At 70.0% G+C, this 49,696-nt stretch carries 48 protein-coding genes; 11 read left to right on the forward strand and 37 right to left on the reverse strand.

Going from position 1 to position 49,696, the window contains the following annotated elements:
* Positions 1-828: immune inhibitor A domain-containing protein (locus VM306_RS35460; protein WP_325522796.1), on the reverse strand; the 828-nt coding region annotated here is incomplete at its 3' end.
* 573 nt (positions 829-1,401) lie between these two features.
* On the opposite strand from VM306_RS35460, the gene VM306_RS35465 reads away from it, so the two are divergent.
* Together VM306_RS35465 and VM306_RS35470 are read left to right on the forward strand one after the other, a co-directional pair.
* Positions 1,402-1,767: a hypothetical protein gene (locus tag VM306_RS35465; protein WP_325522798.1), complete on the forward strand. Its 366-nt coding sequence runs from the start codon at positions 1,402-1,404 to the stop codon at positions 1,765-1,767.
* 209 nt (positions 1,768-1,976) lie between these two features.
* Positions 1,977-2,264 carry a YggT family protein gene (locus VM306_RS35470; RefSeq protein ID WP_325522800.1) on the forward strand — a complete coding sequence of 96 codons (288 nt, stop codon included), beginning with the start codon at positions 1,977-1,979 and terminating at the stop codon, positions 2,262-2,264.
* Here VM306_RS35470 and VM306_RS35475 read toward each other — a convergent pair.
* From VM306_RS35475 to VM306_RS35485, 3 genes are all read right to left on the reverse strand, one after another.
* Positions 2,227-3,780: an FAD-binding oxidoreductase gene (locus tag VM306_RS35475; protein WP_325522802.1), complete on the reverse strand. Its 1,554-nt coding sequence runs from the start codon at positions 3,778-3,780 to the stop codon at positions 2,227-2,229. The genes VM306_RS35470 and VM306_RS35475 overlap by 38 nt on opposite strands.
* Before the next feature lie 388 nt (positions 3,781-4,168).
* The gene (locus VM306_RS35480) at positions 4,169-6,757 is read right to left on the reverse strand and encodes a CHAT domain-containing protein (protein ID WP_325522804.1); all 2,589 of its coding nucleotides are present in this window, start codon (positions 6,755-6,757) and stop codon (positions 4,169-4,171) included.
* Complete coding sequence (locus VM306_RS35485) at positions 6,754-7,176, reverse strand: hypothetical protein (RefSeq protein WP_325522805.1); 423 nt, start codon at positions 7,174-7,176, stop codon at positions 6,754-6,756. The genes VM306_RS35480 and VM306_RS35485 overlap by 4 nt, the downstream gene beginning before the upstream one ends.
* Here VM306_RS35485 and VM306_RS35490 point away from each other — a divergent pair.
* The 5 genes from VM306_RS35490 (at position 7,147) to VM306_RS35510 (ending at position 11,875) form a co-directional block, all read left to right on the forward strand.
* On the forward strand, positions 7,147-8,034 hold the full coding sequence (locus VM306_RS35490; protein WP_325522807.1) for a S8 family peptidase: 888 nt from the start codon (positions 7,147-7,149) through the stop codon (positions 8,032-8,034). The genes VM306_RS35485 and VM306_RS35490 overlap by 30 nt on opposite strands.
* A 54-nt stretch (positions 8,035-8,088) precedes the next feature.
* Positions 8,089-8,721 carry a sigma-70 family RNA polymerase sigma factor gene (locus VM306_RS35495; protein ID WP_325522809.1) on the forward strand — a complete coding sequence of 211 codons (633 nt, stop codon included), beginning with the start codon at positions 8,089-8,091 and terminating at the stop codon, positions 8,719-8,721.
* Positions 8,699-9,142, forward strand: coding sequence for a hypothetical protein (locus VM306_RS35500; protein WP_325522811.1), 444 nt, complete (start codon positions 8,699-8,701; stop codon positions 9,140-9,142). The genes VM306_RS35495 and VM306_RS35500 overlap by 23 nt, the downstream gene beginning before the upstream one ends.
* A gap of 100 nt (positions 9,143-9,242) precedes the next feature.
* Positions 9,243-10,043 carry an SAM-dependent methyltransferase gene (locus VM306_RS35505; RefSeq protein ID WP_325522813.1) on the forward strand — a complete coding sequence of 267 codons (801 nt, stop codon included), beginning with the start codon at positions 9,243-9,245 and terminating at the stop codon, positions 10,041-10,043.
* Positions 10,043-11,875, forward strand: coding sequence for a diguanylate cyclase domain-containing protein (locus VM306_RS35510; RefSeq protein ID WP_325522815.1), 1,833 nt, complete (start codon positions 10,043-10,045; stop codon positions 11,873-11,875). Before VM306_RS35505 ends, VM306_RS35510 begins: the two co-directional genes overlap by 1 nt.
* Before the next feature lie 43 nt (positions 11,876-11,918).
* Here VM306_RS35510 and VM306_RS35515 read toward each other — a convergent pair whose 3' ends face one another.
* The 5 genes from VM306_RS35515 to VM306_RS35535 all read right to left on the reverse strand — a co-directional run bounded on the left by VM306_RS35515 (position 11,919) and on the right by VM306_RS35535 (position 17,757).
* A complete protein-coding gene (locus tag VM306_RS35515; RefSeq protein WP_325522818.1) occupies positions 11,919-12,431 on the reverse strand; it encodes a snapalysin family zinc-dependent metalloprotease in 513 nt (170 codons plus the stop codon).
* Positions 12,432-12,702: 271 nt separating this feature from the next.
* Positions 12,703-13,299 (reverse strand): ATP/GTP-binding protein, encoded by a 597-nt coding sequence (locus VM306_RS35520; protein WP_325522820.1) that lies wholly within the window; start codon positions 13,297-13,299, stop codon positions 12,703-12,705.
* Positions 13,300-13,325: 26 nt separating this feature from the next.
* On the reverse strand, positions 13,326-13,748 hold the full coding sequence (locus VM306_RS35525; RefSeq protein ID WP_030468876.1) for a roadblock/LC7 domain-containing protein: 423 nt from the start codon (positions 13,746-13,748) through the stop codon (positions 13,326-13,328).
* On the reverse strand, positions 13,745-16,465 hold the full coding sequence (locus VM306_RS35530; RefSeq protein WP_325522822.1) for a nitrate- and nitrite sensing domain-containing protein: 2,721 nt from the start codon (positions 16,463-16,465) through the stop codon (positions 13,745-13,747). Before VM306_RS35530 ends, VM306_RS35525 begins: the two co-directional genes overlap by 4 nt.
* A 299-nt stretch (positions 16,466-16,764) precedes the next feature.
* Positions 16,765-17,757: an ABC transporter substrate-binding protein gene (locus VM306_RS35535; protein ID WP_325522824.1), complete on the reverse strand. Its 993-nt coding sequence runs from the start codon at positions 17,755-17,757 to the stop codon at positions 16,765-16,767.
* A 199-nt stretch (positions 17,758-17,956) separates the two neighbouring features.
* Here VM306_RS35535 and VM306_RS35540 point away from each other — a divergent pair, with 199 nt between their 5' ends.
* Both VM306_RS35540 and VM306_RS35545 read left to right on the forward strand, forming a co-directional pair.
* Positions 17,957-19,126 carry a 4-hydroxybenzoate 3-monooxygenase gene (locus VM306_RS35540; RefSeq protein ID WP_325522826.1) on the forward strand — a complete coding sequence of 390 codons (1,170 nt, stop codon included), beginning with the start codon at positions 17,957-17,959 and terminating at the stop codon, positions 19,124-19,126.
* A gap of 154 nt (positions 19,127-19,280) precedes the next feature.
* On the forward strand, positions 19,281-20,018 hold the full coding sequence (locus tag VM306_RS35545) for an IniB N-terminal domain-containing protein (RefSeq protein WP_325522828.1): 738 nt from the start codon (positions 19,281-19,283) through the stop codon (positions 20,016-20,018).
* Positions 20,019-20,313: 295 nt separating this feature from the next.
* On the opposite strand, the gene VM306_RS35550 is transcribed toward VM306_RS35545, so the two are convergent.
* The 13 genes from VM306_RS35550 to ald form a co-directional block, all read right to left on the reverse strand.
* Positions 20,314-21,114 (reverse strand): ABC transporter ATP-binding protein, encoded by an 801-nt coding sequence (locus tag VM306_RS35550; RefSeq protein ID WP_325522830.1) that lies wholly within the window; start codon positions 21,112-21,114, stop codon positions 20,314-20,316.
* The gene (locus VM306_RS35555) at positions 21,098-21,865 is read right to left on the reverse strand and encodes an ABC transporter permease (RefSeq protein WP_325522832.1); all 768 of its coding nucleotides are present in this window, start codon (positions 21,863-21,865) and stop codon (positions 21,098-21,100) included. Before VM306_RS35555 ends, VM306_RS35550 begins: the two co-directional genes overlap by 17 nt.
* On the reverse strand, positions 21,862-22,443 hold the full coding sequence (locus VM306_RS35560; protein WP_325522834.1) for an ABC transporter permease: 582 nt from the start codon (positions 22,441-22,443) through the stop codon (positions 21,862-21,864). Before VM306_RS35560 ends, VM306_RS35555 begins: the two co-directional genes overlap by 4 nt.
* Before the next feature lie 243 nt (positions 22,444-22,686).
* Positions 22,687-25,422 (reverse strand): hypothetical protein, encoded by a 2,736-nt coding sequence (locus VM306_RS35565; protein WP_325522836.1) that lies wholly within the window; start codon positions 25,420-25,422, stop codon positions 22,687-22,689.
* Positions 25,423-25,524: 102 nt separating this feature from the next.
* Entirely contained in the window at positions 25,525-28,239 is a 2,715-nt protein-coding gene (locus VM306_RS35570; RefSeq protein ID WP_325522838.1) for an XRE family transcriptional regulator, read from the reverse strand.
* Positions 28,240-28,421: 182 nt separating this feature from the next.
* Positions 28,422-29,156, reverse strand: a complete 735-nt coding sequence (locus VM306_RS35575; protein ID WP_325522840.1) for a pseudouridine synthase — start codon at positions 29,154-29,156, stop codon at positions 28,422-28,424.
* Complete coding sequence (gene scpB, locus VM306_RS35580; protein WP_325522842.1) at positions 29,149-30,036, reverse strand: SMC-Scp complex subunit ScpB; 888 nt, start codon at positions 30,034-30,036, stop codon at positions 29,149-29,151. Before scpB ends, VM306_RS35575 begins: the two co-directional genes overlap by 8 nt.
* Positions 30,033-30,881: a segregation/condensation protein A gene (locus VM306_RS35585; protein WP_325522844.1), complete on the reverse strand. Its 849-nt coding sequence runs from the start codon at positions 30,879-30,881 to the stop codon at positions 30,033-30,035. Before VM306_RS35585 ends, scpB begins: the two co-directional genes overlap by 4 nt.
* Entirely contained in the window at positions 30,878-31,189 is a 312-nt protein-coding gene (locus VM306_RS35590) for a hypothetical protein (protein WP_325522846.1), read from the reverse strand. The genes VM306_RS35585 and VM306_RS35590 overlap by 4 nt, the downstream gene beginning before the upstream one ends.
* Entirely contained in the window at positions 31,186-32,109 is a 924-nt protein-coding gene (locus tag VM306_RS35595; RefSeq protein ID WP_325522848.1) for a ParA family protein, read from the reverse strand. The genes VM306_RS35590 and VM306_RS35595 overlap by 4 nt, the downstream gene beginning before the upstream one ends.
* 141 nt (positions 32,110-32,250) lie before the next feature.
* Positions 32,251-32,532, reverse strand: coding sequence for an ArsR/SmtB family transcription factor (locus VM306_RS35600; protein WP_325522850.1), 282 nt, complete (start codon positions 32,530-32,532; stop codon positions 32,251-32,253).
* A gap of 72 nt (positions 32,533-32,604) precedes the next feature.
* Positions 32,605-33,480 (reverse strand): site-specific tyrosine recombinase XerD, encoded by an 876-nt coding sequence (gene xerD, locus VM306_RS35605; RefSeq protein WP_325522885.1) that lies wholly within the window; start codon positions 33,478-33,480, stop codon positions 32,605-32,607.
* A gap of 20 nt (positions 33,481-33,500) precedes the next feature.
* A complete protein-coding gene (gene ald / locus VM306_RS35610) occupies positions 33,501-34,571 on the reverse strand; it encodes an alanine dehydrogenase (RefSeq protein WP_325522852.1) in 1,071 nt (356 codons plus the stop codon).
* A gap of 53 nt (positions 34,572-34,624) precedes the next feature.
* Between ald and VM306_RS35615 the strand changes: the two genes are divergently transcribed.
* The gene (locus VM306_RS35615; protein WP_325522854.1) at positions 34,625-35,236 is read left to right on the forward strand and encodes an NINE protein; all 612 of its coding nucleotides are present in this window, start codon (positions 34,625-34,627) and stop codon (positions 35,234-35,236) included.
* Here the strand turns inward: VM306_RS35615 and VM306_RS35620 are convergent.
* Genes VM306_RS35620 through VM306_RS35630 form a run of 3 tightly spaced genes read right to left on the reverse strand, consistent with a single transcriptional unit; the run spans position 35,233 to position 37,937 of the window.
* On the reverse strand, positions 35,233-35,628 hold the full coding sequence (locus tag VM306_RS35620; protein ID WP_325522856.1) for a DUF2752 domain-containing protein: 396 nt from the start codon (positions 35,626-35,628) through the stop codon (positions 35,233-35,235). The genes VM306_RS35615 and VM306_RS35620 overlap by 4 nt on opposite strands.
* A gap of 9 nt (positions 35,629-35,637) precedes the next feature.
* Positions 35,638-36,258, reverse strand: coding sequence for an NUDIX hydrolase (locus tag VM306_RS35625; RefSeq protein ID WP_325522859.1), 621 nt, complete (start codon positions 36,256-36,258; stop codon positions 35,638-35,640).
* The gene (locus VM306_RS35630; protein ID WP_414672495.1) at positions 36,255-37,937 is read right to left on the reverse strand and encodes a CTP synthase; all 1,683 of its coding nucleotides are present in this window, start codon (positions 37,935-37,937) and stop codon (positions 36,255-36,257) included. Before VM306_RS35630 ends, VM306_RS35625 begins: the two co-directional genes overlap by 4 nt.
* Positions 37,938-38,113: 176 nt before the next feature.
* Here VM306_RS35630 and VM306_RS35635 point away from each other — a divergent pair, with 176 nt between their 5' ends.
* On the forward strand, positions 38,114-38,797 hold the full coding sequence (locus VM306_RS35635) for a hypothetical protein (RefSeq protein ID WP_325522862.1): 684 nt from the start codon (positions 38,114-38,116) through the stop codon (positions 38,795-38,797).
* Here the strand turns inward: VM306_RS35635 and VM306_RS35640 are convergent.
* From VM306_RS35640 to VM306_RS35695, 12 genes are all read right to left on the reverse strand, one after another.
* Positions 38,794-39,732: a copper transporter gene (locus VM306_RS35640; protein WP_325522864.1), complete on the reverse strand. Its 939-nt coding sequence runs from the start codon at positions 39,730-39,732 to the stop codon at positions 38,794-38,796. The genes VM306_RS35635 and VM306_RS35640 overlap by 4 nt on opposite strands.
* Positions 39,729-40,913, reverse strand: coding sequence for a putative cytokinetic ring protein SteA (gene steA / locus VM306_RS35645; RefSeq protein ID WP_325522866.1), 1,185 nt, complete (start codon positions 40,911-40,913; stop codon positions 39,729-39,731). Before steA ends, VM306_RS35640 begins: the two co-directional genes overlap by 4 nt.
* 64 nt (positions 40,914-40,977) lie before the next feature.
* On the reverse strand, positions 40,978-41,415 hold the full coding sequence (locus tag VM306_RS35650) for a hypothetical protein (RefSeq protein ID WP_325522868.1): 438 nt from the start codon (positions 41,413-41,415) through the stop codon (positions 40,978-40,980).
* Entirely contained in the window at positions 41,412-41,843 is a 432-nt protein-coding gene (locus VM306_RS35655) for a hypothetical protein (protein WP_325522870.1), read from the reverse strand. Before VM306_RS35655 ends, VM306_RS35650 begins: the two co-directional genes overlap by 4 nt.
* The gene (locus VM306_RS35660; RefSeq protein WP_325522872.1) at positions 41,840-42,403 is read right to left on the reverse strand and encodes a hypothetical protein; all 564 of its coding nucleotides are present in this window, start codon (positions 42,401-42,403) and stop codon (positions 41,840-41,842) included. The genes VM306_RS35655 and VM306_RS35660 overlap by 4 nt, the downstream gene beginning before the upstream one ends.
* The gene (locus VM306_RS35665) at positions 42,396-42,983 is read right to left on the reverse strand and encodes a hypothetical protein (RefSeq protein ID WP_325522874.1); all 588 of its coding nucleotides are present in this window, start codon (positions 42,981-42,983) and stop codon (positions 42,396-42,398) included. The genes VM306_RS35660 and VM306_RS35665 overlap by 8 nt, the downstream gene beginning before the upstream one ends.
* Before the next feature lie 576 nt (positions 42,984-43,559).
* Positions 43,560-45,341, reverse strand: coding sequence for a DNA repair protein RecN (gene recN / locus VM306_RS35670; RefSeq protein WP_325522876.1), 1,782 nt, complete (start codon positions 45,339-45,341; stop codon positions 43,560-43,562).
* A gap of 80 nt (positions 45,342-45,421) precedes the next feature.
* Positions 45,422-46,312: an NAD kinase gene (locus VM306_RS35675; RefSeq protein WP_325522878.1), complete on the reverse strand. Its 891-nt coding sequence runs from the start codon at positions 46,310-46,312 to the stop codon at positions 45,422-45,424.
* Positions 46,309-47,106 carry a TlyA family RNA methyltransferase gene (locus VM306_RS35680; protein WP_325522879.1) on the reverse strand — a complete coding sequence of 266 codons (798 nt, stop codon included), beginning with the start codon at positions 47,104-47,106 and terminating at the stop codon, positions 46,309-46,311. Before VM306_RS35680 ends, VM306_RS35675 begins: the two co-directional genes overlap by 4 nt.
* Before the next feature lie 6 nt (positions 47,107-47,112).
* Positions 47,113-47,280: a hypothetical protein gene (locus tag VM306_RS35685; RefSeq protein ID WP_325522880.1), complete on the reverse strand. Its 168-nt coding sequence runs from the start codon at positions 47,278-47,280 to the stop codon at positions 47,113-47,115.
* A gap of 4 nt (positions 47,281-47,284) precedes the next feature.
* On the reverse strand, positions 47,285-48,079 hold the full coding sequence (locus tag VM306_RS35690) for an HAD-IIA family hydrolase (RefSeq protein ID WP_325522881.1): 795 nt from the start codon (positions 48,077-48,079) through the stop codon (positions 47,285-47,287).
* Positions 48,076-49,696 (reverse strand): hypothetical protein (locus VM306_RS35695; RefSeq protein ID WP_325522883.1); only part of this gene is annotated, 1,621 nt, incomplete at its 5' end. The genes VM306_RS35695 and VM306_RS35690, both read right to left, overlap by 4 nt.

The following is a 49,696-nucleotide window of genomic DNA, read 5'->3' on the forward strand; positions in this document are numbered from 1 at the left end:
CTGGAAGTGGTCGACGTAGCCGTCGGGTTCGTTGAAGTCGCCGTCGGCGTCGAAGTCGTAGCGGTCCCACTGGTCGTACTCGGCCAGCGCCGCCTTGATCTGCGCGGCGGTCCTGCCGGCGGCCTGCTGGTCCGCGACCCACTGCGTGACGGCGTCCTTGATCAGCTCACGCGAGTTGTTGCAGATGTTGTCGCCGCACGGGTAGCCGTTGCTGCGGCCGTAGCGGGCCTCGTTGTAACGGACCTTGACCCAGTCCGTGACGGTGCCGTCGACGGTGTAGCGCCCGGAGGACTGCTTGTCGTAGAAGTTCGCGACGGAGTTGGCGTCCTTCGCGCGGGAGAAGTACAGGTCCTGGAAGTACTGGCGGCTGAAGTCGGGGCGCCAGATCGTCGTGTTGTCCTTCGCCCGGTCCGGCTCGGGGATCTGGTTGTGCACCGGCCCGTCGAACCGCCGCGGCCCCGGCGTGTTCGGGTTCGTGTCGCGGTCAGGGTAGTCGGGGTGCCGCTCGTCGCCGAACTCCGCGAGGATCACGAAGATCTTGTCGGTCTTCTCGCGCTTCAGCTCGACGTACTGGTCCTTCTTCTGCTTCTTGCCGACCTTCGCGACGGTGCTGCTGCCGCGCTTCTCGGTCGTGGCCTCGCCGGTCAGCACGTCGGCCAGCGCCTGCTGCCTGAGCGCGCGGCGCTTGACCTCCAGCTCGTGCGGCTGCTCGTCGGACTGCTGCGCCACCTGGGGCTCGGGCTGCCGCGCCGGCACCGCGACGGCCGGTGTGACCAGGCCCGCGGTGATGAGCGCGAGCGCCGCCGCGCTCGCCAGAACTCTTCGCACTTGTCGTTCCCCTCTCGAAATCCCGGGGGGACGCTACGTAGTGGACCCGCGGCTCGACACGTCCGAAAGTCTGGTGTGAACGCGACCTGTCGACCGATTGCCCGGTACGTCGGAAAGGTGGGGATTCCGTTCCCCGCACGTGTTGTCGGGAGGTTGTTGTCGGGAGGTCGACAGTGTCGTCGATTCAGATCGGGGTGAGCAGGCCGCCGCTGGACGTGGCGGACCTGCCGGAACCCGAGGAGGTCTTCGAGGTCCGCGAGATCGGGCCGCGGCAGATCGTCCAGTTCGTCATCGGCCCGAGCCTTCCTGATCACGGCTGGGGCTCGCAAGGTGTCGCGTGCGCTGGAACTGGTGAACTGAGGGCTTGTCGGGTGGGCTGGCCGGTTTCACGGCTTTGGCGTCCGGGTTGAACTGGTAGGCGATGAACCACTACCGCGACAAGGGGTACGGGACGGGCCATCGCGTCGGGTTCCTGTCCGGGATGCGCGGTGGCAAGCAGTCGCTTCGGCCGGTCGGCGTGACCTTTGTGGACACTCCCCTGAACGCTTCTCTTTGGCGGCTGAGCAGCTGGGGGTGTTGTACGGGCAGGGTCTGTTCTACCTGATGTTGATCGTCGGCGTGCTGGTGTTGTTCTCCCCCCAGCTCGGGATCTTCGAGGCGTTGGTCCGGAACTTCACCGATGCCATGCATGCCGTGTCGCCTCGGTTGCGGGCTCGGATCGAGGAGGATCCCCGGCGGTTCTACTACCCGTTCACGCTCTTGGTGCTGGTGCTCATCGGTGGGGCGTTGCACCTGGCTCTGCCGGTGGAGCTGGTGCAGATTTCGGCCACCATGCCCAATCTTGGGGCCTTGATGTTTCCGTTTGCTTTGATGCACTTGAACTCACGTTGCCTCGGCCTGCTCGGCCTTCTTGGTGGCATCACGTGGTCTTGGTTTTGAACGTCGTGTTTTTCGGGTTCTTCTTTGTGAATTTTGTTCATGAGTTTTTAGCGGCGTTGCGTAGGTTCCCGGGTTCGGCGTGGGGTGGTGAAAAGCGGCTCGCCTGCGGCTTCACCGGGTGGTGGGTCGGCTTCGCCACAGGCTGAACCGCGTCTCAGCGCGTTGCCAGGCGCTTCTCAGGTTCTTGTGGCTTGATGGACATACAGGACATGGAGGAGGCCATCTTGTTCGGCTTGATCGGCTGGGTGCTCGGTTGGCTCTTGACGCTGTTCATCCTCGTGATGATCGGCCGGATGATCGTGGACTGGGCTGTCACCTTCCAGGCTCGGGGTGACTGGGTGTGGAAGGTTCGGCGGGTCACGCACGGGATCACCGAGCCCGTGTTGTCGCCTGTGCGCAAGGTGTTGCCGCCGGTGCGGTTCGGTGGGTTCGGGTTGGACCTGGCGTTCACCGTGGTGTTCATCGCCGCGTTGATCCTGCGGTCGATTGTGTGGTGAGGACGCCTGGGTTCAGGATGCCGGAGGGGTCCAGTGCTGCTTTTGCCGCGGAGAGGGCCGTGTTGAAGACTTCTGGGCGTTGGCGCTCGTACCAGGGCATGTGATCGCGGCCTATTGCGTGGTGGTGGGTGATGGTGCCGCCGGCGTTGGTCAGGGCTTCGGACACGGCCGCCTTGATTTCGTCCCATTGGGACGTGAGGCTGCCCCATCTGCCCGGCGCGTAGATGCCGTAGTACGGCGCGGGGCCGTCCGGGTAGACGTGGGTGAAGCGGCACGTGACCATGCCGATGCCGCACACCTCACGCAGTGCTGTGGTCGCTGCCTCTGTGACCGACGCGTGCAAGGTCGGGAAGCGGTCCCAGGTGCAGGCCGTCTCGAACGTTTCGGTGATCATCGCGTGCTGCGCCATCGCGTCGCGTTGGTAGGGCATGCGCAGGAACGATTTTCGCCAACGGGCTGAGGCGCCCTCGGTTACCTCGCCTTCGCCGCAGAGTTCCAGTGCTCGGGCCAGTTGAGCGTCTACCGGGTGGTCTGCGGACTCGAAGGCCAGGATCAGGACTGAGTGTGGTGAGCCTGCGTTGAGGAACGCCTCCGCCGGGTCCAGCAGGCGGCAGTTCGCCGGATGGAGGCCGGACTGGGCGATCAGACGGGTTGCTTCTACGGCTTGGTCCCAGGACGCGAAACGCACCGATGCCCCTGCTCGGTGGACTGGTGGTGACTGAAGGCGCATCCACGCTTCGGTGATCACGCCCAGAGTGCCTTCGGAGCCAAGGAAGAGGCGGTCCGGGGACGGGCCCGCGCCCGAGCCGGGCAGTCTGCGCGACTCCGAGACGCCTGCCGGTGTTACGACTCGCAGCGACTCGGTCAGGTCGTCGATGTGGGTGTGGAGGGTGGCGTAGTGGCCGCCGGCTCGGGTGGCCAGCCAGCCGCCGAGTGTCGAGAACTCGAACGATTGCGGGAAGTGCCGCAGGGTCAGGTGGTGTGGCTTGAGTTGGGCCTCCAGCGATGGGCCCAGCACACCCGCCTGGATGCGCGCGGCGCGGCTTGTCGGGTCGACCTCCAGCACTCGGTCCAGATGCTGGAGGTCCAGCGTCACCGCGCGGTCGAGGTCGCGTGGTTCTACTCCGCCGACTACGGAAGTGCCGCCGCCGAACGGGATCACGGCGACGTCGTTGGAAGCGCACCAGTCCAGGACGTCTACGATGTCCTGTTCGGTGCGTGGGCGGGCTACTGCGTCCGGCAGCGGACCGACTTTCCCCGCCAGGTTGCGGGTGATGTCGCGGTAGGCCTGGCCGCGGGAGTGACCGAGGCGGTCGATCAGGCCGGTCGAGTAGAGGTCACCAGGCGGCTGGATGCGGGACTCCGGCACGTCCAGCGACATCGGGTCCGGTGGTTCGTGGAACGTCAGGTCCGCGTCCGGCAGCACCGCCCGGACGCGGTCGGCCAGCGCACGGCGCTCTTCCGGGGTGACGGCGTCCTCGACGGTGCCCCAGCCCCACCACGACCTCGTTGTCATGGCGAGCAACGGTAAGTGAAACGCCGACGTTCCGGTATGCCTCTCGGCAACGTCGTGCGCATGAAGCCCTGGGGATGGCGGCTTTGCTGGTGGCCGGGCTGGGAGCGGGGGTGATCGCGCTCGTGGACTCGGGTCCGGAAGGCGACGAGGCAACCGACTACGACGCGGAGATGTTCGCACGGCACATCAGCCGACCGGTGGGCGACAACGCCGACGACTACGTCCGGGCCGCGCTCCGCTGTCCGCGGAGGCGCCGACGTCGTCCGGACACCCGGCGGAGGAGCCGTGTCCGCCTTGCTGTCCGACCCCGCCGCGGTGGACGTGCTGCGGTTCGCCGGCTGCACCAGGAGTACCGGCGTGCCGTCGGCGGGAACGACGAGGTGAGCGGCTAACCGGCGCCGAAGCACACGAAGCCGACGGCGGCGGCGTACGCGGCGTCGTCGGAGGCGGCCCTTTGCACCTCTGCCAACGCCTCCGCCGGAGCCACCCCGGCGGCGAGCTTCCGGTGCAGCTCCACCATCACCGGCGCGGTGCCGTCGGTCGGCACCGGCACGACGGGCGCGATCAGCGTCCGGGTGCCCAGTCCCAGCAGGGCTGCCGTGAACCCCATCAGCTCGTCCCCCGGCCGGACCGCGGACTGGCCGGTGTCGCACGCCGACAGCACCACGACGGTGGGCGGGGTGTGCAGCCGTTCGATGTCGAAGACCGTCAGCGGGCCGTCGGCCAGTTCCAGGGCCGAGAACAGCGGGTTGTCGACGCGGAACGAGCCATGCGCGGCGACGTGGGCCAGGGCGGCACCGTCCATTGCGGACGCGACGGCGCTGACGGTCGCCTCCGCGTCGACGAGGACCCTGCCGGGCACGTGCGCGCTGATGGCCTTGATCTCGGCGGGCGCGGCGGCCATGCGAGGGCCGGCGGCCAGCACCGGCTCACCGGCGGCGTCCGCGACCGAGCACGCGCGCAGCCACACCGAGGCCGAGGGCGCGACCGTCACCTGGCGGTTCAGAACGGCCCACGGCAGGCCGTTCAGGGCACCGGTCGGCACCACGACCAGAGGACGCCCGTCGATCCGCGGGGCCAACGGGTTCAGCAAGCGCCTGGCCAGCAACGAAGCCGCGTGCGCCGCGGAGGAACGGGCCACGGGGAGGTTCGGCAGGTTCGGGGGCAGGGTCACGAGCCGGTGCAGGGCGAAGCGCAGCAACCGGATCTCGCGGACCGCGCCCTCCAAAGCCCCCAGGGAGTGGAGCGTTGCCCGGCCACCCGCCAGCACCACGGCCATCAACGACCCGTCGTACTCGACGAACTCGATCAGCGCCGACGACCCCAGTGCCGAGACCAGGGCACCGACCGGCGGGGGCTTGAACACCGAGACCTCGCCGGACACCTGCCGGGTCAGGTCGCGGACGCGGTGCTCGGCGCGCACCAGCTGGACGCGCAGCGAGCCGGCGGGCCTGCCCGCCAGCACGGCGGACTCGACGTCGGCCGACACCGCGCGCAACGAGGCCAGCGCGTCCTCCAGACGAGGATCGTCCGGTGGTGAAACGGACTTCATCCGCAGGGCGCCCGCCCGCCAGCTCTCGGTCCACGACAGCACGCGCGCCGCGTTCCCCGAGGCGACGGCCAGCCGCAACCCCTCCAGGGCCAACGCCTGACCCTGCACTCCCGCCGACGCGCGCAGCTCGGCGGCCCCCAGCGACACCCGGTACTCGTCCAGCAACCCGATCCCCCGCCGCAGAGCGGAAGAAGTGCCGCGCACATCACCGGAAAGCTTGCGCCGCAACGCTTCCGCGTACCAGCCGCGCACGCGCAGCCCGGCAGGACCTCGCAGGCGGGCAGAAGCCGCGAGCGAGAGCTCCGCGTCGGCACGAGCGCGGTGGCCGAGATCCGCGGCCACCAGACCGGCGTCGATCCTGGCCTCCAGCGCGGGCAGCCGCCAGTCCATCGCGTCCAGCTCGGAGGCCACGCGCGACAACGCCAGCCGCAGCGGACGCGTCCGGTCCCCGCGCAGAACGGCCGCGTGCAGCTCCAGGTAGCGCGCACCGGCGGCCCACAGCAGGCGCTGCTCGCGACGGAACCGGCGGCGTGCCTCGGCGGCGAAGGAGTTGGCCGCGTCGGGATCGTCGTCCAGCAGGGCGATCCGCGCGCGGAAGTACAGGGCCTCCGAGACACCCAACGGGTTCTTCAACGCCTTCAGCTCGGTGATCGCGCGGTCGGCGGCGGCGCGCGCCTCGTCCAGCAGCGGCACGGAGACGAGCAGCTCCAGGCGGTTCACCAGCAGCACGGGGCGCATCACGTCGAGGCGGCGGTACACCTCCTCGGCCTTGTCGAACAACGTCAGCGCGGCCGGCACGTCACCGCCGCGGGTCGCCATGATGCCCGCGTTCCAGTGCACGTCGGCGACGCCGAGTTCCTGACCGAGCTCCCCCAGCAGTGAAGCGGCGAGCGAGAAGTCCGCCGACGCCTCACGGATGTTGCCCACGTACGCGCGCACGAGGCCGCGGTTGTTCAAAGCGCGCGCCTCGACCAGCTGGTCCCCCACACGGCGTGCGCCGGCGATGGCGGCGGTGTAGTCGCGCTGGGCGTTGCCGTACCGGGTCAGGTAGTGGAAGACGACGCCGCGTTGCATCAGGGCCGCGACCGAGTCCGCGCCGGTCAGCGACGGCATCGCCTCGTCCAGCAACGTCAGCGCGGCCTTCTGCTTGCCCGTGTACGCGAGCACCCACGCGAGACTCATCTGCGCCAGCGCGGACAGCCGGGGCAGGCCGGCCTCGGAGGCGATGCGGATCGAGCGGCGCAGGTGCCGGGCCGCTCCGGGGAAGTCGTGCATCTCGCGCAGCGCGAGACCGATCGCGCGCTCGGCGATGGACCGTTCCGAGCGGTCTTCCGTCGCGCGGAGGACCGCTCGGGCCATCTCCACGGCCTCGCGCGGGTTGCGCTGCCTGGCCTCCAGCGCGTCCTCCGCGGAAAATTCGGTCACAGCAACACTTTATCCGTTGTGGTAGCTTGATCAAGCTCGGTCGGGGTGCCCGTCAACGCTGCTTTAGTGAGGCCGTGGTGTCGAAAACGCCAGAAAGCGCGGAGCTTTACCAAAGAGCTTTTCTGCAGCTCATCGCCGAGGACAAGACCATCAGCTTCCACGCCGAACGCGGGCGTGAATTCCTTTATCGACCCGGCCAGCTGCTCGTCGGCGCCGAGGATCAACAACGGGTCGTCGAAAAGCTCCGGGAAAACAACATCGTCACCCGACCGGGCGACGGATTCGCCGGAATGGCCCGCCTGACGCTGCCCGAGAACCCGGAGGACGTCCCGCGGATCGTCCGGCTGTTGCGCGACCAGCGCACCTGGCCGAACCAGCGCGTGCCGCTCGTGCAGCCGCACCACGTGGTCGTCGGCCACGGCGGTCTCGTCATGGGCAACCCCGGCGACCGGCCCTACCCCGCCGACCCGATCTCCGCGCCGAAGTACGACAGCCGCCTCAAGGAGGTGCGGGTCGGCATCATCGACACCGGCATCTCCTCCGGCGCCTCCAGCGAGCACTCCGACTGGTTCGGCGGCCGCTACACCGAGGAGGCGGACGACGTCGACCCCGCCTACAGCAGCGGCGACGTCTTCGCGTTGCAGGGCGGGCACGGCACGTTCGTCGCGGGCGTGATCCAGAACGCGGCGCCCGGCGTCACGTTCGACCCCGAGGCCGGCCTCGACCACAACGGGTTCGGCGACGAGGAACGGCTCTGCCGCAAGATCACCGAGCTGGGCCGCAAGAAGATCAACGTCCTCAACCTGTCGCTCGGCTGCTTCACCGAGGACGACGTGGCCTCCGAACCGATGCGGCGCACGATCGCGGCCCTGCCGGACAGCGTCGTCGTGGTGGCCTCGGCCGGCAACCAGGGCACGCAACGGCCGAGCTGGCCCGCCGCGCTGGACGACGTCACCGCCGTCGCCGCCGCGGAGCAGAAGCCGGACGGCTCCATCGTCCCCGCGTCCTACTCGAACTGGGGCCACTGGGTCGACGCGTGCGCGATCGGCAACCGGGCGTCGACCTACCTCAAGGGCGAGTGGCACCTGCCGGGTGAGGGCGACGCCACGCCGTTCGCGCTGTGGGCGTACTGGTACGGCACGTCGTTCGCCGCGCCGCTGGTCACCGGCCGGATCGCGGCCACGATGGCTTCGGACGGCATCACCGCAGCTCAGGCGCGGGACAAACTTCTGAGTGGCCCGGAGTTCCATCCCGGCTACGGTGTTTTTGTCGAATAGTTGTATCTGGGGAGCACCCTCGGCCTCCGCCAGTTGTGATCGCAAGGAGTCGACGTGACCTCTGCATCCCCGATCGCCGCGCTCGTGAGCGCGGCGGCCGAGGGCGACCAGTCGGCGTGGAACGAGATCGTGGACCGTTACACGCCACTGGTGGTGTCGGTGATCTACAAGCACCGGCTCCGGCCCGCGGATGCGGCCGACGTGAACCAGACGCTGTGGCTTCGGCTCGTGGAGCAGATCGGACGGCTGCGCGAACCGGAGGCGTTGCCCGGCTGGATCATGACGACCACCCGCAACGAGTGTCTGCGCGTGCTGCGCGTGCAGCAGCGCACGCACCTCTACGACCCATTGTCCGAGTCCGACGCGCTGGAGGCGGAGCAGTCGGACGCGGAGGTGGAGGCGGACCTGCTGGCGATGGAGCGGCGGCAGGCGTTGCGGGACGGGTTCGCCGAGCTCTCGGAGCAGTGCAAGCGGTTGCTGACGAAGCTGATGACCGATCCGCCGCCGAGCTACCAGGTCGTGAGCGAGGAGCTCGCGATGCCGGTCGGCAGCATCGGCCCGACGCGCATCCGCTGCCTGGCGAAACTGCGCAAGACCCCCGCGGTCGCCTCGTTCCTGGGGTCTTCGGGGACGAAGTCGGCACAACAGAGAGGAGGTGTGCTCGGTGCGGCACGACTGGGACAGTGACGAAGCACTGCTCGACGCCTTGCGCGACGCGGTGAGCACACCCCCCGACGACGTTCCACCGGAGTTCGTCGAGGCGGCCAAGGCTGCGTTCACCTGGCGGAACATCGACGAGGAGCTGTTGCTCATCACGTCGTACGACTCCGTGCTGGACGACACGCTGTTCGCCCGTGCGCGGTCGACGTCGACGGCGCGCCAGCTCGTGTTCGACGCGGACGGCGTGATGCTGCAGGTGGAGGTGTCGGCGGCGGGGATCACCGGTCAGCTGATGCCGGCGGCCGGGTCCGTCTCGCTGGTGACGCCGCACGGCGACCACGAGACGGCGGTGGCCGACGAGCTGGGGACGTTCGTGATGGGAACACCGCCGCACGGCCCGGTGAAGTTCCGGTTCACCGGCGGGTGCACCGACTGGTTCATCCTCTGACTCACATTCGTGTGACGGCGGAATTCCCTCGTTCGGCCTACAACTGCGGCCAGTAGGGTCAGCACGCTCCGAATTCGCATCGCGAGAGGTGTGTGCCGCTGTGATCGATCGAGTCAGCTGGGTCCCGGAAGGTGTGAACGTCGACGTCCCGAGTTCCGCCCGGATCTACGACTACCTCCTCGGCGGCGGGCACAACTTCTCCGCGGACCGCGCGACGGCGGAGGCTCTGATCAAGGTGTTACCGGTGCGGGACATGGCGCGGCGAAATCGCGCCTACCTGCGCCGCGTGGTTCTGGAACTGGCAGGTCTCGGCATTCGCCAGTTCCTGGACCTCGGTTCCGGCATTCCGACCGTCGGCAACGTCCACGAGGTGGCGCACGAGGTCGCCCCCGACTCCAGGGTCGTGTACGTCGACTTCGAACCGGTCGCGATCACCCACGCCGAGCTCATGCTGGCGGGCGAGCCGGACGTGATGGCGTTGCTGGCCGACCTGCGCGAGCCGGAGAAGGTGGTGCAGCAGGCCTCGCGGTCTCTGGACTTCTCCCAGCCGATCGGGCTCCTGGTCGTGGGGGTCCTCCAGTTCATCCCCGACTCCGACGACCCGTGGGGCGTGTTGTCGCGCTACGTCGAGTCGCTCGCGTCCGGTTCGTACCTGGCGCTGTCGCACTTCACCGCGGACAGCATGCCGGCGGCCATGGCCGCCGGTGCGGAGATCTTCGCCAGGACCGCCGAGCCGATCACACCGCGCACCCTCGCCCAGGTGACGGACATGCTGGCGGGCACGGAGATCGTGGAGCCCGGCATCGTGTTCACGCCGCAGTGGCGCCCGGAGACCCCCGAGGACGTCGGCACCGACCCGTCGAAGGCCAACCTCTACGCCGCGGTGGGCCGCAAGCCCTGATGGCCACCAAGCCCCTCGCTCAGCGGTGGGCGGCTGCTCTGATCGAGAGCGCGTACTCGCCGATGTCACGGCGGAAGCTCACGCAGCACCTCGAGGAGCACGCCGCCCGGCTGCGTGCGGGCCAGGACGCGCCCGAGGTCGGGGAATGGTTGGTCAGCAAGCGCTTCACCGGGCCCGAGTCGCTGTGGCGGACGATCGAGGTCCTGTCGGGCGAGATCTCCCCCGGCGTGCTGGGCGAGCTCGCGGCCGGGTACGTGCGGGCGACGCGCGACCAGCTGTTCGCGCAGCAGGAGAAGGTCAAGAACGCGCTGCTGAAGGCCGTCGAGGACGCGCGCCGCGACCTGCACGACAGCGAGGCCCGGTTCGCCCAGGTCTTCGCGTCGACCGCGGTGGGCATCGCGATCTTCGACCTGCACGGCGCCGTCGTCGAGGCGAACGAGGCCCTCGCCGCCATCCTCGGGTACGAGGAGATGCCGAAGGAGCTGTTCGCCGAGGCGGACGCCGCCGCGCTGGCCGCGGCCTGCGAGCGGATGATCGCGTCCTCTGTGGACAGCGACCGCCGCGAGTGGGAGCTCACGCGCGACAACGGCGACACGGTGTGGGCGAACGTCGTGCTGTCCGTGCTGCGCGGGTCCGACGGGCTGCCGAAGTTCCACGTGGCGCTGATCGAGGACGTGACCGAGCAGCGCATGCTGCGGGAGTGGCTGCGGCACCAGTCGTTGACGGACCTGCTGACCGGACTGCCGAACCGCGCCTCGTTCACCGACAAGCTGGAGTCGGCGCTCGCCACGGGCGAGCCGCACACGCTGGGGTACCTGGACGTCGACAGCCTCACGATCGTCAACGACGGACTCGGTTACGTGGCGGGCGATGCCGTGCTGGTCGAGGTCGCGCGGCGGTTGCGGGCGGCGCTCCCGGACGCCGTGGTCGCGCGGGTCGGCGGCGACGAGTTCGTGGTGCTGATCCACGGTTCGCCCGACGTCGCGGCACTGGCGGCGATGATCGACGAGGAGCTGTCGGAGCCGGTGTACCTGGAGGACGCGGGCGTCGCGGTGTCGACGTCGATCGGCTTCGTGCACGTGGCGGGTCCCGGTGTGGACCCGACGACCGTGCTGCGCAGAGCGCACTCGACGCTGCGGCGGGCCGAGACCGGCGGCAAGAGGCAGTGGGGCATCTACGACCACGAGGCGGACGCCGTCGACCGCGCCCGGTTCGCGCGGATCGCGGCGATGCCGGGAGCCTTCGAGAACGGCGAGATCTCCGTGGAGTTCACGCCGGTGTCGTGGGTCTCCGGCTCGTCCGCCTTCGTCGAGGCCTCGCTGCGGTGGGGCGCGTCGGGGCACGACGAGGTCATCGCCCACGCCGACGCCCTCGGGCTGGCGTCGCGCCTGGGCCGGATGGTGTTGCAGGAGGCGTGTGCGCGCGGCGAGCCGGTGCTGATCCGGTTGTCCGGGGACCTGTCCCGCGACCCGGACCTCGCGGCGCACGTGCGGTCGGTCCTGCGGGACTGCGCGTTGCCGGCGTCGTCGCTCTTCCTGGCGCTGGACGTGCGGGCGATGCCCGACGGCGAGGAGAACCTCGAGGTGCTGCACGACATGGGCGTGCACGTGCTGCTGCACGAGTTCGGCGGCGGGTTCGCCGGTCTGTCCACTGTGGACCGCAGTCCGGTGTGGGGTGTCCGGCTGGCGCAGCCACCGCCGGAAAGGCTGGCACGCCAGGGGTTGTCGCTCATGGTGCCGCTGCTGCGGTCGGCGGGCGTGCACGTGATCGGCGGTCCCGGCGACCCGGACGAGCTCCGGGCTCTCGGTGTGGACCTGGTGGTGTCGCCGTGAGTGGTTGTGGCCCGCAGGAAGGCCACAACCACTCCCAGGTCACCTAGGCGGCGTCCTCGACGGAGCCGAGGTCAGCCTTGGCGGTGCCGGCGAAGTTCCGCTCGACACGCGACTTCTCCGACGCGTTCGGGTTGACGTTGGTGCACGAGACACCGCCCGTCGAGCCCGACATCAGGCTGGAGCACGGGCCGGGCTTCACGTCCGGCAGGCCCAGGATGTGGCCGATCTCGTGAGCCGCGATCCGGACCTTGTGGTAGCCCTGGTCCACGGCCTGCTTGCCGATCCAGATCTTGCCGTTGCCGAGCGTCGTCGGTTGCGCCCGCGGCCAGCCGGGGTCGGACACGATGGTGATGTTCGCACGGCCCGTGGTCTTCACCAGACGGACGTTCCGCACGTTGGTGTTCCACACCTGAGCACCGGCGTCGATCTCGGCCGCGTACTCCGCGGCGCCCGTCGAGTTGTAGGTGAGGGTGGTCGCAGCCTGTGCGGTGCCCACGACGCCCAGAGACAGGGCGGCGCCGGTGGCCAGCACAGCGATGGTTTTGCGCAGGAACACAGGGATCTCCTCGCAATGCAGGGTAATTGCACCCCGACTGTATCGCTGAGGCGTTGGCGCACAAGAAGAGTCAAGTGTGAAGCGGCGCTGGCACGGTCAAGAGACTTCGTAGGTCATCAGCGCGCGAGGACCGCGGATCATGCCCGTGGAGAGCGGAAACGTCCCCTACCGACGATGTTCGCACTGCCTCGCGCCGCCACCGGAGCGCGGGCATAACTGTTGACGCCCTCCGGACCTGATGGTCCGGAGGGCGTCAACGGGATGAGGCGGGCTAGGCGAACGACGGCTGGCGCAGAGCGTGTTCCACCAGAGCGATGAGGATCTGCTTCGTCGACTGCCGGTTCCGCGCGTCGCACGGGATGATCGGCACCGACGACGGGATCGTCAGCGCGTCGCGGATCTCCTCCGCCCGGTGGTGCATGAGGCCGTCGAAGCAGTTCACCGCGATCACGTAGGGCAGGTCGCGGTCCTCGAAGAAGTCGATGGGCGCGAACGCCTCGTCGATCCTGCGGGTGTCGACCATGACGACGGCGCCGATCGCGCCGCGCACCAGGTCGTCCCACATGAACCAGAACCGGTGCTGGCCGGGCGTGCCGAACAGGTACAGGATCAGGTCGGAGTCCAGCGACACCCTGCCGAAGTCCATGGCCACCGTGGTGGTGACCTTGTCGGGGACCATGGACAGGTCGTCGACCCCCACCGAGGCCTGGGTCATGACGGCCTCGGTGGTCAGCGGGGTGATCTCGGAGACCGAGCCGACGAACGTCGTCTTGCCGACGCCGAAGCCGCCGGCGACGACGATCTTCGCCGACATCGCGGTGAGGTCGGCACCAGGTGACCCCGGACGACCCGGAGCACCGTTGCTCATGGGAACTTCCTTCTGCTCTTCAACTCTCAGGCCCGCATGGAAACGTGCAGCTGGGCGCGGATCTCCGGCGTGAGCTGGAGGCCGACCCGCTCCACGAGCCGGGTCATCGCGTAACCGATGAGCCCGATGTCGCAGTTCGGCGCGGCGAGCACGGCGAGGCACGACCCGTCGCTGATGGACATCAGGAAGAGGTAACCCCGTTCCATCTCGACGACAGTCTGCTTCACCTCACCCGCTTCGAAGCAGCGCGCCGCGCCGAGGTTCAGCGAAACCAGGCCGGAAGATACGGCCGCGAGCTGTTCCGCACGGTCGTGCGGCAGGCGGTCGGACGAAGCGAGCAGGAGTCCGTCCGCCGAGACGACGATCGCGTGCGCGACACCGGCGACCCTGCTGACGAAGTCCTCGACCAGCCAGCTGAAGTTGTCCAGTTCCTCAGTCGCGGTGGTCACTGGCGTTCCCTTTCTGCGATCACGGGGATGCCTCCGACGGCCGAGTCGAAGAGCGACTCACGGCCCATCTGGACACCCTTCTGGTACGTGGCGAACCGCTGACGCAACCTGTCGGCGGACCGTGCGGGCAGTGCCGCGGCGGTCGCCAGCTGGGGTGCGGGTGACGACGGGCTGGGGAGCGATCCTGGCACCAGGCGTGCCTTCGGAACGCGCTTGGGCAGGCCGTTCTCCGTCGTCTGCGCGGTTTCGCCGGAGCCGAGCGCGCCGGCGGCACGCCACCCCTCGTCCGCCGCACCCCACTCGGAGTCGGCGAAGTCGGCGACCGCGCGGGGCACCGCCGTCGGTGCCTCGGTCTTCACGGTCTCGGCTGACCGCTGCCGCTTGGGCAGGCCGTTCACCGTGGCCGGTTCCGGCTCTTCCTCCGCACGCGCCGGCTCCGCCGCCGGAACGTCCCTGACGGGCTGTCGCGCGATGACGGTCGGTTCCTCGGCCGCGGGGGTCTGGAACCAGCGCGACAGCGCGTCGGACGAGATCAGCGGCTCGTCGTCGTCGATCACGACGGCCGGGAAGATCTCGGTGGCCGGGTCGTTCGGCTCGGCGGGGCGTTCGACGGGCGGTTCGTAGGAGTACGCGGCCTCCGCGGCCTTCTCGTCCGCCTCGATCCGCGCGGTGAACAGGCCGTCCGCGGACGTCTGCTCGATGCGGTGCCGGCCGGAGTTCTCGTCCGTCGTGGCGGGCGACGACAGCACGACGGGGTGCTCCGGCGTCCACTTCGGCACACCGGACAGGCCCTCGCCGGTGGTCTCGGCACCCTGCGCGATCGCCGGTGCCGCGACGGGCAGCGGCAGCGCGGGCGCGGAACCCTTGTGCAGCAACGAGACCGGCAGGATCACCTGGGCGGTGACACCGCCCTCGATGTCGTCGTTGTTCGCCAGCGTCACGCGGATCTCGTGGCGCTTCGCGAGCTGGCCGACCACGTACAGGCCCATCTCGCGGGCGACGGAGACGTCGACCTCCGGCGGCTCGGCGAGCTTCGCGTTGAACTCGGAGACCTCGTCCTCCTGGATGCCGACACCGCGGTCGTGGATGCGGATCGCGACCTCGCCCCTGCGGGTCTCGATCGTGCGCACGGTGACCTTGGTGGTCGGCTTGGAGAACGCCGTCGCGTTGTCGAGCAGCTCGGCGACGAGGTGCGCGAGGTCGTTGACCACGCGTCCCTGCACCATCAGCTCCGGCGTCGGAGCGATCTGGACGCGCGCGTACTTCTCGACCTCGGACACCGCGGCGCCGAGCACCTCGGCGATCGCGACGGGCCGGGTGACGCGGCGGTTGACCGTCGTGCCGGAGAGGACCAGGAGGTTCTCGCTGTTGCGCCGCATCTGCGTCGCGAGGTGGTCGAGCTCGAACAGCGACGCCAGGTGGTCCGGGTCCTGCTCGTCCTGCTCGAGCCGGTCGATCACGCTGATCTGCCGCTCCACCAACGCCTGCGAGCGCCGCGACAGGTTGATGAACATGTCGTTGACGTTCGCGCGCAGTGCCACCTGCTCGACGGCGAGGCGAACCGCTTCGCGCTGCACGAGGTCGAACGCCCGCGCCACCTGGCCGACCTCTTCGGTCGTGTTGATGGGCACCGGGACGATCGCCTCCTCCGCGGCCCGTTCCGGCTCGCGGTGCGAACGAATGCGTCGAATGGCTTCCGGCAGCTGGTTGCGCGCGACGTCGAGGGCGCTGCGGCGCAGAACGCGCAGCGGCCGCAGCATCGACTGCGCGACCATCGCCATGAGGCCGAACGCGAGCAGCAGCGAGATCGCGACCAGGCCGGCGTCGCGCCAGGCGTCCGAGCGGGCCTGGTCGGCCAGGCGGGTGGTCGTCGCGTCAGCCTGGTTCTCCAGGTCGGTCGCGACCTCGCGAACCAGGTTCGCGGTGTCCTGACCGATCCTGAGGACCTCGGCGTCCGTGATGGTCACCGGCTCGCTCTCCGCGTCCTGCGCGAGTGCGAGCTTCACGAGCCGGTTGCGGCCGTCCACGGCCGAACCGGACACGGTGTCCTGGAACTTCTGCTGGTTGACCACCGACGCCGCGTCGTTGAACTCGGTGAACGCGGCGTCCAGACGGGACTGCGCGGACCGCAGCTCGTCCGACGCACCGGGCGCGAAGCCCTTGCGCAGCGCGGTGGACACCAGGATCGAGTTCTGCTGGCCGAGCTGCTCCTGCGCGTTGTACAGCGCCTGCGCCGCGGAGACCAGCGGAACGATCTCCGGCTCGCTCAGGCTCGACACCGCGGCGCGGTGCACCTGGCCGAGCTGCGCGATGATCTGGTTGTACGCACCGACAACGGCGATGTCGGGGTACTTCGTGCTCAGCAGCGTGACACGCAAGCTCGCCAGTCCGTCGAGGGACTCGAGCGACTTCGTGAACGACTCCTGAAGGGGCGCGCTCAAGGCCGTGGCCGTCGCGCCCGAGTCCCGATAACTGCCCAGTGCCGTGTCCGTGAGCCCAGTGCGGGCCGCGTGCTCGGGGCACGCGTTCTGCCTGCCTGCGGCCACACATTGCACGGCCCAGTCGCGCTCGACCTGCAGCGCGTTCTCCACCTTCGCCGCCTGGTGGCTGACCGCGAGCTCGCGCTGGACGGTGTCGAAGAGTTCGACGTCGTCGAGCTGGGTGTTCAGGCGCAGGCCCGCGAGAGTCGCGGTGCTCAGAGCCGGAACTAGCAACACAACCGCGAGCTTGCTCCGCAACCGCCAGTTGCGTAGGCGGAACCGGTCGATGCCTCGCTGGTCCTCACGACCGCGCACCGTCAACACTCCCCGCCCCGTTTAATAGCTGCAAACCTGGTGGATCTTGGAGTAAAAAGCACCGTTCTCATACCGCCGTTCGGACGACAAAACAGCTGGTTCGAGAATCAACAACTTTGAAGTGGGCGGCTAAACGGCCCTGAAGCAATAATTCATACGGAGGAAACGAGGAGCGCGGGTGACCGCGATCACGGCCCGATCACAGCCACCCGCGCTGTTCGTCAACTACCGGAGGGCTGGATGAGCATCGGCTTCACGTCGAGCTCCTTGTCCAGCATCTTGTAGCGCTGCATCAGCTGGACGATGCGCTGCAGCCGCGTCGCGTCCAGCGTGGTCGGGTAGGCACCGAAGTGGACGAGACCTGCGGTTTCCTTGTCGACCTTGGCGTACTCGACGAGCAGCGGCTCGACGGTGGGACGGTCGGCGGCGTCGGCCTGGCCCTTGGCCATCGCGCGCTGGAACGCGGCGACGGTCTTGGGGTTCTCCTTGGCGAACTTGCCGGTGGTGGCGTAGCCCGCGATCGGGATGTTGTCGGTCGGGCCGGTCGCGGCGTCGAGCACCTTGATCTGGCCGGCGGCGCGCTGGGCGCGGGTGATGAACGGCTCGACCATGAAGGCGGCGTCAACGGTCTTGTTCTGGACCGCGGCCTGCATGTCCGGGAACGCCATCTCCTTGAACTTGACGGTGCTGACGTCGACGTTCGCGGCTTCGAGCGTGGCCTTGGCCGTCAGCTCGGCGATGTTCGCGAAGGTGTTGATGCCGATGGTCTTGCCCGCGAGGTCCTTCGGCGACTTGATGGTCGAGCTACCGTCCGCCAAGATCAGGAACATGTCGGGTTTCGCCTGGTAGCCGTCGGCGATGAGCTTGATGCCCTCGACCGACTTGGCGGTGTCCTTCGACTGCGCCGCGAAGAACGAGACCCAGTTGCCGAAGCTCATGTCCAGCTCTTGCTTGACCAGGCCGGGGATCGCCGCCGCACCACCCTGGATCGTCTTGAGCTCCACCTCGAGGCCCTCGGCCTTGAAGTAGCCCTTCTTGATCGCCACGTGGACCGACGCCACGTCGATGACCGGGATCACGCCCAGTGTGATCTTGGACTTCTCGACCTGGCCGTTCGAGTTCGAGGCCGGGGGCGCCTGCTCTTTGCCGCCGAGCGCACCACAGCTCGCCACTGTGACGAGCAACGTGGCTAGGGCGATGCCACGGATGGCCATACGGCGGACTCTTCGAGTCATCGGGAGCACTCTCCTGTCGGAGCGGTGTCGTCGTTGCGGGGGAGAATTCGCGACGGTCAACCACTCAGAGTAATGACGCTGCTCCAAAAGACCCCAGTTGACCGACACGAGCAGGTTCCAGTCCACTACCTGCGGTGAGCATCTAAGCACAACAGGCCTAGGGCTAGGAGAACCCCAATTGAAGCGCTCAGTGGCCGTGATCGGCGCAGGGCCGGCCGGTCTGACCTTGGCAAACCTGATCCAGCAGTCAGGTATCGACTGCGTGGTGCTCGAAAGAGCAAGCCGCAGTCATGTGGAAACACGAGCACGCGCAGGCGTGCTGGAACACCGCTCCGTGACGATGCTGGAGTCACTCGGACTGGCGGATCGTTTGCTGATGGAAGCAGACCGTCACGGAACGTGTGAATTCCGTGTCAACGGCCAAGCCTTCCAGGTGGCGTACAGCGACCTGTACGGAGGACGCCAGCACTACGTCTACCCACAGCAGGAAGTCGTCAAGGACCTCATCGGGTCATTTCTGGACGCCGGGGGTGACATCCGGTTCTCGGCCAGCGACGTGGAGTTGCGGAATCTGACGTCCTCGCAGCCCTCCGTGGTCTGGACCAGCGCAGACGGCGTTCGGGAGACCCTCTCGGCGGACTTCGTCGCCGGGTGTGACGGGTTTCACGGTGTAAGCCGGAAATCCATTCCCGAAGGGGTGCTGTCGGAATTCACCCATCAGCACGGGATCGAGTGGCTCTCCATTCTCGCGGAGGCCCCTCCGTCGACTAAAGCGATCATTTACGCGCTGCACGCCGACGGTTTCGCCGGACACATGCTGCGGTCGCCCACTATTTCTCGTTTCTATTTGCAGGTGCCGGTCGGGACCAATGCCGATGATTGGTCCGACGAACAGGTCTGGGAAGCGCTGCACAAGAGGTTCACGTTGCACGACTCGTCGTGGACGCTGACCGAGGGAAAGATCATCGAAAAGCGCGTGCTCGACATGCGCAGCCATGTGGTGGAGCCGATGTCCTACGGCCGGCTGTACCTGCTGGGTGACGCAGCACACATCATCACCCCGGTGGGCGCCAAGGGCATGAACCTCGCGATGAACGACGCCGCGACCTTCGGACGTGCGCTTATCGACTTCTACACCACCGGGTCCGAGACCGGGCTCAAAACCTACTCGGACGACTGCCTGCGCCGCGTCTGGCGGGCACAGGAGTTCTCGCAGTGGATGGTCAACATGATCCACACCGACGTGAGCTCTCCCTTCTTCGGACGGTTGGCCCAGGCGCGGCTGGAGCACCTGGCCGAGTCCCCCGCCTACCGCGCCACGTTCGCGGAGAACTACGTCGGTCCATAAGAGTGAAATCCCCCGTCCCCTAACGGGTGGCTCTAACCCCCTAGGGACCTCGCACCGTCACGATCTGGGGCCAACTCCCGATGCCGGGGGGTGTCGTTCATCCATACGGTTCACACCGACACCCCCCGATCCACCTTCAGGAGCTTGAGTCTTCATGGGCACCCAGACGCTGCACGACTTCACCCTCAACCTGCTCGGCGACCTCGACGCCCGTGAGGCGTTCCAGGCCGACCCCGAGGGCGCCCTCGAGGCCGCCGGTCTGGGTGACATCTCGCCCGTCGACATCCACGAGATCCTGCCCCTGGTGCTCGACAGCGCGTCCGTCGCGAACATCGACGTCCTCGACAAGGTCCTGGTCACCGCGGGCGACCTGACCGCCGTCGACAGCCTCAAGCTGATCGCGGGCAACGCGGGCGACGTCACGGACGTCGTGGGCATCGTCTCCCCGGCCACCGTCACCGCGCTGGTCTCCGACGTCGCCGGCGTGGGCGACGTGTCGTCCACCCTGGACGCCACCGTCCTCAAGGCCACCGACGTCGTCTCCACCGTCTCCACGGTGGCTCCCGTGACCTCCGCGGTCACGGACGTCGTGGACGTCGAGAACGTGACCGACGGCCTCGTGAAGGACCTGGACACCGACCTCCTGGTGAAGGACGTCGTGGACGCCGACACGCTCGTCAAGACCGTCACGGGCATCACCGACGTGGCCGACGTGACGGACGTCGCGGACGTGACCGACGTCGTGCAGAACGTCGGCCAGGTCGGCGACGTGCACCACGTCGTCGGCGACGTCGTGGGCGACCTCAACATCGGGAACATCGCCAACGTCGGCGACCTCGACGTGCTGGACCACGGCATCGGCAACGGCAACGACTTCGGCCTGCACCTCTGATCCACCCGACACGCCAAGGGATCTGACGGCGGACGCCCGCGTTCTGCCCCGAGCGCGAGCACCCCGCCGATCCCGCTCAGTGCACACACCCTCCTATGTGCGCACAAAAGATCAGCCCCGGACCGCGGCGGGTCCGGGGCTGATCTCCTTGGTTGTGACGCGGGTGTTTCGTCAGGCCGTTCCGCCCAGAGCTGCCATGACCTCGTTCCACCGCCTCACGGACGCGGTGGAGGTCCGCGGACGGCGCGGGCGTGCGGACGGACCAGGAACAGGTTCCAGCCCGTTCACCGCGGGATCAGGTGGAGGAGACGGTCTCGCTCAGCGACTCGCGCTCCGCGGCGGCCCACTTCTCGACGTCCATCGACGGCTTGCCGACGTTGAGCAGCCGCGCCACCTTGGACCGCAGCGCGACGAAGCCGTCCGCGGTTCGCGTGGTCACCTGGTCGCGCTCGGCGGGCAGCGGGACCTCGAGGTTCGCCACCAGCCGTGCGGGAGAGCTGCTGAGGACCAGGATCCTGTCTCCCAGGTACACCGACTCGTCGATGTCGTGGGTGACGACGAGGACGGTCGTGTCGTGTTCACGGCGCACGCGAAGCAACAGGTCCTCCAACTCGAATCGGGTCTGCGCGTCCACCGAGGCGAACGGCTCGTCCATCAACAGCAGCGCGGGCCGGAACGCCAGAGCGCGCGCGATGGCCACACGTTGCTGCATACCACCGGAAAGCTGCCACGGACGCTTGCGTGCCGCGGCGGACAGTCCGACCCACTCCAACGCCTCGGCGGCGCGCTTGCGACGTTCAGCACGTCGCAGGGAGCGCAGCGGGAACTCCACGTTGCCCTGCACCGTGAGCCACGGGAAGAGCGAACGCTGGTAGTCCTGGAACACCACCGCCAGGTGCGAGCCGTTCAGCTTCACGTCACCGCGGGTCGGCTTGATGAGGCCGGAGATCGTCCGCAGCAGAGTGGACTTGCCGCAGCCGGACGGTCCCACCACGCAGACCAGCTCACCGGCTCGGACGTCGAAGGTGAGGCCGCCGATGGCCTCGTAGTCGCCATAGGTGTGGCCGAGGCCGGCCACCTCAAGCATGTTGCTCATCCCGACTCCTCGGTTGCCACGCCAATGCCCTGCGTTCCACCGCGAGCAGCGCGGTGTTGAGTACGTACCCGATGACGCCCAGGAGGACGATCCCGGCCCACATGCGCGTGTAGTCGAACTCGCGCTGTGCCTGCATGAGCTGCATGCCGATGCCGTTGTCCGTGCCCACGAGCTCGGAGATCACCATCAGCACCAGCGAAAGGGAGAGCGAGACCCGCAGGCCCGCGAAGATCTTCGGCGAGGCGGCGGGGAGCACCACCCCGAAAACCCACTGCCAGCGCGGGATCTGGAAGACGGCCGATGTGTCCACTTTGGTCACATCGACGGAACGGGCACCGTCCACGCTGTTGAGCAGCACCGGCCAGACGACGCCGAAGATGATCGTGGCCAGCTGCATCGACGTGCCCGTCCTGAACAGCAGCAGGAACACGGGGACCAGCGCGGGCGGGGGAATCGAGCGCAGGAACACCAGGAGCGGGTTCGCGTACTCCATGGCCCGGTCCGAGCGGCCGAGCAGCAGCCCCAGGGCGACCCCGATGACCGAGGCGATCGCCCACCCCGTCAGCAGCCGCACGATCGAGGGGATGACGTTGTCGGTGAAGTTCTCCGGCTCCACCACCCACCACTCCCACGCCGCCGAGACGATGTCGGAGGGAGGGGGGAAGAACGGGTCTTCACCCCACGAGGCGAGCACCTGCCACACGACGACAAGACCGGCGAAGACGGCCCACCGTTGAAGAAACTTGGTCACCAGGCCACCCAACGTCGGCGAACGCGCTCGAGACCGCTGTTCAGCAGCAGGCCGATCACGCCCGCCACCACGGTGCCCACGAGCACCTGGTCCATCCGGCCGGGCCCGCTGCGGGCCTCCATGATGAAGAACCCGATGCCGATCTGGCTGCTGGCCATGATCTCGACGCTGACCATCACGATCAGCGCCGTGGTGGCAGCGAGCCGGATTCCGGTGAGGACGAACGGCAACGCGCTGGGCAGGGCCACCCTCAGGAGCACCCCGCCCCGGCTGATGCCGAAGGCCCTCGCCGTCTCGACCTGCAGCGGGTCGAGCTCGTCGAGCGCGTAGATGGTGTTGAAGAGGATCGGCCACAACGCCGCGTAGACCGCGAGGGTGATCTTGGTTTCCGGCCCGAAGCCGAGCATCACCAGCGCGAGCGGGATCAGTGCCACGGAGGGGATGGGACGCAGGAACTCGATGACAGCGCGTGTCGCGTGACGTACCGCGGGAACGCTGCCGAGCACGAGTCCACTCGGCACCGCGATGGCGATGGCGATCCCGATGGCGATCAGCAACGCCAGGAGCGTTGCGACCACATGGCTGTAGAACGTAGGGGAGGACAGCTGCCTCACGAGCTCACCGAACACGACGGACGGTGGGGGGAGCGCGTCAGCTGGAAGGAGGGGGGAGCGTCCGAGGAGCTCCCACAGCACGAGAAATCCGGCAATGCCGAGAATTCCCCTTGTGAACGCACGCACTCGGTCACCCTAGAGAGTGGACCTCGGCTTCACAATGCGTGTTTGCTCAACTTCGGGTTGCTTCCGGCACACCACGGCGGTTCAGCAGACCTCCACGCGCTCCACTTCGCCGAAGCTCTTCACCCATTCGGAGTCCGTGAGCCTCGCGCCGTCTTTTTCACACATCTTCTTGATGATGTGCCCGCTGTCGAGGTCGTACGGCAGCAGCTCGGGGTCCTGTCCCCCGCTGCGCACGAGGAAGTCGCCGTACTGCGGCCGGTACACCGCCCGTGTCGAGTTGCCGTGCCCGACGACGTACACGAGCCGGTCCGGCGCGCGGTCGGAGGACGTGTAGAGCCGCTGCACCTCGAAGGTGTTGTCGCGCACGACGGCGATGAGGTCGTTGTCGGAGAACGTGACACGGGCGCCGTACCGCAACGCGCTGTCGAGCCGTGCGCGCAGCACGGGCGTACCGCTGGGCACGCGTTGCCACACCTCCACGACGGACTCGGGTGAGTGCTCCACGGCCAGCCACCGGCCGTTGCCGCTGTAGGTGATGCCGCGGACGTAGACCTGCTGCGTCAACGCCGGCCCGGCGCGTTCGACGGTGCCGCCGATGCGCCAGAACTCGATCGTCGTGATGCCCGCGGCCGCGTCCCAGACTGCGGTCGCGAGCTCGCGGCCGTCCTGGCTCAGCGCGATGGTCTCGGGGTCGCGCACCGGCATCGGCAGCTCGCGGGGAGAGCGCGGGTCGCTGAGGTCGAACAGCTCCGCGTGCTCGGTCTCGTCCGGCGTCGGCAGCCCGACGTCGGCCGCGTCCCCGATCTTGCCGGCGACGCGCGAGCCGTCCGCGCTGAGGTCGAGCGTCCTGAACCGGTCCGGCAACGCGGCCAGGTAGGTGATGTCGTTGGCGTCGTTGACAGCCCACAGGTGCTCACGTCCTGTGTTGTCCCTCGTGATGGCACGGCGTTCGGCGAACTTCACGACGCGGTGGTGGTCGGCGAACTTCCTGCCGGGCGTCGCGCGGTCCGCGTCGATGCTCCACATCCGGTCGGTGCCGTCGTCGTCGGTCACCGCCGCCATCTCGCCGCGCGGCGCCACGAGCACGTCCGCGTCGTCCTTCGGCGTGCCGGTGAACGGGATTCCGCGCGCGACCGCGTAGGCCAGCCGCAGCACCTTCTCCGCCTCGGGCGACGGGTTGACCTTGTAGCCGACCAGCGCGTACTTGTCCGCGTACGGCCGGCGCTGCTCCATCAGCGCCTCGGACTCGGAGATCGCCTTGCCGCCGAGCTCCCTGTCGTGCGCCTCGGTGAGCTTGCGCTCGTTGGACAGCGCGTAGACGACGGTGCCGGGCACCAGTGCGATCAGCACGGCCATGACGGCGATCAACGCCGTCGAACGGCGGGTCTCGCGCCTGGTGCTGATGTCGACGAACCTGCGCTCCTGGACCGTCAAGAACTCGCCGAGCTCCTTGGCCTTGCGCAGGCGCGTGCCCCGGTACAGGGCGAGCGGGTCGCGGTCGCTCGCCTCCCACAGCTCCATCGCGGTGACGAGCTGCTCGTGGGTCCCGAGGTTGTCGCGCTCCTCGTCGATCCACCCCGCGAGCCTCGGCCAGCGCAGCAGCGCGTCGTGGCTGAGCTCGGCCCCGTCGTCGGCGAGCGTCACGAGCCTGGCCTTGGCGAGCAGGTCCAGCAGGTGCGGTTCGGCGTCCAGCCTGCGGGTCCTGCGGCGCGCGAGTCCGTTGCGCTGCAAGGAGACGAGCCTCAGGAAAACTCCTCTGGCCGCACGGCGGTCGTCCTCGGCGAGTCCTTCGAAGAGCTCCTCCGCGGCGCGCACGACGACGTGCCCGACGCCGCCGGACTCCTCGAACCCGGCCAGCGACAGCGTCATGCCGCGCTTGCGCCGCCACGTCTCGACGAGCGCCTGCTGCACCAGCGGCAGCGCGTGCCGGTTCGCGGCGTCGGCGACCAGCTGGGCGATGACGGCGGTCTCGACGGTGGCGCCGATCCGGGCGGCGGGCTCGGTGATCGCGCGGCGCAGCTGGTCCGCGCTCATCGGCTCGACGGTGATCTCCCTGCCGGCGAGGCCCCTGTCGAGGCAGCGCTGCCGCTGGTCCGCGCGGACGGCGAGGACCACGTGCGGGCAGCGCGTCACGGCGGAGACGAACCCGTCGGAGCCGAGTGCCTTCTCGGCGTCGTCGACGAGCAGGACGAGACCGGGGCGGTGCTGGCGGATCCTCAGCCGGAGGTGGTCGGGGTCCTGCCGGAGCTCGGCCGCGAGCGCACCGGCCGTGGTGTCGCCGAAGACGCCGGCGAGTGCCTCGGCCAGGTCGTCGAGCGGGTCGTCGTGCTCCGGGGTGACCACCACGGCGTCGTCGAGCGCGGGCTTCACACCCGCGTGCAGCAACGACGTCCTGCCAGACCCGGAGGCGCCGAGGACGAGGGTGAGGGGCTTCGACCTGGCCGAGCCGGCGATCTGCTCGACGAGGTGCTCACGCCCGAAGTACCGCTTCGCGTCGGCCTCGGTGAACGGTTCGGCGCCGGGGTACGGGGCGTCGGGGTGCGACGGCTGCATGTGCTCGGCGGCGAGCTCACGCCAGCGCTTCGCCCACGGCGCGGGGTCGGCCTCGCACGCCTTCACGAACGCGAGCGTCAGAGCCAGTGACGGCAGCTTCCGACCCCCGGCCGCGTCGGACAACGCGGTCGGCGAGTAGTTCGCACGCCCGGCCAGCTCGCGGTAGCTCGGTTTGCCTGCCTGGTCACGCAGTCTGCGCAGGTCACCGGCGAACCGCAGCAACGCGGTGTCCTCAGGACCCAGCGGTCGTTCCCCTCGTGGCATGCCGCCTCCTGGCGGGATTGTCCACCAGAGGTTCGCCCGCCGTCTAACGGCCCGCTAACCAGTCGCCATCCGGGTGTCCGCTTCGTGATCGGTCACCCTCGTTCAGTCACGGCACGGCGGCGTGAACGCGAGATCGCCGAAGTACCGCTGCCACTCGGCGCTGGTCATCCTCGGGACGGCCTGCTCGCAGATCCGCACCGCGGGGTCGCGCGGGTCGACGTCCCACAGCCGCACCGCCCTGTCCGCGCCACCCGTGACGACCTCGTCGCCCCGTGGCGTCAGCCCGACCGCCGCGACCGGCCCGGCGTGACCGCGCAGCAGGGCCTGCTCGACCGGCTCCCCCGGTCCCAGCTGCCAGAGCCGCACGAGCCCGTCGTCGGTCGCCACCGCGACGCGGTCCGCGCCGAGCCAGGCCGAGGTGATCCCGGCGCCACCGGACGGGATCTCGGCGCGCGGGACGGGCGTGCGCGGGTCGCTGACGTCCCACAGGTGGACCGCGCTGCCGGCGGTGGTCATGAGGAGCGCGTCGCCCCCGAACCGGGCTTCGCCCGCGAACTGCTTCGTCAGGGACAGCACCCTGGCGCCGCCCGGATCGGCCACGTCGACGAGGTGCACGGCGCGACCGGTCGTGACGGCGGCGAGCACCCTGCCGTCGGGGCGGAAGGCCATCCCCGCCAGCGGGCCGAGACCGAGCTGGGCCGTGGTGACGAGGCGCGGGCGTTCGCGGCGCAGGTCGGTCCAGAAGCTCAGCGCGCCGTCGTCGTCGGTCGTGACGAGGGTGGTGCCCTGCCAGGCGATCGCGGTGGCGCGTGCGGGGAGCACGGCCAGCTCGCGCGGTTTGCCGAGGGAGACGTCGACGACGTGGACGGCGGCGTCGTCACCGGCGGAGGCGACCAGGCTGCCGGTCGAGTCCATCGCCAGGGCCGTGACGGCGCCCGTGTGCCTGGTGGCCTCGTGGAACGTGCGCGGGGCAGGCAGGTCGTCGAGCCCGGTCACCCCGACCGTGCCGTCGCGGTGACCGGTGACGACCTGCTGCCGGGTCGGGCCGACGACGAGCGCGGTGACCTCGGACTGGGCCTCGCGCAGCACCTGCGACGGCACGTCCTCCTGCCGCAGCCCGTTGCGAGCCTGGGACAACGGCACCAGGCGGTAGGCGGCGAGCGCGACCTGCTGGGCGAGGGCGGGGTTCGTGGGACGCAGGGCGGCGGCCTCCCCCACGGCTTTCAGGACGGCGGCGTTGGTGCGTTGCTCGTCGGCGGTCTTGCCCGCCCGCAACGCGAAAACGGTGGTGCCGGCGGCGACGACCGCGAGCGCGGCCAGTGCGGCGAGCAGCTGGCGTTGGCGGCGGGTGCGTCTTCGCGCGGTGGCGGAGATCTCCTCCTCGGCGGCACGGCTTGCGGCGAGGAACGCCCGTTCCCGCGAGTTCAGGGCGAGGCCGGGGGGAACGGTGGCGAGCCGGCGGCCGCGGTACAGCGCGCCCGCGTCCCGGTCGAGCGCCTCCCACGTCCGCACGGCGTGCGTGAGCTCGCGCTGGGCCCTGATGTTCTCGCGCTCCTCCTCGACCCAGCCGTGCAACGCGGGCCAGCCGCGGACCAGCGCCTCGTGCGCGAGCTCGACGCCGTCGCGGCCGATGACGACGAGCCGTGCCGCGGCCAGCGCGAACAGCACCTCCTCGTCGGCTTCGAGCTCGTGCCTGCGGGCCCGGCGTTTCGTGCCCTCCGCCGTCACGAGCCGGAGCAGGATCTCCTTGGCCTGCGCCTGCTGCCGTGGGGACAGCCCGTCATAGACCTCCTGCGCCGTGCGGGCGACGGCGTGGTCGAGTCCGCCGACCTCCTCGTAGCCCGCGAGGGTCAGCGTCATGCCGCGGCGGTGCTGCCAGGTCTCGGCGAGCGCGTGCGACAGCAACGGCAGCACCGCGGCCTGCCCCACCGCGTCGGCCATCAGCCGGGCCAGCAACGCGGTCTCGACCTTGGCGCCGGCGGCGGCCGCGGGTTCGGTGATGGCGAGGCGCAGCTCGTCCGGTGTCATGGGACCCACGAGGAGCTGGGCGCTTTCGAGGGCCTCGACCAGCTCGGGGTGCCGCGCGCAGTGGCCGTAGTAGTCGGCGCGCACGCCGATGACGACCTTGGCGCAGCCGTTCAGCGCCGTGATGAGCCACGTGCGCAGCTCTTCGTCGCGGCACAACGTGAACAGCTCTTCGAACTGGTCCACGACCACCAGGTGTCCGTGGTGGCGGCGGAGCTGCCGCGGGTCGGCCAGTTCCGCGGCGAGCTCGACCGCGTCCCGGCCGGTGAGGCGGGCGAGGGCGACCGCGCACTCCTCCACCGGATCCGCGCCGGGCGTGAACAGCAGGACCGGCCCCTTGGTGCGAGCGATCAGCCCGGCTCGCAGGAGAGACGACTTCCCCACGCCCGATGGCCCGAACACGCCGGTGAAGCGGTTCTTCGTGGTGAGCAGCTCCACCGTCAACCGCTCGCGCCCGAAGAACTTCGGCGCGTCGTCGGGCTGGAACATCGCGAGCCCGACGTACGGACTGCCGTTCTCCGCGTGCGGTTCGCTCTCCGCGACCGCCCGCCAGCGCCGCGCCCACTCCTCCGGGTCGCCGTCGCACGCCTTGGCGTAGGCCTTCGTCACCGCGAGGCTGGGCAGCTTCCGCCCGCCGGCCGCCTCCGACAGCGCCGCGGCCGAGTAGTGCGCCCGCCGGCTGAGCTCCCGGTAGGTGGGGCTGCCTGCGCGCTCCCGCAGCCGGCGCAGGTCCGCCGCGAACCGCAGGAGACCGCTCTCGCCCTCGTCGAGAGGGCGTTCCCGTCTCGGCACCCCGTCATTGTTCAGAGAACCTTGTTCAGCGGCCAACGCCTGACCGTGAACAACCCGTTCGCCCTAACGTGGTGCTCATCCCACGGGGAAGACCCGGTGCTCTCGCCCCGAACCGGCGCCGGTGCGGCCGTGGGTGGCGCGTGCGCCGCCCACGGCCTTCTTCGAATCTTCGAGTTCTCGGGTCAGAGACCGACGAGCTTGTACAGGCCGCCGACTTCCTGGCGGTTCAGCACGCGCATGGAGCCGGGCCGCTGGTTGCCGAGCGACACGTCACCGACGGCGACGCGCACCAGCGACTGCACCGGGTAGCCGACGTGCTCCAGCAGGCGGCGGACGATGTGCTTGCGGCCCTCGTGCAGCACGACCTCGACGAGCGCCTTGCCGGGCACCGCGCTGATCATCTTGAACGAGTCGACCTTCACCGGGCCGTCGTCGAGCTCGACGCCCGCCTTCAGCTTCTTGCCGAGCCCCTTCTCGACCGGGCCCGGCACCTCGGCGAGGTAGGTCTTCTTGACGTTGTAGCTCGGGTGCATCAGCCGGTGCGCGAGCTCGCCGTCGTTGGTGAGCAGCAGCAGCCCCTCGGTCTCGGCGTCGAGGCGCCCGACGTGGAACAGCCGCTCCGCGCGGTTGCGCACCAGGTCGCCGACGCACGGCCGGCCCAGGTCGTCCTCCATCGTGGAGAGCATCCCGTACGGCTTGTTGAGCGCGATCGTGACGACGTCCTCGCGGATCTGCACCCGCACCCCGTCGACGTGCACGACAGCGGTCTCGGGGTCGATCCGCCGCCCCTGCTCGCGCACGACCTCGCCGTCGACCTGGACGCGGCCCTGGTCGATCAGCTCCTCGGACGCGCGGCGGGAGGCGATCCCCGCCTGCGCGAGCACCTTCTGCAGGCGCACGCCCTCGTTCTCAGACATCGTCGATCGCATCCACTTCGGGCAGCAGCGGGGCGATTGGCGGCAGGTCGCTCAGCGACGACAGCCCCAACCGCTCCAGGAACAGTTCGGTCGTGCGGTACAGGATCCCACCTGTGTCGCTGTCGGTGCCCGTCTCCTCGATGAGCCCCCGTGCGACCAGGGTCCGGATCACTCCGTCGACGTTGACGCCGCGCACCGCCGCGATCCGCGCCCGCGTGACGGGCTGCCGGTAGGCGATCACCGCGAGCGTCTCCAGGGCAGCGCGGGTGAGTTTCGCGCGCTGGCCGTCGAGCAGCAGCTTCTCCACGAACGGGGCGAACCGGTCCCGCGTGTAGAACCGCCAGCCGTCTCCCGCCCTGCGCAGGTCGATGCCACTGCCGGACTCGGTGTACCGGGTGGAAAGTGTACGGAGTGCCGCCTTGATCCTCCTCACCGGCTGCTCGAGTGCACTGCTGAGCTGGTCTTCCGCGATCGGACTGTCGACGACGAGCAGCACCGACTCGATCGCCGCCTCGAACGTCGCGTCGTCGCTGAGGTCGGGCAGACCGCTGTCCTCGATGACCTCCTCGGGGGCGGCGGCGAGGAGCTGGGTCTCGAGGGCGGCGGCGTCAGCGGCGTCGACGGCGTCGGCAACGGCGCCGGGTTCCGCGGCGGAGCCGTCCACAGGCTCGACGTCCGCCGCGCCGTTTTCGTCGGTGCCGGCCGATAGACTGGAACCTGGGGGCGGGACCGCCGTTCCAGCCTCCGCAGCCCCGTCAGCGCCAGCCTCCGCAGCGCCGTCAGCGCCGGCCACCGGCTCGGCGGCCGTGCCGCCCCCGTCGAACGCCGGTCCCGGCTTCGCGATCTCCGCCGCGTCCGGTCCCACCAGTGGCTCGCTCATCCGCCGTAGTCCTCATCCTCGTCGCCGGCGCGCACCGGCACCTGCGCCTGCTCCAACGTCCCGCCGACCCACGTCACCTGCAGCGGCCCGAGCGGGTCCTCCTGCTCGAAGGCCAGCGACTTCTCCCGGTACAGCTCCAGCAGCGCCAGGAACCGCGCCACGACCTCCATCGTCTCGGTGCAGTCGGCGACGATCTCGGCGAACGAGGCCGTGCCGCGTTCGATCAGCAACGCGCGCAGCACGTCCGCCGTCTCGCGGATCGACACCCGGTGCTGGTGGATGTGCGCGACCGACAGGGTGCGCTTCTCCTTCGGCCGGAAGGCGGCGGCCGCGACCAGCGCGAACTTGTGCGGCGTCACGCCGAGCATCACCTCGGGCAGCAGCCCCTCGAAGCGCGGCTCCAGGGACACCGACCGCGGGTAGCGGCGGAACGCGCCCTGTTCCAGCTCGGCGAACAGGGCCGCGACCTGCTTGTACGCCCGGTACTGCAGCAACCGGGCGAAGAGCAGGTCCCGCGCCTCCAGCAGCGCCAGGTCGTCCTCGTCCTCGACGTCACCGGTGGGCAGCAGGCGCGCGGCCTTCAGGTCCAGCAGGGTCGCGGCGATGACCAGGAACTCGGTGGTCTCGTCGAGGTCCCACTTGTCGCCCATGCCGCGGATGTGCGCGATGAAGTCGTCGGTGACCGTGTGCAGCGCCACCTCGGTCACGTCGAGCGTGTGCTGCGAGATCAGCTGCAGCAGCAGGTCGAACGGCCCCTCGAAGTTCGTGAGCTTGACCTTGAACTTGCCGTCGTCAGGAGCAGGGGCCTGCGCGGGGACGACGTCGGCGGGAACGTCCTCCGTCACTGCTCGCGCAACCTGCGTACCAGCAACGACTCGTCGCCGAGCGTCTCCAGGTCGTCCAGCACGATGGCGATCGCCTCGCGCACCACGCGCCCGCGGTCGACGCCGAGCCCGTGCGAGGCGCGCAACGACAGCCGCGCCTGCTCCAGCGCCAGCAGCTCCTCGTCGGACACGTACACCGTGATCTTCGTGGTGTGCTTGGTCCGGCCGGAACCGCGGCGCTGCACGGGCGGGTCGACGGGGCCGGGAACGGGTGCGGCGGTCGAGCGGAACAGCTCGGCCGCGCCCGGCAGTGTGGGGCGACGGGTCACCGGGCGATCACCTCGCGGGCCAGCGCGCGGTACGCGTTGGCGCCCGAGGAGCGGGGTGCCCAGCGGGTGATCGGCTCGCCGGCCACGGTGGTCTCCGGGAAGCGCACCGTGCGGTTGATGACCGAGTCGAACACGATCTCGCCGAACGCCTCCACGACACGGGCCATGACCTCGCGCGAGTGCAGCGTGCGCGGGTCGTACATCGTGGCGAGGATGCCGGTGATGTCGAGCTTGGGGTTCAAGCGTTCCTTGACCTTCTCGATGGTGTCGATGAGCAGCGCCACCCCGCGCAGCGAGAAGAACTCGCACTCCAGCGGGATCAGCACACCGTCCGCGGCCGCGAGGGCGTTCACCGTGAGCAGGCCGAGCGAGGGCTGACAGTCGACCAGCACGTAGTCGTAGTGCTCGATGACGGGACGGAGGGTGCGCACGAGCGTGTGCTCGCGGCCCACCTCCGACACCAGCTGGATCTCCGCCGCCGACAGGTCGATGTTGCTCGGCAGCAGGTCCATCTCGTCGATCATGGTCTTGCGGATGACGTCGGGAACGGCGGTGTGGTTCTCCATGATGACGTTGTAGATCGTGGTTTCCAGCTGGTGCGGGTGCACGCCGAGGCCCACGGACAGCGCGCCCTGCGGGTCGAAGTCGACGAGCAGCACGCGTCTGCCGTACTCGGCCAGCGCCGCGCCCAGGTTGATGGTCGTCGTCGTCTTGCCGACGCCGCCCTTCTGGTTGCAGATCGCGAGGATCTTCGCCGGGCCGTGGTGCAGCAACGGCGGCGGATCCGGGATGTGGCGGCGCGGGCGGCCGGTCGGGCCGATGCCGTCGGTCTGCTCGTGGGCGACGTCGTCCACCGGCGCGGCGTGCGGGGCCAGGTTCAGGTCGGCACGGGGCGCGAAAGCGTGCTCCGGTGTCGACATGGCTGGCGGTCCCTCACTGGTCGTGGTCGTCTCTCCGGGCGCAGCGTAGGCCGCACCCGTGCGAGCGGCAACGCGCCTCGCCGGTGCCGGTGGGGGCGGGACGAATGTTTTGGGGATCGGAGTGTCGCTGTCAAGACCTGGTTAGACCGCGACATCCGTTCGTGTGCGCCGATCCACCGCCGAGAGCACCACGTCCAGCAGACCGGGGAAGAGAAGGTCCAGGTCATCGCGGCGCAGTGAGACCCAGCGCTGGTTGCCGCGGCAGCGTGTTCGTGTGATGCCCGCTTCGCGCAACACGCGCAGGTGCTGGGAAAGGGTCGACTTCGCGACGTCGACCTCGAAGGCCCCGCACAGCCTCTCCCCGCTCGACTGGATCTGGCGAACGACCGCGAGCCGTGTCGGGTCGCTCAGCGCGTGCAGCACAGCGGCTAGATCAATGGCCTGTGGGGACGGCTCGTCCAAGTTCGGCACCTGCCCACCGTACCCGTGGAAGCCTCATGTTCCAGTGGCCCGAGGGTGTGCAGTTGCGTAGACCTCCCTCAAAGTCGTAACGGTTACCAGTGTGTACACCTGAGTGGTCGTAACCGAGGCGTGCCCGAGAAGTTCTTGCACCACCCGAACGTCAGCACCCCCTTCCAACAGATGGGTGGCGAACGAATGTCGCAACGTGTGGGGTGACACGGCCGCCGTGATCCCGGCCCCCTCCGCCGCCGTCTTCAGAACGGTCCACGCGCTCTGCCGCGAAAGCCGTCCGCCACGCGCGTTCAAGAACAACGCGGGCGTGCCACGCCCCTTGGCCGCCAGCGCGGGGCGCGCTCGAACCAGGTACGCGTCGACCGCCGCCAACGCGGGCCTGCCCACCGGCACCAGCCTTTGTTTGCCTCCCTTCCCGTCCAGCACCACCGTCCGCTCGGAAGCGTCGATGTCGTCGACGTCCAGCCCCACCACCTCGGAGATCCGCGCTCCCGTCGAGTACAGCAGCTCCAGCAGCGCCTTGTCCCTGAGGTTTCCCGTACTTTCGAGCAGGGTCAGCACATCGTTGACAGGTAAGGCTTTCGGGAGCCTCTTGGGTGGCGAAGGCGGATGCACGGCCCGTGCGACGTCATGGGACACAACGCCTTCACGGTGTGCGAAGCGGTGCAACCCCCGCACGGCAACCAACGTCCGTGCGGCCGACGACGCCGCGAGCCCGCTTTCGCGCAACGCCGCGAGGAACTCGCTCACGTGCGTTTCGGTCACAGCGCCCAGATCCGTCACACCGATGGACTCCAGGTGTTCGGTGTACCGGCGCAGATCCCGGGTGTAGGAGTCGAGCGTGTTGCGAGCGGTGCCGCGTTCCACGGCGAGATGGTCGAGGTAGGTCGCCACCAGGTCCGTGACCGCTCTCTGGATCACTCCAGCCCTTCCAGCACGATCTCCCCTTCACGCACGTTGACACCCTTCGCCAGCGCCGGATCCGATGCCACGGCACCGTCGAAACCCTTGTCCGCCAACGCGATCACGTACGGCAACGTCACGTTCGTCAGCGCGTAGGTCGACGTGTTCGGCACCGCACCCGGCATGTTCGCAACGCAGTAGAACACGGAGTCGTGCACACGGTACGTCGGCGCGTCGTGTGTCGTCGGCCGCGAATCCTCGAAGCAGCCACCTTGATCGATCGCGATGTCCACGAGCACGCTCCCCGGACGCATCCGGGACACCAGCTCGTTGCTGACGAGCTTCGGCGCCTTCGCACCCGGCACCAGCACGGCACCGACGACGAGATCCGCCCAGCGGCACGCCTTGTCGACCTCGTAGACGTTCGACGCGATCGTCTGCAGATGCCCGCGGTAGGTGAAGTCGATCTGCCGCAACCGGTTGACGTTGGTGTCGAGCACGATCACCTCGGCCTGCATGCCGACGGCCATCGTCGCCGCGTTCATCCCCGCCACACCCGCGCCGATCACCGCGACCTTGCCCGCGGCCACGCCCGGCGCACCTCCCAACAGCACCCCTCGGCCACCTTGCGCGCGCTCCAGGCAATGCGCGCCCACCTGGGCCGCCATCCGCCCGGCGATCTCGCTCATCGGCGCCAGCAACGGCAACGAGCCGTCCGGCAGCTGCACGGTCTCGTAGGCGATGGCCGTGATCCCGGAGGACACGATCGCCCTGGTGCACGCGGGGCTCGCCGCGAGATGCAGGTAGGTGAAGAGCACCTGGCCGCGGCGCATGCGGTGGTACTCGGGCTCGATCGGTTCCTTGACCTTCAGCACCACCTCGGCGGCACCCCACACCTCGTCCGCCGACGACGCGATGCGCGCGCCCGCCGCCGTGTACTCGTGGTCGGGGAACGACGAGCCCGCGCCGGCGTCCCGTTCGACCACGACCTCGTGCCCCCGGCGCAGCAGCTCGACCACTCCGGCGGGTGTGATCGCCACCCGGTACTCGTGGTTCTTGATCTCCTTTGGGACACCGACCAGCATCGTCGCAGCGTATTCCCGATATCGATCTCCTGCATCGGCTACCGTGCTGAGCCGTGTCAGAAGCATTCGGGCCGGAGCAGCAGCGCATCGGCAACCAGCAGCGCGAGGAAGCGATCACCGCGCTCAACGACCACTTCGCGATGGCGCGGCTCGACATCTCGGAGTACCAGGACAGGGTGAACCGCGCGTCCGGCGCGCAGTCGTACCACGAGCTGGCGGAGCTGTTCCGCGACCTGCCGCAGCCGCACCCGCCGTTCCTCGCTCCGCCGTCGGTGCCGTTCGCGGCCGTGCCCCCGCCCCCTCCGGGCTTCCCGCCCCAGCCCACGCAGGCGTACTACCCGCCGCCCACCGGGCCGCACCAGCAGTACGTCGGCCCGCCTCCCGGCATGGTCCCGCCGGGCATGGGCTACGCGAACCCGGCCGCGCCGTACGGCTTCGACCCGATCACCGGTGTGCCGCTGTCGGACAAGTCGAAGGTCGCCGCGGGCGTGCTGCAGCTGTTCCTGGGCAACCTGGGCATCGGCCGCTTCTACACCGGCCACGTGGGCATCGCCGTCGCCCAGCTGCTGACGTGTGGTGGCTGCGGCATCTGGTCGTTGATCGACGGGATCATCATCCTGGTCAACGGCGGCACGGACGCCCAGGGCCGCAAGCTGCGCGACTAGATCCCCGCGAGGTTTCGCCCCACGCCCCACACAGCCGCAACGACGAGAACGGCGACACCGACCGACTTCGGCACGGATCGCCGGTCTCCTGTCCACTTGTCGCGCGTCCACCGCCCGAACAGCCACACGGCCAGAGGGACGCCCAACGCGAGCAACACCGCGTTGTAGTGGAACGCGCTGACGACGTCACCGTGCAGCAACGCGTGCACCATGCGCGTGGCACCACATCCGGGGCAGTCGAGCCCCGTCAGCCAGTTGAACGGGCACTTGGGCAGCAGGTTGCCGGGCTTGTTCGGGTCGACGAACAGCAGCAGCACCGCGCCCGCGCCCCCCGCCGCGAGAACGCCGAAGGGCGCCTTCAACCGTGAGAAGGCACCCTTCACCGTCCGCATGAGCCCAACCTACTTCTCGCGCGCGACGAACCGGGTCGGCTTGTCGCGGAAAGGCGCGTCGGCCGGACGCGGCTCGGCCCGCCCGTCGAGCACCTCACGGGCCGCGAGCAGGCCGGCGACCGAGGACGCGTTGACGATCTCGCCGGAGAGCACCATCGACACCGCCTCGGCGATCGGGAAGCGGTGGACCTCCAGATCCGCCTCCTCCTCGCCCTGCACGTCGCGGTCCACCTCGGACAGCTCCCGCGCCAGGAACACGCGCACGACCTCGTCGGTGAAACCGGGCGACGCGGCGACGTCGACCAGCACGTGCCACTGCTGCGCGTCGAGCCCGACCTCCTCGGCCAGCTCGCGCCGCGCGCCGACCACCGGCTGCTCGCCCTCGTGGTCGAGCAGGCCCGCGGGCAGCTCCCACAGGTGCCTGCCCAGCGCGTGCCGGTACTGGTGGACCAGCGTGACCTGGCCCTCGTCGTCGACCGCGACGACCGCGACCGCGCCGGTGTGCTCGACGATCTCGCGCTTCGCGGTGCCACCGCCGGGCATCTCCACCTCGTCGACCCGCAGCGCCAGGATCTTCCCGACGTGCACGTCCTCGCTGGAGACGGTCCTGAAGTCGTGCCTGGAGGTCACTGGGCGGCTCCGGCGGTCAGGGGGAGGCGGTCGGCCACCCGGTAGTCGATCGCGGCCTTCACGAACGCCGCGAACAGCGGGTGCGGCTTGGTGGGACGGGACTTGAGCTCCGGGTGCGCCTGCGTGGCCGCGTAGAACGGGTGCACGTCGGCCGGCAGCTCGACGAACTCGACCAGGCGGCCGTCCGGCGACACACCGGAGAACACCAGGCCGGCGTCGGCGAGCTTCGCGCGGTAGGCGTTGTTGACCTCGTAGCGGTGGCGGTGGCGCTCGGAGACCTCGGTCGCACCGTAGGCCTGAGCGACCACCGAACCCGGCGTCAGCTTCGCGACGTACGCGCCGAGCCGCATCGTGCCACCCATGTCGCGCTGACCGGCGACGACGTCCTGCTGGTCGGCCATCGTCGAGATGACCGGCGAGCCGCCCTCCTCGAACTCGCTCGAGTTGGCGTCCTCGATGCCCGCGAGGTTGCGCGCGGCCTCGATCACCATGCACTGCAGGCCGAGGCACAGGCCCAGCGTCGGCACACCGCGCGTGCGGGTGTACTTCAGCGCGCCGATCTTGCCCTCGATGCCGCGCACGCCGAACCCGCCGGGGATCAGCACGGCGTCCATGCCGGACAGCGCACGCGCCGCGCCCTCGGGCGTCTGGCACTCGTCGGACGGCACCCACTTGATCTCGACCTTGGCGTGGTGCGCGAACCCGCCCGCGCGCAGCGCCTCGGTGACCGACAGGTAGGCGTCGGGCAGGTCGACGTACTTGCCGACGAGCGCGATCTTCACCGTCTCGGACGGGTTGTGCACGCGCTCGAGCAGGTCGCCCCACACCGTCCAGTCGACGTCGCGGAACGGCAGGTCGAGGCGGCGCACGACGTAGGCGTCGAGGCCCTCGGAGTGCAGCACCTTCGGGATGTCGTAGATCGACGGCGCGTCCACGGCCGCGACGACGGCGTCGGTGTCGACGTCGCACATCAGGCCGATCTTGCGCTTCAGCGAGTCCGGGATCTCCCGGTCCGCGCGGCACACGATCGCGTCGGGCTGGATGCCGATGTTGCGCAGCGCCGCGACGGAGTGCTGCGTGGGCTTGGTCTTCAGCTCGCCGGACGGCGCCAGGTACGGCACCAGGCTGACGTGCAGGAAGAAGACGTTGTCGCGGCCGACGTCGTGGCGGACCTGGCGGCACGCCTCGAGGAACGGCAGCGACTCGATGTCGCCGACCGTGCCGCCGACCTCGGTGATCACGACGTCCGGCGTGACGCCGTCGGCGTCCGGCTCCGCCATCGCGCGGATGCGGCGCTTGATCTCGTCCGTGATGTGCGGGATGACCTGGACCGTGTCGCCCAGGTACTCGCCGCGCCGCTCCTTGGCGATCACCTCGGAGTACACCTGGCCGGTGGTGACGTTCGCGTCGCCGCTCAGGTCCCGCGCGAGGAACCGCTCGTAGTGGCCGATGTCGAGGTCCGTCTCCGCGCCGTCGTCGGTCACGAAGACCTCGCCGTGCTGGAACGGGTTCATCGTGCCGGGGTCCACGTTCAGATACGGGTCGAGCTTCTGCATCGTTACCCGCAGGCCGCGCGAGGTGAGCAACTGGCCGAGGCTGGAGGCGGTGAGCCCCTTGCCCAGGGAGGAGGCGACGCCTCCCGTGACGAAGACGTGCTTGGTCGTACGTGCCTGCTGCACCAACGGGGCTCCCGTGAAAATCGTGGGGGTAGATCCCCCTATCCACGGGCCATAACGCTAACACGCCGCCGGTCACACAGCGCACCACGACCCGGCAGATCACATCACCCGATCGGCCCAGCGAGGGGTTTCGTGAACTTCCCCCGGCACGGGACCCGATCAGGAATCGTCGTCACGTGACCTTCGACGTGGCAGGGGAAGCCGCACGAGCCGTGCACGACCGCTCAGCGGCCTGGCGTTTCATCGAGGGATTCGCGGCCTCGTGGGCGGACCCGCTGGAGCCGCAGGACGGCTGGACCCGCCGGGAGCTCGCCGAGACCGAGGACCGGCTCGGGGTGCGCCTTCCCGAGGCGGTGAAGGAGGCGCTGTCGTTGTTCGGCAAGCGCCCCGATCTGACCAGCAACCAGGACCGCCTGCTCGTGCTGTCGGAGCTGCGGGTCGAGGACGGCGTGCTGGTCTTCCGCGACGAGAACCAGTCCGTCGCCGCGTGGGGGGCCTCGCTGGACGGCGAGGACCCGGAGGTCCTGATGAAGCTCGACCTCGTGGACCGCAGGGAGGAGCGCTGGGACGCGTGGCTGCCCCGGTTCTCCCTCGCGTGCGTGGAGATGGTGCTGTCGGAGGCGCTGTTCCGCGACGGGGCCGAGACGGCCGACAGGGAGATGTCCGGGGTGGACACCTCCCTGCTGCACGACCGGTTCGCCACGCTGACGCTGCGCAGTCCCGGCACCCGGTGGTTCGCCGGTGACGACGTGATCGTCCGCGAGGACGCCGACGAGTGGCTGTGGGCCCGCGCCCGCACACCGGAGGCGCTGGACCTGCTGATCGAGCAGGTCCCCGGCGACTGGACGACCGAGTGCTAACCGGCGACGCCGGGCGAGGACGCCTCCGCGTTGCCCGCGACTCCGTAACGGCCGGAGCGGCCCTCCAGCTGTTCGCGCAGCGCCATCACCACGACGACCTGGCCGGCCGGGGAGTCGGAGTTGTCCACCGTGGACAGGATCGACGTCGCGGCGGTGTCCGCGCGGATCACGCCGACGGCACCGGTGCCGTTCGCCGACCCGGTCGCCCCCGCCAGCACGACGCCCGCGCCGGAGCGGTCGAGCTGCGCCGCGAAGCGCGCGACGGTCGACGCGCGGTCGGCGGCCGAGTCACCCGCCGCGGCACCGCCGGTCAGCACGATCGCGAGCTGCGCGGGCTTCACTCCCGAGGTCGCCTTCACGAAGCCCGAGTTGGAGAGCCCCGCGAGTGCGGCGGCGGCCTCGTCCTGCGTGGCCTGCGGCTCGTTGTTGGACGGGTTGAGGAGCAACAACGTCCCGAACAGGCCACCGGCGCGCGTGCCGGGGTCAGCGGCCGTGGGCAGCTGCGAGCCGGCGGGCTGCAGCCGTGCCACGAGGTCGCGCAGCTGGTCGCCGCGGGACGGGTCGGAGAACGCGTCGGTCAGCTGGACCTCGCCGGTGACGGTGGCACCCGCGGACTTCAGCAGGCCCGACACCGCGTCCCGGTCGGACGGCCGCGCGTCGGCGGTCGTGACGAGGACGACCGTGCGGTCGGTGAGCCGGTCCTTGACCGCGAGCGGCCCGACGGACGCGGCGAACTCGTCCGCCTCCGTCAGCTTGGAGTTCAACGCGTTGCGGTCGTTCTGCAGGTCGTTCACCTGTTGTGCCAACGAGTTCTTCTCGTCGCTCAGGCCTGACAGCAGCCGTCCGCTGATCGCGGTCGACCCCAGCACGACCCCCACCGCGAGCGCGAGGAACACCGCGGTGATCGAAACTATGTGGTATCGCAGCGTGATCACGAGAAGAACCCCTTGAACCAGTTGACGACGGATTGCCAGCCGTCGACCACGATGTCGACGTAGACGTGACCGACGCCGGACACCGCGAGCGCCGCGGCCATGGCGGCGATCGCGGCGGCCACCAGCAGGACGATCACTCCCAGCGAGACCCGGCTGCGGTGCAGTGTCGCGACGGCCTCCCCGTCGACGAGCTTGCTGCCGAGCTTCAGCCGGGTGAGGAACGTGGAGGGGTTGGAACCGGAGTGCCCGCGGTCGAGGAACTCGCGCAGCGTCGCGCGCAGCCCCACCGTGACGACCAGGGACGCCCCGTGCGCTTCGGCGAGCAGCAACGCGAGGTCCTCGGCGTTGCCCGACGCGGGGAACGTCACCGCGCCGATGCCGAGGTCCTGGATGCGTTGCAGGCCGGGCGCGTGGCCGTCGGCCTGCGCGGGGACGACCACCTCGGTGGCCGCGCGCAGTGACGCCGTGCCGATGCCGTCGGGGTCGCCGACGACGACGTCCGGCTTGAGCCCGGCGTCGAGCAGCGTGTCCGCGCCGGCGTCGACGCCGATCAGCACCGGCCGGTACTCGCGGATGTACTTGCGGAGCTTGCGCAGCTCCTCGGCGTGCGACGGCCCGCCCGCGACGACGAGCACCTGCCTGTCGCGCATCGACACGTACACCTCGGGCACGCCGACGCCGTCGAGGACGAGCGCCCTCTCGCGCCGGAGGAACTCGATGGTGTTGGCGGAGAACGCTTCCAGCTGCGCCGACATGCCGGCCTTCGCCTCGATCATCGCGTCGGCGACGCTCTCGGCGTTCTGCTCGGTGCCCCTGGCGAGCTCGCGTTCCCCGGCGTAGACGACGCCGTCGAGCAGCCGGACCTTGGTGCCGTCCTTGATCTCCCGCAACGCGACAGCGCCGACGTTGTCGATCAGCGGGATGCCCGCCTCGATCAGCAGTTCCGGTCCCAGGTTGGGAAAACGCCCTGAGATCGACGGTGACGCGTTCACGACACCGACCACCTCGGCCGCGACGAGCGCTTCCGCGGTGCGCCGGTCGAGGTCGACGAGGTCGAAGACGGCGACGTCGCCGGGGCTGATCCGCCGCACCAGGTCGCTCGCACGCCGATCCACCCGCGCGACACCCGTGACACCGGGGAGTTCGTGGTTGGTGCGGCTCAGCAGCCCGGAAAGCTTCATGCGTCCGATAGTGGCTCACGGTGCTCATGCGACAGGTGAGGCACGCCGGGCATGTCGCGGCTGGTCAGTCGTCGGGGTGAACCACCACGGCGCCGAAGGCGAGGACCACCGCGGCCACGAGGACCCAGATCCCGTTGCCGAACCCGGCTTCCAGGGCGGGATCGATCGCGATGTTGCCCTCCTCGTGGAAGCTGATGGCGTTCAGCAGGTAGACGAACAGCATGCCGGTGACGCCCGCGAGTGCCGCCGCTCCGGCATAAGCGACCTTCCGCCACCTGATGCCGAGCAGGATCGTCACGGCCGCCGCGACGACCGGAATGGCGAAGAGCGGTCCGTGCTCGTCTTTCGTGGCACCGAAGTGCGTGCTCCAGCCCGTGGTGACGTAGGAGGTCTGCGGCTGGCCGGGAACGAGGCGGATGAGCAGTTCCGAGAACGGCAGGAACGTCGCCGCCACGGCGGCCGCGGCCGCCACCGCCAGGAGCACCGCGCTGAGGATCTTCACGCCGCCTCCCGCTGGACCGCCACGGCGCCGGCGAGAGCGGCCAGCGTTCCCACGACGAGGAACACCAGCCCGAACCCGAGCGCGAAGTCACCCTGCTGCTCGACGGCGTGGCCGCGTTCGGAGACCAGCAGCGCCGCGGTGATGCCGACGGCACCGGCCTGGGCGGCGGCTCCGGCCAGCGCGGCCCTGGTGATCCAGATACCGGCGACGAGCAACGCCGCCGTCACGGCGATCGGCACGCCGTACCAGGGCGACAGGTCACCGGCGGGCCAGTCGCCGGGCTTGTTGACGACCTCCGTGCCCCACGCCCTGACCACGACCTCGACGCCACCCGCGTACACCGTCGAGTACCACGGCAGCACCATGGCCGTCGCGGTCAGCACCACCCCGGCCGCGATGAGCGCGACCGCCGTAGGTCTTCCGATCACCGGGTCTCCTGCCGCAGGTCGATTCCGAAGGGTGGCGTGTCGTCGTCGGCGCCGAGCTGGTGCACGACCACCGCCTCGTCGGACTCGGGCTGCTTCCGTTGCGCGAGCACGGCGCCGGCCAGTCCGATGACCGCGCCCGCGGCCAGCAGGTAGGTGCCGGCGTAGAAGTGGAACTCGAACGCCTCGGGGCCGCCCGGCCACGACGCCCTGAGCTCCTCCTCGTGCAGGACCTGGGTCACGTAGTAGAACACGATCCCGGCCAGTGCCCCGGCGGCGACCAGCGCCAGCGCACGTCCTCTCCCCCTGAACGCGAGCACGGCCGCGACGACCAGGAGCGCGGCGCAGACCACCACCGGCATCCCGGCCGCGTAGTGGACAGCGGTGTCCTGGCCATCAGCCTCGGGCGTGCCGGAGGTGACACCCCACAGCGACGTGAACACCGACTGGTAGAGCCCACCCCCTTGGAAGACGAGCCCGTACGTGTCCTGGAAACTCCCGACGACGACCGACACAGCCGCCAGCAAGAGCAGCGCCGGCGCGATCTTCCGCCGGTCAGTCATTCCTGGGCTCCACGACCACCGGGAACCCGTACGGCGGCGTTTCCGTGTCATCCGGCTCGTCGTCGATCTGGTGGATCACCACACCGTCGGCGGCCGTCTCGGGCTCGTCGCGACGCGGCAGCTCCTGGTGCAGCACCGCCGACACCAGGGCCACCCCCGCCGCCACGACCAGCAGCGTGATCCCGGGCCCCTGCTCCACCTCGAACGGCGCCGGCACGTCGAGGTCCCGCAACTCCCGCACGGTCGCCCGCACACTGATGACCGCCGACCAGGCCACCCCGGCCAGCACCCCGGCCCCGAGCAGCGACCCGACCCGCGCGGCGGGAACCCGGAACGCCACCACAGCCGACAACGCCAGCACCAGCGCCGCCGCGACGACCGGCTCACCGAGCTCCAGGGGCGTGAGCGCGAACGCGCCGCGGAAGTCGTCCCGCTCCACTGCCCAGAGCGTGGCCTCGAACCACAACGTCCGGCCTCGGAACGGCACCTGCACGGAATAGGCCGACAGGAACGTGGCCGCCACCGCGAGCCCGGCCGCGACGAACACCAGCACCGCCCCGAACACCCGGCGCGTGGTCACAGATCCGGTCCACCTTCCACCGCACCACCGTGTGCGTCCGCTGACCGATGCCCGGTCACGCTCCCATCATGCCGAACGCCGGCGGGAACAGCGGCCCAGGGCACGGCCCGGATTTCGGCTCGCCGATCTTGTCGGTGGTGCCGAGTACGTTGAGATGTAGGGGTTCCCAGCCCGGGGGTACCCCTGCGCAAGCGTCCGCGGCGCCAGTTGAACGCGTGCACGGCCTGGCTGTCGGCCATCGCGCGCCCCGGCCACCGCGCCCCAGCCGCCGGCGGTACGTCGTGACGCGGAACCGCTCGGCTGCGAACCGTGCCGGCGCCGCCGAACCGCCTGCCGCGGCACCGGCACGTCCGCCCGCACCTCGTTCGCCGCAGCGGACGCGCGAATCTGGCCACCGCCCACTGCACGCCGCGAATGAGCGGCAACCGCCCACGAGCGCAGAGCGAACGCCCCCCACCGGTCCGACCGCGCTCGCCGCCGCTGATCACCGACAGGAACAGCCGCCCAGGAAGGCCGCGGAACAGAAAGCGGCGCGACGCCCCCAAGGGCGCCGCGCCGCTGTTCCAGCCACAAGCCTCAGGCCTTCTTCTTGCGCCGCCTCACCACGGGCGCCGACGACTTGTCCGCCTTCGCCGCCGCCAGCAGCTCCTCGGCGTGCGCCCGGCCGGTGTCGGTCGAGTCCATGCCGGCGAGCATGCGGGCCAGTTCCACCACGCGCTGCGTCTCGTCGAGCCTGCGCACCGCGGATCGCGTGAACGTGCCGTCGGCGGACTTGTCCACCACCAGGTGCCTGTCCGCGAACGCCGCCACCTGCGGCAGGTGCGTCACCACGATGACCTGGTGCGAGCGGGCCAGCCTGGCCAGCCTGCGGCCCACCTCGACGGCGGCGCGGCCGCCGACGCCGGCGTCCACCTCGTCGAAGACGAGGGTCGGCACCGGGTCGGAGTGCGACAGCACCACTTCGAGCGCCAGCATCACGCGCGAGAGCTCGCCACCCGACGCGCCCTTGTGCACCGGCAGGGCCGGGGCGCCGGGGTGCGAGATCAGGCGGAGCTCCACGTCGTCGACGCCGGAGGCGCCCGCGTGCAGGATCGAGCGGCCGACCGGAAGGGCCTGCGCGTCGCCGGACTCGGCGTGGCGGGGGCGCACGGCCAGTTCGACCGAGGCGTGCGGCATCGCGAGGCCGTCGAGCTCCTCGGTGACGGCCTTGCCCAGTTCGAGGGCGGCCTCGACGCGGGCGGCGGTGACGCGTTCGGCCAGCGCCGCCAGTTCCACGGCCAGCGCGTCGCGGCGCTGGGCCAGGCCGGTCAGGGCCTCCTCGGAGGTGTCGAGGCCGTCGAGGCGCGCTCGGGCGTCGGCGGCCCAGGCGATCACGCCGTCGACGTCCGCCGCGTACTTGCGGGTCAACGACTTCAGCTCGGCTTGGCGCTGCAACACGGCTTCGAGGCGGCCGGGGTCGGCTTCCAGGTGGTCGAGGTAGCCGGAGATCTCCGCGCCGACGTCGGCGAGCAGCGTGGCGGCCTCGACCAGGCGCGGTTCCATCTCGCGCAGCTTCGGGTCCTCGGAGACGGACAGGCGGCGGGCGGCCTCGGAGATCAGGCCGAGCGCGCCGGGGTTGTCCGGGTCGCCCTCCAGGGAGCCGGACACCGCGAACTGCGCGCCCTGGGCGGCCTCGCGGAGCTGGTCGGCGTCGGCGAGGCGGCGGGCCTCGTCGTGCAGCTCGGACTCCTCGCCCGGCTTGGGGTCGACCGCGTCGATCTCGGTCAGGCCGTGCCGCAGCAGGTCGGCCTCGCGCGCGAGCTCGCGGGAACGTTCGGTGCGCTCCTTCAGCTCAGTCGAGACGCGCAGCCATTCCTCGCGCACGGACTGGTAGGAGCGCAACGGCTCGGCCACGTCCTCGCCGGCGAAGCGGTCCAGCACGCCGCGCTGCTCGGTCGGGCGCATGAGGCGCAGCTGGTCGTTCTGACCGTGGACGGCGATCAGCTGCTCCGCCAGCTCGGACAGCACGCCGACCGGCACGGAGCGACCGCCGACGTGCGCGCGGGAGCGGCCGTCGGCACCGACGGTGCGGATCGCGATCAGCGACCCGTCCTCGTCGGCCTCCCCGCCGACCTCCTCCGCCACCTTCGCGGCAGGGCTGCCCGCCGGAGCCTGGAAGCGGCCCTCGACCACCGCCTTGTCCGCTCCGGTGCGCACGCGGGACGCCTCAGCACGGCCGCCGCCGAGCAGGTGCAACCCGGTCACGACCATGGTCTTGCCCGCGCCCGTCTCACCGGTGACTACGGTGAACCCGGGGTCCAGTTCAAGGGTGGCCTCGTCGATCACGCCAAGGCCATTGATGCGCATCTCGGCCAGCACAGGGCGAACCTTACTTGTCGAGTCCGACATTTCCTCGCGGGCACCATAACGAGCCAGTGCCGACGCACCGAGCGGCGCGATCAGCCTGCCGATGGCCCCCGCCATCCCTTCACCGGCAGGTCGAACTTCTCGACCAGCCGGTCAGTGAACGGAGCCTGGTGCAGCCGCACGACCTTGAGCGGCACCTCGCCTTCCACGATCTCGATCCGCGCGCCCGCGGGCAGCTCGAACGTGCGCCGCCCGTCCGCGGACAGCGCCGCCGGGTGCCCGGTCGCCTCGATCTCGAACGCCACGTGCGACTTCGGCGACACGACCAGCGGCCGGGCGAACAGCGCGTGCGCGTTGCTCGGCACCACCAGGATCGCCTGCACGTCCGGCCACACGACCGGGCCGCCCGCCGAGAACGCGTAGGCCGTCGAGCCCGTCGGCGTCGCGCACAGCACGCCGTCGCAGCCGAACGCCGACACGGGCCGCCCGTCCACCTCGACGACGACCTCGAGGATGCGTTCGCGGATCAGCTTCTCGACGCTGACCTCGTTGAGCGCCCAGGTCTCCACGACGACCTCGCCGTTGACCTTCGCGACGAGGTCGAGCGTCATGCGCTCTTCCACGAAGTAGTCGCGTTCCAGCACATGGCCGACGGCCTCGTGCAACGCGTCCGAGTCGGCCTCCGCGAGGAACCCGACGCGGCCGAGGTTCACGCCCAGCACCGGCACCCCCGCCGGACGGGCCAGCTCGGCGCCGCGCAGGAACGTGCCGTCACCGCCGAGGACGAGCACCAGCTCGGTGCCCTCGGCGGAATGGTCGTCGGCGGGCACGACCTTGGTGCAGCACGACGGGCCGAGGTCACGCGCCTCGTCGTCGAGCACTCTCGTCGTGACGCCTCCGACCGCGAGACGGCCGGCCACCTGGCGGGCGAGATCGACGTTGCTCTGGTGCCCGGTGTGGACGACCAGCAGGACTTCCCTCATTGGGGCCCTTCTTCGACGGCGGTGCGCACCATCTCCGCGGGGTCGACCGGGTCGCCCTTGCGGAGCCAGAGGAAGTACTCGACGTTGCCGGACGGTCCGGGCAGCGGGCTCGCGACGACCCCGTGCACGGCCAGACCCGACTGCTCCGCGGCCTTGGCCACCTCGAGGACGACTTCGGCACGGAGCTCCGGGTCGCGCACGACGCCACCCGAACCGAGCCGTTCCTTGCCGACCTCGAACTGCGGCTTGACCATCGGCAGCAGATCGCCCTCCTCGTCGAGGCACGCGGCCAGTGCGGGAAGCACAAGCCTCAACGAGATAAACGAAAGATCGGCCACCACGAGTTCAACCGTGCCGCCGATGTCCTCGGGCGTGAGGGTGCGGACGTTGGTCTTGTCCTTCACGACGACCCGGTCGTCGGTCTGCAGCTTCCAGTCGAGCAGACCCCTGCCGACGTCGGCCGCGACGACCTGCCGTGCGCCTTTGCGCAGCAGCACGTCCGTGAAACCGCCAGTGGATGCGCCGGCGTCGAGACAACGCCTGCCGGTGGGGTCGATCTTGAAACCTTCGAGCGCGCCGATGAGCTTGTGCGCGCCCCTGGACGCCCAATTGGGATCGTTGTCGAGATCCTTCACGACGACCGCGTCGGAGGTCTCCACGGCGGTCGCGGGCTTCGTCGCGACGGTGCCGCGCACCGTGACGCGGCCGTCCGCGACAAGTTGGCTGGCGTGCTCACGGGACCGGGCGAGCCCCCTGCGCACGAGTTCGGCATCGAGCCGCACTCTGCGAGGCACTGTGCGTCACACCCTGTCGATGCTCGACAGTGCGTCGGTGAGCGTCGCATGTACGGCGTCGAACCGCGCCACGTGCTCGGCGAGGGGAACGTTCTCGAGCCCGTCGAGCCTCTCCAGCGCGCCGTCGATGGCGTCGGCCGGGTTGGGCGGCGGTCCGGGCAGGGGGTAGTTCACAGACCTACGGTAGCCGATGGAGTACCGACAGGTCCGCGCCGACGTACGTGGGCTTCTGCTCATCCGGAAGCGCTTGCGCCTCTTCCTCCGTCGACACGCCCGTGAGCACGAGCAGCGAGTCCATGCCGGCGTTGACCGCGCCCAGGACGTCGGTGTCGAGCCGGTCACCGACCACCAGGGGCCGCTGCGCGCCGAGGTCCTTCGCCGCCTGCTGCAGCAGCGGGGTGGCGGGCTTGCCGGCGACGAGCGGCTCCTGGCCGGTCGCGGTCCTGAGCGCCGCGACGAGCGAGCCGTTGCCGGGCAGGAGGCCGCGATCGGTGGGCAGGGTGGCGTCGACGTTGCACGCCACCCACAGCGCACCGGAACGGATGGCCACCGCGGCCTCGGCCAGCTCGCACCAGCCGAGGTCCATGGACAGCCCTTGCAGGACCGCCACCGCGCCTTCGGCGGTGTCGGTCGGGATGAGACCGCGCTTGAACACCTCGGCCTCGAGGGCCTTGGTGCCGAGCACGAGCACGGTGGACCGCGTCGGCAGACGTTCGGCCAGCATGGCCGCGCCCGCCTGCGCGGAGGTGCTCACCTCGTCGACGCTCGTGTCGAACCCGAGCTCGACGAGGTGGTCGGCGACCGCCTGCGGTGAGCGAGAGGCGTTGTTGGTGACGAACCGGATCCCGATGCCGTGCTCTCTTGCCCTGGCGACGGCTTCCACCGCACCCGGCACGACCTCTTTGCCGCGGTAGACGGTGCCGTCGAGATCGATCAGCAACGCGTCGTACCGGTCGACCAACGTCTCGCTCACTGCTGCGGGGTCTCCTCCTGGGTCAGCTCGAACGCGCGCTCGGCGGCGTCCGTCTCCCCTTCGTCGTCAGCCTCGGCGGCGTTGAGGAACCACTTGACCGCTTCCTCGGTACGACCGGCCGCGGCCAGGTTGTCTGCGTAAGCGTAGAAGAGTCGCGCGGAGTAGGGAGTGCGCTGCCCCGGATCGAGGTCCGGTCCCTGCAACGCGATGACGGCCGCGTCGAACTGGCCCATGTCACGACGAGCGCCGGCCGCGACGATCCGCAGCTCGATCTCGTCCTCCTGGCTGAGCTCCTTGGCCGACGGGTCCTTGGCGAGGTCGATGGCCCGCTCGGGACGCCCGAGCGCCCGCTCGCAGTCGGCCATGATCGCCAGGTGGCCCGGCCCCGTCATCATCCGGCGCGCGGCCCGCAGCTCGCTGAGAGCCTCGGCCCACTCGTCCGCGAAGTAGGCGGTGAGACCCGCCGCTTCCCGCACGACGCCGACCCGCGCCGCCTTGCTGCGCGCGTACCGGGCGTGCTCCAGCGCGAGCTGCGGGTCCTCGTCGATCAGCAGCCCGGCCGCGGCCAGGTGCCGTCCGATGATCTCCGCGAGCCCCTTGGGGAGGCTGCGCAGCTCGGCCTTGATCTCCGGGTCGAGCAGGGAGAGGTCGGCCTCCTCCGGCAGCTCGGGACGTCCGCCGCGGGGGGCGGGGGCCTCGTCGAGCTGCTCGGCCTGGGGGCCGTCGGCGTCGCCGGACTCGTCACCCGAGGGAGCGTCGTCCGAAGGCTTGCCGCCGGACGGCTCGTCGTCGGAGCCGGCATCGGCGTCGGTGTTGACGTCGGCGGCAACGGCGTCGTCGGTGGCCTTCACGCCCTCGACGTCGTCCTCACCGTCCTCGTTCCCGGAAACCTGCCCGCGGCTCGCGGCACGGCTGGCCGCCGCACCGTCACCGAGGCGGTAGCCGGCGCGCTCGCCGCCGGAGGTCACCTCAGGGGTCGCCTCGGAGGCGCCCTCGCCGGTGCTCTCCTGGTCGGTCAGACGCTCCTGGAAGCGTGCCGCACGCTCACGGCTGCGCTCGTCACGACGGTCGTCGCGCTGGTAGGCGGGACGCTCGTCGTTGCGCGAGCTGTCGCGGTCGGCGGGACGCGAGTCGCGGCGGTCGTCCTTGCGGTATCCGCCACGGTCGCTGGACCGGTCGTTCGAACGGTCGCCGCGATACCCACCACGATCGCTCGACTCGCTCTTGCGGTAACCCGGACGGTCGCCGGAACCCTGGCCCCGGTGGCCGCCGCGGTCGCTCGACTCGCTCTTGCGGTAGCCGCCGCGATCACCCGAGTCGTCCTTGCGGTACCCGCCACGATCGCTCGAACGGTCGCCGCCGCGGTAACCGCCGCGGTCGCCGGAGGAGTCGTCCTTGCGGTAGCCGGGACGGTCGCCGGAACCCTGGCCGCGGTAACCGCCGCGATCACCGGAGCTGTCCTTGCGGAAGCCGGGTCGGTCACCGGAATCGCTCTTCCGGTAGCCACCACGGTCGTCGGAACGGTCGCCGCGATATCCGCCGCGGTCGCTCGACTCGCTCTTGCGGTACCCGGGACGATCACCCGACTCGCTCTTGCGGTACCCGGGACGGTCGCTC

This window comes from Lentzea sp., assembly GCF_035525475.1.
Taxonomy (GTDB): Bacteria; Actinomycetota; Actinomycetes; order Mycobacteriales; family Pseudonocardiaceae; genus Lentzea.

What these genes read in the sequence shown, in the direction of transcription:
- VM306_RS35470 (WP_325522800.1), top strand. Translation starts at nt 1,977, where the DNA reads ATGGAGGAGGCCATCTTGTTCGGCTTGATCGGCTGGGTGCTCGGTTGG.
- VM306_RS35475 (WP_325522802.1), bottom strand. Translation starts at nt 3,780, where the DNA reads ATGACAACGAGGTCGTGGTGGGGCTGGGGCACCGTCGAGGACGCCGTC.
- VM306_RS35510 (WP_325522815.1), top strand. Translation starts at nt 10,043, where the DNA reads ATGGCCACCAAGCCCCTCGCTCAGCGGTGGGCGGCTGCTCTGATCGAG.
- VM306_RS35520 (WP_325522820.1), bottom strand. Translation starts at nt 13,299, where the DNA reads ATGAGCAACGGTGCTCCGGGTCGTCCGGGGTCACCTGGTGCCGACCTC.
- VM306_RS35535 (WP_325522824.1), bottom strand. Translation starts at nt 17,757, where the DNA reads ATGGCCATCCGTGGCATCGCCCTAGCCACGTTGCTCGTCACAGTGGCG.
- VM306_RS35545 (WP_325522828.1), top strand. Translation starts at nt 19,281, where the DNA reads ATGGGCACCCAGACGCTGCACGACTTCACCCTCAACCTGCTCGGCGAC.
- VM306_RS35550 (WP_325522830.1), bottom strand. Translation starts at nt 21,114, where the DNA reads ATGAGCAACATGCTTGAGGTGGCCGGCCTCGGCCACACCTATGGCGAC.
- VM306_RS35565 (WP_325522836.1), bottom strand. Translation starts at nt 25,422, where the DNA reads ATGCCACGAGGGGAACGACCGCTGGGTCCTGAGGACACCGCGTTGCTG.
- VM306_RS35575 (WP_325522840.1), bottom strand. Translation starts at nt 29,156, where the DNA reads ATGTCTGAGAACGAGGGCGTGCGCCTGCAGAAGGTGCTCGCGCAGGCG.
- scpB (WP_325522842.1), bottom strand. Translation starts at nt 30,036, where the DNA reads ATGAGCGAGCCACTGGTGGGACCGGACGCGGCGGAGATCGCGAAGCCG.
- VM306_RS35595 (WP_325522848.1), bottom strand. Translation starts at nt 32,109, where the DNA reads ATGTCGACACCGGAGCACGCTTTCGCGCCCCGTGCCGACCTGAACCTG.
- ald (WP_325522852.1), bottom strand. Translation starts at nt 34,571, where the DNA reads ATGCTGGTCGGTGTCCCAAAGGAGATCAAGAACCACGAGTACCGGGTG.
- VM306_RS35620 (WP_325522856.1), bottom strand. Translation starts at nt 35,628, where the DNA reads ATGCGGACGGTGAAGGGTGCCTTCTCACGGTTGAAGGCGCCCTTCGGC.
- steA (WP_325522866.1), bottom strand. Translation starts at nt 40,913, where the DNA reads ATGAAGCTTTCCGGGCTGCTGAGCCGCACCAACCACGAACTCCCCGGT.
- VM306_RS35660 (WP_325522872.1), bottom strand. Translation starts at nt 42,403, where the DNA reads ATGACTGACCGGCGGAAGATCGCGCCGGCGCTGCTCTTGCTGGCGGCT.
- VM306_RS35675 (WP_325522878.1), bottom strand. Translation starts at nt 46,312, where the DNA reads ATGAGGGAAGTCCTGCTGGTCGTCCACACCGGGCACCAGAGCAACGTC.